Annotated in this window: 55 protein-coding genes, 1 tRNA gene, 1 pseudogene and 1 riboswitch (1 of these 58 running past the window's edge); of the genes and pseudogenes, 26 read left to right on the top strand and 31 right to left on the bottom strand. The window is 69.8% G+C overall.

Going from position 1 to position 55,035, the window contains the following annotated elements; genetic code table 11:
• Positions 1-682, top strand: partial view of a PQQ-dependent sugar dehydrogenase gene (locus tag ACZ7G3_RS07030; RefSeq protein ID WP_470923770.1) — the 3' end only. 857 nt of this gene lie to the left of the window's left edge; the window shows 682 of its 1,539 coding nt (coding positions 858-1,539); the start codon falls outside the window, past its left edge; its stop codon occupies positions 680-682.
• Between the two features lie 58 nt (positions 683-740).
• On the opposite strand, the gene ACZ7G3_RS07035 is transcribed toward ACZ7G3_RS07030, so the two are convergent.
• A complete protein-coding gene (locus ACZ7G3_RS07035; protein ID WP_470923772.1) occupies positions 741-2,192 on the bottom strand; it encodes an ROK family transcriptional regulator in 1,452 nt (483 codons plus the stop codon).
• A gap of 47 nt (positions 2,193-2,239) precedes the next feature.
• On the opposite strand from ACZ7G3_RS07035, the gene ACZ7G3_RS07040 reads away from it, so the two are divergent.
• From ACZ7G3_RS07040 to ACZ7G3_RS07050, 3 genes are all read left to right on the top strand, one after another.
• On the top strand, positions 2,240-3,343 hold the full coding sequence (locus tag ACZ7G3_RS07040; RefSeq protein WP_470923774.1) for a Gfo/Idh/MocA family oxidoreductase: 1,104 nt from the start codon (positions 2,240-2,242) through the stop codon (positions 3,341-3,343).
• Complete coding sequence (locus ACZ7G3_RS07045; RefSeq protein ID WP_426516814.1) at positions 3,340-3,822, top strand: heme-degrading domain-containing protein; 483 nt, start codon at positions 3,340-3,342, stop codon at positions 3,820-3,822. The genes ACZ7G3_RS07040 and ACZ7G3_RS07045 overlap by 4 nt, the downstream gene beginning before the upstream one ends.
• A gap of 106 nt (positions 3,823-3,928) precedes the next feature.
• Entirely contained in the window at positions 3,929-4,801 is an 873-nt protein-coding gene (locus ACZ7G3_RS07050; protein ID WP_470923776.1) for an LLM class F420-dependent oxidoreductase, read from the top strand.
• Between the two features lie 175 nt (positions 4,802-4,976).
• Here ACZ7G3_RS07050 and ACZ7G3_RS07055 read toward each other — a convergent pair whose 3' ends face one another.
• From ACZ7G3_RS07055 to ACZ7G3_RS07065, 3 genes are all read right to left on the bottom strand, one after another.
• On the bottom strand, positions 4,977-5,834 hold the full coding sequence (locus ACZ7G3_RS07055) for a fumarylacetoacetate hydrolase family protein (protein ID WP_470923778.1): 858 nt from the start codon (positions 5,832-5,834) through the stop codon (positions 4,977-4,979).
• 159 nt (positions 5,835-5,993) lie between these two features.
• On the bottom strand, positions 5,994-6,710 hold the full coding sequence (locus tag ACZ7G3_RS07060; RefSeq protein ID WP_470923779.1) for a YidC/Oxa1 family membrane protein insertase: 717 nt from the start codon (positions 6,708-6,710) through the stop codon (positions 5,994-5,996).
• Between the two features lie 102 nt (positions 6,711-6,812).
• Positions 6,813-7,142, bottom strand: a complete 330-nt coding sequence (locus tag ACZ7G3_RS07065; RefSeq protein WP_426554430.1) for a DUF6412 domain-containing protein — start codon at positions 7,140-7,142, stop codon at positions 6,813-6,815.
• A gap of 150 nt (positions 7,143-7,292) precedes the next feature.
• Between ACZ7G3_RS07065 and ACZ7G3_RS07070 the strand changes: the two genes are divergently transcribed.
• The 3 genes from ACZ7G3_RS07070 to ACZ7G3_RS07080 all read left to right on the top strand — a co-directional run bounded on the left by ACZ7G3_RS07070 (position 7,293) and on the right by ACZ7G3_RS07080 (position 9,507).
• The gene (locus tag ACZ7G3_RS07070; RefSeq protein ID WP_426554429.1) at positions 7,293-8,318 is read left to right on the top strand and encodes an SEC-C metal-binding domain-containing protein; all 1,026 of its coding nucleotides are present in this window, start codon (positions 7,293-7,295) and stop codon (positions 8,316-8,318) included.
• Positions 8,319-8,407: 89 nt separating this feature from the next.
• The gene (locus ACZ7G3_RS07075) at positions 8,408-8,827 is read left to right on the top strand and encodes a DUF3592 domain-containing protein (RefSeq protein ID WP_470923781.1); all 420 of its coding nucleotides are present in this window, start codon (positions 8,408-8,410) and stop codon (positions 8,825-8,827) included.
• Positions 8,828-9,054: 227 nt separating this feature from the next.
• Positions 9,055-9,507, top strand: a complete 453-nt coding sequence (locus ACZ7G3_RS07080; RefSeq protein ID WP_470923783.1) for an SRPBCC family protein — start codon at positions 9,055-9,057, stop codon at positions 9,505-9,507.
• A gap of 298 nt (positions 9,508-9,805) precedes the next feature.
• Here the strand turns inward: ACZ7G3_RS07080 and ACZ7G3_RS07085 are convergent, their stop codons facing one another.
• Positions 9,806-10,378, bottom strand: a complete 573-nt coding sequence (locus ACZ7G3_RS07085) for a dihydrofolate reductase family protein (protein ID WP_470923785.1) — start codon at positions 10,376-10,378, stop codon at positions 9,806-9,808.
• A gap of 587 nt (positions 10,379-10,965) precedes the next feature.
• Between ACZ7G3_RS07085 and ACZ7G3_RS07090 the strand changes: the two genes are divergently transcribed.
• Positions 10,966-12,315: a DNA cytosine methyltransferase gene (locus ACZ7G3_RS07090; protein ID WP_470923787.1), complete on the top strand. Its 1,350-nt coding sequence runs from the start codon at positions 10,966-10,968 to the stop codon at positions 12,313-12,315.
• Here ACZ7G3_RS07090 and ACZ7G3_RS07095 read toward each other — a convergent pair.
• The 4 genes from ACZ7G3_RS07095 to ACZ7G3_RS07110 are packed head-to-tail and all read right to left on the bottom strand — an operon-like array spanning position 12,241 to position 16,656.
• A complete protein-coding gene (locus tag ACZ7G3_RS07095) occupies positions 12,241-12,708 on the bottom strand; it encodes a very short patch repair endonuclease (protein ID WP_470923789.1) in 468 nt (155 codons plus the stop codon). The two genes, ACZ7G3_RS07090 and ACZ7G3_RS07095, sit on opposite strands and share 75 nt — an antisense overlap.
• Positions 12,709-12,752: 44 nt before the next feature.
• The gene (locus ACZ7G3_RS07100; RefSeq protein ID WP_470923791.1) at positions 12,753-14,570 is read right to left on the bottom strand and encodes a DEAD/DEAH box helicase; all 1,818 of its coding nucleotides are present in this window, start codon (positions 14,568-14,570) and stop codon (positions 12,753-12,755) included.
• On the bottom strand, positions 14,567-15,988 hold the full coding sequence (locus ACZ7G3_RS07105; protein WP_470923793.1) for a hypothetical protein: 1,422 nt from the start codon (positions 15,986-15,988) through the stop codon (positions 14,567-14,569). Before ACZ7G3_RS07105 ends, ACZ7G3_RS07100 begins: the two co-directional genes overlap by 4 nt.
• 17 nt (positions 15,989-16,005) lie before the next feature.
• Entirely contained in the window at positions 16,006-16,656 is a 651-nt protein-coding gene (locus ACZ7G3_RS07110; RefSeq protein WP_470923795.1) for a hypothetical protein, read from the bottom strand.
• A 368-nt stretch (positions 16,657-17,024) separates the two neighbouring features.
• On the opposite strand from ACZ7G3_RS07110, the gene ACZ7G3_RS07115 reads away from it, so the two are divergent.
• Positions 17,025-18,011: a hypothetical protein gene (locus ACZ7G3_RS07115; RefSeq protein WP_470923797.1), complete on the top strand. Its 987-nt coding sequence runs from the start codon at positions 17,025-17,027 to the stop codon at positions 18,009-18,011.
• Positions 18,012-18,149: 138 nt separating this feature from the next.
• Here the strand turns inward: ACZ7G3_RS07115 and ACZ7G3_RS07120 are convergent, their stop codons facing one another.
• On the bottom strand, positions 18,150-18,782 hold the full coding sequence (locus ACZ7G3_RS07120; protein ID WP_470923799.1) for an ATP-binding protein: 633 nt from the start codon (positions 18,780-18,782) through the stop codon (positions 18,150-18,152).
• A 217-nt stretch (positions 18,783-18,999) separates the two neighbouring features.
• Between ACZ7G3_RS07120 and ACZ7G3_RS07125 the strand changes: the two genes are divergently transcribed.
• From ACZ7G3_RS07125 to ACZ7G3_RS07145, 5 genes are all read left to right on the top strand, one after another.
• Positions 19,000-19,845, top strand: a complete 846-nt coding sequence (locus tag ACZ7G3_RS07125; RefSeq protein WP_426554419.1) for a helix-turn-helix domain-containing protein — start codon at positions 19,000-19,002, stop codon at positions 19,843-19,845.
• The gene (locus ACZ7G3_RS07130; protein ID WP_470923801.1) at positions 19,846-20,058 is read left to right on the top strand and encodes a DUF397 domain-containing protein; all 213 of its coding nucleotides are present in this window, start codon (positions 19,846-19,848) and stop codon (positions 20,056-20,058) included.
• Between the two features lie 152 nt (positions 20,059-20,210).
• Positions 20,211-21,881: a hypothetical protein gene (locus ACZ7G3_RS07135; RefSeq protein WP_470923803.1), complete on the top strand. Its 1,671-nt coding sequence runs from the start codon at positions 20,211-20,213 to the stop codon at positions 21,879-21,881.
• Positions 21,878-22,417 carry a hypothetical protein gene (locus ACZ7G3_RS07140; protein WP_470923805.1) on the top strand — a complete coding sequence of 180 codons (540 nt, stop codon included), beginning with the start codon at positions 21,878-21,880 and terminating at the stop codon, positions 22,415-22,417. The genes ACZ7G3_RS07135 and ACZ7G3_RS07140 overlap by 4 nt, the downstream gene beginning before the upstream one ends.
• A 40-nt stretch (positions 22,418-22,457) precedes the next feature.
• The gene (locus ACZ7G3_RS07145) at positions 22,458-22,970 is read left to right on the top strand and encodes a nucleoside deaminase (protein WP_470923807.1); all 513 of its coding nucleotides are present in this window, start codon (positions 22,458-22,460) and stop codon (positions 22,968-22,970) included.
• Positions 22,971-23,339: 369 nt separating this feature from the next.
• Here the strand turns inward: ACZ7G3_RS07145 and ACZ7G3_RS07150 are convergent, their stop codons facing one another.
• On the bottom strand, positions 23,340-23,822 hold the full coding sequence (locus ACZ7G3_RS07150) for a helix-turn-helix domain-containing protein (protein WP_470923808.1): 483 nt from the start codon (positions 23,820-23,822) through the stop codon (positions 23,340-23,342).
• Between the two features lie 646 nt (positions 23,823-24,468).
• Here ACZ7G3_RS07150 and ACZ7G3_RS07155 point away from each other — a divergent pair.
• The gene (locus tag ACZ7G3_RS07155) at positions 24,469-26,097 is read left to right on the top strand and encodes a hypothetical protein (protein WP_470923810.1); all 1,629 of its coding nucleotides are present in this window, start codon (positions 24,469-24,471) and stop codon (positions 26,095-26,097) included.
• Positions 26,098-26,426: 329 nt separating this feature from the next.
• Here ACZ7G3_RS07155 and ACZ7G3_RS07160 read toward each other — a convergent pair whose 3' ends face one another.
• From ACZ7G3_RS07160 to ACZ7G3_RS07175, 4 genes are all read right to left on the bottom strand, one after another.
• Complete coding sequence (locus ACZ7G3_RS07160; RefSeq protein WP_426516766.1) at positions 26,427-27,002, bottom strand: L,D-transpeptidase family protein; 576 nt, start codon at positions 27,000-27,002, stop codon at positions 26,427-26,429.
• 200 nt (positions 27,003-27,202) lie between these two features.
• Entirely contained in the window at positions 27,203-27,553 is a 351-nt protein-coding gene (locus tag ACZ7G3_RS07165; protein ID WP_470923812.1) for a hypothetical protein, read from the bottom strand.
• Between the two features lie 310 nt (positions 27,554-27,863).
• A complete protein-coding gene (locus ACZ7G3_RS07170; protein WP_470923814.1) occupies positions 27,864-29,090 on the bottom strand; it encodes a peptidoglycan-binding protein in 1,227 nt (408 codons plus the stop codon).
• Positions 29,091-29,531: 441 nt separating this feature from the next.
• Positions 29,532-30,359, bottom strand: coding sequence for an SAM-dependent methyltransferase (locus ACZ7G3_RS07175; RefSeq protein ID WP_470923816.1), 828 nt, complete (start codon positions 30,357-30,359; stop codon positions 29,532-29,534).
• Positions 30,360-30,688: 329 nt separating this feature from the next.
• Between ACZ7G3_RS07175 and ACZ7G3_RS07180 the strand changes: the two genes are divergently transcribed.
• Positions 30,689-31,723, top strand: coding sequence for a hypothetical protein (locus ACZ7G3_RS07180; protein ID WP_470923818.1), 1,035 nt, complete (start codon positions 30,689-30,691; stop codon positions 31,721-31,723).
• 69 nt (positions 31,724-31,792) lie between these two features.
• On the opposite strand, the gene ACZ7G3_RS07185 is transcribed toward ACZ7G3_RS07180, so the two are convergent.
• Positions 31,793-32,263 carry a carboxymuconolactone decarboxylase family protein gene (locus ACZ7G3_RS07185; protein ID WP_470923820.1) on the bottom strand — a complete coding sequence of 157 codons (471 nt, stop codon included), beginning with the start codon at positions 32,261-32,263 and terminating at the stop codon, positions 31,793-31,795.
• A 450-nt stretch (positions 32,264-32,713) separates the two neighbouring features.
• Between ACZ7G3_RS07185 and ACZ7G3_RS07190 the strand changes: the two genes are divergently transcribed.
• Positions 32,714-33,016, top strand: a complete 303-nt coding sequence (locus ACZ7G3_RS07190) for a hypothetical protein (protein ID WP_470923822.1) — start codon at positions 32,714-32,716, stop codon at positions 33,014-33,016.
• A 143-nt stretch (positions 33,017-33,159) separates the two neighbouring features.
• On the opposite strand, the gene ACZ7G3_RS07195 is transcribed toward ACZ7G3_RS07190, so the two are convergent.
• The 3 genes from ACZ7G3_RS07195 to ACZ7G3_RS07205 all read right to left on the bottom strand — a co-directional run bounded on the left by ACZ7G3_RS07195 (position 33,160) and on the right by ACZ7G3_RS07205 (position 36,677).
• Positions 33,160-33,519 (bottom strand): VOC family protein, encoded by a 360-nt coding sequence (locus tag ACZ7G3_RS07195; protein WP_470923824.1) that lies wholly within the window; start codon positions 33,517-33,519, stop codon positions 33,160-33,162.
• 90 nt (positions 33,520-33,609) lie between these two features.
• On the bottom strand, positions 33,610-35,121 hold the full coding sequence (locus ACZ7G3_RS07200; protein WP_470923826.1) for an MFS transporter: 1,512 nt from the start codon (positions 35,119-35,121) through the stop codon (positions 33,610-33,612).
• A 161-nt stretch (positions 35,122-35,282) separates the two neighbouring features.
• Positions 35,283-36,677, bottom strand: coding sequence for a DUF445 domain-containing protein (locus ACZ7G3_RS07205; protein ID WP_470923828.1), 1,395 nt, complete (start codon positions 36,675-36,677; stop codon positions 35,283-35,285).
• Between the two features lie 323 nt (positions 36,678-37,000).
• Between ACZ7G3_RS07205 and ACZ7G3_RS07210 the strand changes: the two genes are divergently transcribed.
• Entirely contained in the window at positions 37,001-38,365 is a 1,365-nt protein-coding gene (locus tag ACZ7G3_RS07210; RefSeq protein ID WP_470923830.1) for an SGNH/GDSL hydrolase family protein, read from the top strand.
• Positions 38,366-38,540: 175 nt separating this feature from the next.
• Here ACZ7G3_RS07210 and ACZ7G3_RS07215 read toward each other — a convergent pair whose 3' ends face one another.
• From ACZ7G3_RS07215 to ACZ7G3_RS07230, 4 genes are read right to left on the bottom strand one after another with little or no spacing between them, the layout of a single operon-like run.
• Positions 38,541-39,377 (bottom strand): DUF1707 SHOCT-like domain-containing protein, encoded by an 837-nt coding sequence (locus ACZ7G3_RS07215; RefSeq protein ID WP_470923832.1) that lies wholly within the window; start codon positions 39,375-39,377, stop codon positions 38,541-38,543.
• Positions 39,378-39,409: 32 nt separating this feature from the next.
• The gene (locus ACZ7G3_RS07220) at positions 39,410-40,453 is read right to left on the bottom strand and encodes an ABC transporter ATP-binding protein (RefSeq protein ID WP_470923834.1); all 1,044 of its coding nucleotides are present in this window, start codon (positions 40,451-40,453) and stop codon (positions 39,410-39,412) included.
• A gap of 14 nt (positions 40,454-40,467) precedes the next feature.
• Complete coding sequence (locus ACZ7G3_RS07225) at positions 40,468-41,310, bottom strand: ABC transporter permease (RefSeq protein WP_470923836.1); 843 nt, start codon at positions 41,308-41,310, stop codon at positions 40,468-40,470.
• 55 nt (positions 41,311-41,365) lie between these two features.
• Complete coding sequence (locus ACZ7G3_RS07230) at positions 41,366-42,172, bottom strand: ABC transporter permease (protein WP_470923837.1); 807 nt, start codon at positions 42,170-42,172, stop codon at positions 41,366-41,368.
• A gap of 275 nt (positions 42,173-42,447) precedes the next feature.
• On the opposite strand from ACZ7G3_RS07230, the gene ACZ7G3_RS07235 reads away from it, so the two are divergent.
• The gene (locus ACZ7G3_RS07235; RefSeq protein WP_470923839.1) at positions 42,448-44,832 is read left to right on the top strand and encodes a transglycosylase domain-containing protein; all 2,385 of its coding nucleotides are present in this window, start codon (positions 42,448-42,450) and stop codon (positions 44,830-44,832) included.
• 12 nt (positions 44,833-44,844) lie between these two features.
• On the opposite strand, the gene ACZ7G3_RS07240 is transcribed toward ACZ7G3_RS07235, so the two are convergent.
• The 3 genes from ACZ7G3_RS07240 to ACZ7G3_RS07250 form a co-directional block, all read right to left on the bottom strand.
• A complete protein-coding gene (locus ACZ7G3_RS07240) occupies positions 44,845-45,165 on the bottom strand; it encodes a DMT family transporter (RefSeq protein ID WP_165685864.1) in 321 nt (106 codons plus the stop codon).
• 31 nt (positions 45,166-45,196) lie between these two features.
• A riboswitch (guanidine-III (ykkC-III) riboswitch) is annotated at positions 45,197-45,266 on the bottom strand.
• A 66-nt stretch (positions 45,267-45,332) separates the two neighbouring features.
• Positions 45,333-45,689, bottom strand: a complete 357-nt coding sequence (locus ACZ7G3_RS07245; RefSeq protein ID WP_426516736.1) for a GroES family chaperonin — start codon at positions 45,687-45,689, stop codon at positions 45,333-45,335.
• 23 nt (positions 45,690-45,712) lie between these two features.
• The gene (locus ACZ7G3_RS07250) at positions 45,713-46,045 is read right to left on the bottom strand and encodes a DUF3618 domain-containing protein (protein ID WP_426601227.1); all 333 of its coding nucleotides are present in this window, start codon (positions 46,043-46,045) and stop codon (positions 45,713-45,715) included.
• A 94-nt stretch (positions 46,046-46,139) separates the two neighbouring features.
• Between ACZ7G3_RS07250 and bcp the strand changes: the two genes are divergently transcribed.
• The 4 genes from bcp to ACZ7G3_RS07270 all read left to right on the top strand — a co-directional run bounded on the left by bcp (position 46,140) and on the right by ACZ7G3_RS07270 (position 48,308).
• On the top strand, positions 46,140-46,607 hold the full coding sequence (gene bcp / locus ACZ7G3_RS07255; RefSeq protein WP_426601228.1) for a thioredoxin-dependent thiol peroxidase: 468 nt from the start codon (positions 46,140-46,142) through the stop codon (positions 46,605-46,607).
• Between the two features lie 131 nt (positions 46,608-46,738).
• A complete protein-coding gene (locus tag ACZ7G3_RS07260) occupies positions 46,739-47,359 on the top strand; it encodes an HNH endonuclease signature motif containing protein (RefSeq protein ID WP_470923842.1) in 621 nt (206 codons plus the stop codon).
• The gene (locus ACZ7G3_RS07265) at positions 47,356-48,222 is read left to right on the top strand and encodes an HNH endonuclease signature motif containing protein (protein ID WP_470923844.1); all 867 of its coding nucleotides are present in this window, start codon (positions 47,356-47,358) and stop codon (positions 48,220-48,222) included. Before ACZ7G3_RS07260 ends, ACZ7G3_RS07265 begins: the two co-directional genes overlap by 4 nt.
• Before the next feature lie 9 nt (positions 48,223-48,231).
• Positions 48,232-48,308: transfer RNA gene (locus ACZ7G3_RS07270), tRNA-Leu, on the top strand.
• A gap of 60 nt (positions 48,309-48,368) precedes the next feature.
• On the opposite strand, the gene rdgB is transcribed toward ACZ7G3_RS07270, so the two are convergent.
• The 4 genes from rdgB to ACZ7G3_RS07290 form a co-directional block, all read right to left on the bottom strand.
• Positions 48,369-48,971: an RdgB/HAM1 family non-canonical purine NTP pyrophosphatase gene (rdgB, locus tag ACZ7G3_RS07275; RefSeq protein WP_470923846.1), complete on the bottom strand. Its 603-nt coding sequence runs from the start codon at positions 48,969-48,971 to the stop codon at positions 48,369-48,371.
• Positions 48,972-49,038: 67 nt separating this feature from the next.
• Positions 49,039-49,446, bottom strand: a complete 408-nt coding sequence (locus ACZ7G3_RS07280; RefSeq protein ID WP_470923848.1) for a prefoldin domain-containing protein — start codon at positions 49,444-49,446, stop codon at positions 49,039-49,041.
• Between the two features lie 189 nt (positions 49,447-49,635).
• Positions 49,636-50,376, bottom strand: a complete 741-nt coding sequence (gene rph / locus ACZ7G3_RS07285) for a ribonuclease PH (protein ID WP_470923850.1) — start codon at positions 50,374-50,376, stop codon at positions 49,636-49,638.
• 170 nt (positions 50,377-50,546) lie between these two features.
• The gene (locus ACZ7G3_RS07290) at positions 50,547-50,780 is read right to left on the bottom strand and encodes a PTS sugar transporter subunit IIB (protein WP_003975905.1); all 234 of its coding nucleotides are present in this window, start codon (positions 50,778-50,780) and stop codon (positions 50,547-50,549) included.
• A gap of 196 nt (positions 50,781-50,976) precedes the next feature.
• Here ACZ7G3_RS07290 and ACZ7G3_RS07295 point away from each other — a divergent pair, with 196 nt between their 5' ends.
• Both ACZ7G3_RS07295 and ACZ7G3_RS07300 read left to right on the top strand, forming a co-directional pair.
• Positions 50,977-52,272, top strand: a complete 1,296-nt coding sequence (locus ACZ7G3_RS07295) for a PTS transporter subunit EIIC (RefSeq protein ID WP_470923852.1) — start codon at positions 50,977-50,979, stop codon at positions 52,270-52,272.
• A gap of 256 nt (positions 52,273-52,528) precedes the next feature.
• On the top strand, positions 52,529-53,779 hold the full coding sequence (locus tag ACZ7G3_RS07300) for a PTS transporter subunit EIIC (RefSeq protein WP_426601234.1): 1,251 nt from the start codon (positions 52,529-52,531) through the stop codon (positions 53,777-53,779).
• Positions 53,780-53,914: 135 nt separating this feature from the next.
• Here the strand turns inward: ACZ7G3_RS07300 and ACZ7G3_RS07305 are convergent, their stop codons facing one another.
• A complete protein-coding gene (locus ACZ7G3_RS07305) occupies positions 53,915-54,667 on the bottom strand; it encodes an MBL fold metallo-hydrolase (RefSeq protein ID WP_426601235.1) in 753 nt (250 codons plus the stop codon).
• A gap of 101 nt (positions 54,668-54,768) precedes the next feature.
• On the opposite strand from ACZ7G3_RS07305, the pseudogene ACZ7G3_RS07310 reads away from it, so the two are divergent.
• A pseudogene (locus ACZ7G3_RS07310) lies at positions 54,769-55,035 on the top strand (type II toxin-antitoxin system PemK/MazF family toxin); the annotation flags it as partial.

Here is a 55,035-nt window from a genome sequence, read left to right on the forward strand (position 1 = left end):
CGGCTGGTCCTGCTACGAGGGGCTGGAGAAGTTCACCGACGGGGACTGCCCGCCCGGCGAGGAGTACACGGAGCCGGTCTTCACCTACTCCCCCTACACCGGCGGCTGCTCGGTCATCGGCGGCCACGTCTACCGGGGCGAGCGGTACGCCGGCCTGGTGGGCGGCACCTACATCGCCACCGACTACTGCTCGTCCACCGTCTGGGCGCTGCGCCCCGACGGCCGGGGCGGCTACGAGCAGGCCGAGATCGGCGAGATGCCCACTCAGGTGACGAACATCGGCACGACGGTGGACGGGGAGTTCTACGTCGTGAACGACCTGCCCGGCGGCCTGCACCGGGTGTCGTTCACGCGCGAGGAACCCACCTGCCGGGTGGACCGCACGGTGACGGCCTGGGGCACCGGTTCGACGGTCGACCTCACCGTCACCCACACCGGCGACGCCCCGGTGAACGGCTGGACGCTCGAGTTCCCGCTGCCCCTCGGGCAGACGGTCGTCTCCGACTGGAACACGGAGCTGACGCAGAGGAGCAACATGGTCTGGGCGGGCAGCGCCCCGCACAACGCCGTGATCGCGCCGGGCGCGAGCGTCACGCTGGGCTACCTCACCGACCACACCGGTGACGCCTCACCTCCGCCGCGGTTCATGCTCAACGGGGACGCGTGCGCGGTGGGCCGCTGACCGGCGGCGCAGGCCCGCACGGGGCCCGGCCGGGCATCGGGACGCCGGCCGGGCCCCGTCACGCGTCTCCTCGCCCGAACAGCGGCGCGAGCAGCAGCTGAGCGGCGCCCTCCGCGACCCCGCGCGTCCCTCCGGGTGCGATCCGCACCGGTACGGGGCCGTCGCGTCCGCCCTCGCGCCGGGCCCGCGCGTCGAGGACGGCGCCGACTCCGTGGACGAAGGCCTCGGGGGCGGCGGCGACGGTACGGCCGCCGAGCAGCACCAGGTCGATGTCCAGCAGCCCGACGAGGTTCGCGGCGCCCGCGCCCAGCACCCTGGCCGCCTCCGGGAAGTCGCCGCGGGCGACGGCATCGAGGCACAGGGCCTCTATGCAGCCGCGGGCGCCGCAGGTGCAGGGCGGCCCGTCCAGTTGGACGACCTGGTGCCCGAACTCCCCGGCGCCGGTCCGGGCGCCCCGGTGCACGCCGCCGCCGAAGACGAGGCCGGCGCCGAGTCCCGTACCGAGGTGCAGGTAGGCAAAGGAGCCACCCGCGCCGCTGTCCGCGCCGCCGCACGCACCGCCGCCCTCTTCGCCACCCGCGCCGCCACCCGGGCGACCGCCCTGGCCGTCACCGTCAAGGCCACCCGCGCCGCCCCCGTCACGGCCACCCGCACCACCCCCGTCACGGCCACCCGCACCGCCCCCGTCGCGGCCACCCGCACCGCCCCGCTCGCCGCATCTCTCACCGCCCGTGTCACCGCCCTTGCCGCCGACCGCGAGACCGACCGCGAGGCCGAGTGCCGCCGCGTTGGTGTCCTTGTCGACGACGACCGGCACCCCGAGCCGCTCCGCCAGCGCGTCCCGCAGCGGGAACCCGTCCCACTCCGGGAACCCGGTGACCCGGTGCAGCACCCCCCGGACGTGGTCGAGCGGCCCCGGCAGCGCGACGCCGAGGCCGAGCAGGGTGGGCGCGGCGGAGAGGTCGCTCCCGGGCGGGGCCAGGGTGCCGGCGACCAGTTCCCGGGCCGTCCGCGCCACCGCCTCCACCACGGCCTCCGCGCCCGCGCCGAGGTCCAGCGGGGAGCGTCGCTCCGCCACCACGGCACCGTCGAGATCGACCAGTACCGCCCGCAGCTCGTCCCGGTCCAGGTGGACGCCGACCGCGTGGCCCGCCCCCGGTGTCAGGCGCAGTACCGTGCGCGGCTTGCCGCCCGTGGACGCGCGGCGTCCGGCCTCGGCGGCGAGGCCCTCGTCCCGGAGCCGGGTGGTGATCTTGCTGACCGCCTGCGGGGTGAGCCCGGTCCGCTCGGCGAGTTCGAGCCGGCTGATGCCTCGGGCCCCGGCGGTGCGCAGCAGGTCGAGCACCAGGGCGGTGTTGTGGCTGCGCAGGGCGAGCAGGTTGGCGCCCCCCACCGCCCCGCGCATACCGCCGCCCCTCACGGCGCCCGCGCCCGCACCGAGGTCCGTGCCCGTACCCATACCCGTGCCCGTGCCCGCGCCTCCACCGTTCGTCCTGTTCACACCCCCCATTGTCTCCGGCGCTTGCACTTTGGCAACACCGTTGCGAAAGTAGGGGCATGACTGCTAATCTCCCCGGCAACGCCCCTGGTAACGCTCCGGGCGGCCCGCTGCGCGTCGGCCTCGTCGGCTACGGCCTCGCGGGCTCCGTCTTCCACGCTCCGCTGATCGCCGCCACCGAGGGCCTGGCCCTGGACACGGTGGTCACCTCGAACCCGGAGCGGCAGCGGCAGGCCCGCGCCGAGTTCCCGGACGTGCGGACCGTCGCCACGCCCGACGACCTGTTCGACCGGGCCGCCGAGCTGGACCTGATCGTCATCGCGTCCCCGAACAAGACGCACGTACCGCTGGCGGCGAGGGCCCTGCGGGCCGGCCTGCCGGTCGTGGTGGACAAGCCGGTCGCGGGCACGGCGGCCGAGGCGCGGGAGCTGGCGGCGCTTGCCGAGGAGCGCGGCCTGCTGCTTTCCGTCTTCCAGAACCGCCGCTGGGACAACGACTTCCTCACCCTCCGCAAGCTGCTCGCCGAGGACGCGCTGGGCGACGTGTGGCGCTTCGAGTCCCGCTTCGAGCGCTGGCGGCCGAAGCCGAAGGGCGGCTGGCGCGAGTCCGGCGACCCGGCAGAGATCGGAGGTCTCCTCTACGATCTCGGGAGTCACGTCGTCGACCAGGCGCTCGTCCTCTTCGGCCCGGCCACGCAGGTGTACGCCGAGTCGGTCGTCCGGCGTGCGGGCGCGGAGGCGGACGACGACACGTTCGTCGCGGTCACGCACGCCAACGGGGTCCGCTCCCACCTCTACGTCTCCTCCACCGCCGCCCAGCTCGGCCCCCGTTTCCGGGTCCTCGGTTCGAAGGCCGGGTATGTCAAGCACGGCCTGGACCCGCAGGAGGCGGCGCTGCGCGAGGGCAGGCGGCCCGGCCCGGGCTGGGGCGAGGAGGACGCGTCGCTGTGGGGCCGCGTGGGCTCGGGCGAGTCCCCGCCGACCGGCGGCGGACGCGTCGAGGCGACCGTGGCGGGTGACTACCCCGCGTACTATGCGGCGGTGGCGAAGGCCCTGCTGGAGGGCGGCCCGAACCCGGTCGGTGCCCGGGAGGCGGCCGACGCCCTGGACGTACTGGAGGCGGCCCGCCGGTCCGCCCGCGACGGAATGGTGGTCACCCTGTGAGTTACTCCCCCGGCACGGCCGCCCCGACCGTGGAGGAGCTGGAGGCGCAGGAACGCCGCCTGGTCTTCCGCCGGTTCACGAACGACGACGCGTGGGCGCTCGGTTCCCTCCTGGTGGAGTTGGCCCGGGAGCGTCGGGCGCCGGTCGCCATCGACATCCACCGCGCCGGCCAGCAGCTCTTCCACGCGGCGCTGCCCGGTTCGGCCCCCGACAACGACGCCTGGATCGCCCGCAAGCGCCGGGTGGTGGAGCGGTACGGCTGCGCGTCGTACCTGGTGGGCTGCCGTTTCCGGGCCAAGGGCACGACGTTCGAGGAGTCCTCGCGGCTGGACGCCGACACCTACGCGGCGCACGGCGGCTCCTTCCCGGTCACCGTCGCGGACGTCGGCGTGGTCGGTTCGGTGACGGTGTCCGGGCTGCCGCAGGTGGAGGACCACCGGCTCGTGGTGGAGGCTCTGGAGCGCTTCCTGGGCGAATAGCCCGACTGGCCCCGGGCGGTGTGATCGGGGAATCAGCGGTGGGTACCTGTGGTTGGCAGTCAGGCACGCAGGATGATCACGGCGCCCACCGGAGGGATCGCAACCGATGAACGACGCGACGGCTTCTCTGAAGGAATCGGTCGGACGGTACGGCGTCTGGAGCGCGCAGCTGCGCTCCGGGGACCCGGACCGCGCCGGGGAACGGGCCGAGGCCGTCGCCGAGTTGGAACGGCTCGGTTTCGGTGCCGTGTGGCTGGGCGGCAACACCGCCGCCCAGCACGCCGCCCCGCTGATCGAGGCGTCCTCGCGCATCGTGGTCGGCACCAGTATCCAGAGCATCTGGGAGCACGAGGCCGCCGCCACCGCTGCGGCCTTCGCCGAGCTGGAGGTGGCCCGTCCCGGCCGCTTCGTGCTCGGCCTCGGCGTGAGCCACGGCCCGATGGTGGGAGGGTACAAGCGCCCGTACTCGACGATGGTCGGCTACCTGGACGACCTCGACAGGGCGGGGATGCCGGCCGGGCGCCGGGTGCTGGCCGCGCTCGGCCCGAAGATGCTGGAGCTGTCCCGGGACCGGGCGGCGGGCGCGATCCCGTACCTGGTCACCCCGGAGCACACGGCGCAGGCCCGCGAGAGGCTCGGCGAGGGCCCGCTGCTGGCCCCGGAGTTCAAGGTCGTCCTCGACTCCGACCCGGCCCGCGCCCGTGCGACGGCCCGCGCCTACCTCTCCGGGTATCTGGAACTCCCGAACTACACCAGGAACTTCCTGAGCCTCGGCTTCACCGACGCCGACGTCGCCGACGGCGGCAGCGACCGCCTGATCGACGCGGTCTTCGCCTGGGGGGACGAGGAAACGATCCGCGCCCGCGTGGACGCGTTCCACGACGCCGGCGCGGACCATGTGGCCCTGCAGGTGGTGGAGGACGACACGGCGCCGCTCCCCCGGGAGGGCTGGCGCCGCCTCGCTTCGCTGCTGGGGTGAGGCAAGGCGCCGAGGGGGGCGCGGGGCTGTGACATGTGCGGCTCCGCCGCGTGGGCGCGACCAGCCGGCGACGGCCCGCGGCCGGCCACGCACCGCAGTCCCGCGGCCGACGTCGCACCGCGCTCCCCGCGCGCCCCGCGCCCCGCGCCCCGCGCCCCGCGCCCCGGCGGAGCGTCTACGCGTCCTTCAGCTCCTGCCGCTGCCGCCCGAGCCCGTCGATCTCCAGCTCGACGACGTCCCCGGCCCGCAGGTAGGGCTTCGGCTCGGGCCGCCCCATCGCCACCCCCGCCGGTGTCCCGGTGTTGATGACGTCACCGGGACGCAGCACCATGAACTGGCTGACGTACCGCACGACCTCCCCCACCGGGAAGATCTGCTCGGCGGTCGTCCCGTCCTGTTTCAGCTCGCCGTTCACCCACAGCCGCAGCGACAGCCGCTGCGGGTCGGGTACCTCGTCGGCGGTCACCAGCCACGGCCCCAGCGGGTTGAACGTCTCGCAGTTCTTGCCCTTGTCCCAGGTCCCGCCCCGCTCGATCTGGAACTCCCGCTCGGACACGTCGTGTGCGACCGCGTATCCGGCGACGCACGCGAGGCCTTCCTCGGCCGACTCCAGGTAGCGGGCCGTACGCCCGATCACGACCGCGAGCTCGACCTCCCAGTCGGTCTTGGCGGAGCCGCGCGGCACGAGCACCGTGTCGTCCGGTCCGACCACGGTGTCGGGCGCCTTGAAGAAGACGACGGGCTCGGCGGGCGGCTCGGCCCCGGTCTCGCGGGCGTGGTCGTGGTAGTTGAGGCCGATGCACACGATCTTGCCGATGCGTGCCACGGGCGGTCCGACGCGCAGTCCCGTGCTGTCCAGGGCGGGCAGTTCACCGGCGTCGGCGGTGGCCCATATCCGGCCGAGCGCGGCGTCGTCGGCGAGCAGCGCTCCGTCGATGTCCGGCACCACGCCCGACAGGTCTCGCAGGGTTCCGTCGGCGTCGAGCAGTGCGGGTCGCTCCGACCCCGCCGTACCGACTCGCAGCAGCTTCATGATCCCCAACTCCTCGTTCGCGGGCAGCCCGCCCGATGAGGTGCGCCTGGATGCGGCCGTGCGCAGCCATCGGAGGACTGGTCGATCGTCCAAGGTCGGGGTCCACTCCGCAATACCCCGTTCACGTACTGGACCGTAGCCGTGTCGTCCGGCTGTGGTTCACCGGTACAGGACGGCCCGTTCGACGGCGCTCCACGTCGTGCTGGTGACGACGTAGAGGGCGGCGGCCAGCGGCACCACGGCCACGGTGACGAGCGTGAGGAAGGACATGAACGGCATGATCCTGGTGATCGTGCCCAGTCCCGGTACCTGTTCCCCGTCACCGGCCGGCGCTGTCGGGCGGCCGGTCGTCGTCCGTTTGGTGGTCCGGTAGCTGAAGAGGGCCACCGCGGTGACGCACGCGAACAGTGCGGCGTACACGAGTCCGGTGTTCCCGAGCGGCCCGCCGCTGTCGCCGAGTGTGTCGGCCCACCGTCCGCCGAGCGGGGCGGCGAGGAGTTGGTGGGAGAGCAGTGTGTTGGGCTCGCCGCCGATCGAGGGGCTGGAGAAGAGGTGGTAGAGGAGGAGGAAGGCGGGCAGCTGGCACAGGCTGGGCAGGCAGCCGGACAGCGGGGACACTTTTTCCTCGGTGTGCAGTGCGAGCACGGCCCGTTGGAGCTTTTCGGGGTTCTTGGCGTGCTTGCGGCGCAGTTCGGCGATTCTCGGCTGCAGTTCGGTGCGTGCCTTCTGCCCGCGCGCGGCGGCCCGGGACAGGGGGTGGAGGAGGAGCCGTACGAGGGCGGTGAACAGGATGATGGCGGCGGCTGCGGCCGAGGCGCCGAACAGCGGCTGGAGCAGGTCGGCGAGGTGCTCGACCAGGCTGGCGCATACGGACATGGGTGGGTGAGCCCTCCGGGGGTCTCGTCGTGCCGGGTGAAGGGGATGGCGGCATGACGACACGGCCGGCGTGGGGCCAGGTGTGGGGGGGGTGGCTGTGCCCTACGCGGTGGTCGCCGGGAGGGCGTGTCCGGGTGCTCGGGGGCGGCGGCGGCCGCGGGCGTCGGGGTCGCGCTGCGGCAGGAAGGCGGTGCGCAGGTCCCGGTCCTTGATGGCCGTACGCACCCGGGTGGGTGGTACGGCGGGCGCGCAGCGTGCGGCGATGACGGCGCACACGGCGAGTGCGGTGCCGGCTGCGGCGGTCGCGGCGAGCGCGACGGTGGCGGAGAGGCTGCCTGCGTCGACGAGGGCGACGGGGAGGAGCACGAGCAGCAGGACGAGCAGGGGGCGCAGGGCGCGCAGGGGGTGCGGGGTGGCCGGTCCTCGGGCCATCGGCCGCTTCCCTTCTCGTGTGCGTGTTTGCCCCAGTTATACAGGAGCCGGCTGGTGTCCGGTATGGGCACCGTCGTGTGCCGTTCCGGCCCGGGTCTCGGGTCTGCGGGGGCCTCACCTTCGTCACCTGTCGGCAGTACGGTGTCCCCCATGCGCCCCGACACGCCTGCCGAGAACGTCGACCATCCCGCCGAGGCGGCACGCCTGGAGCGGACCGCCGGTCTTTATCCGGAGGACGCCGAGGCTCTGCTCCTGCGTGCGGCGGCCCACCTGGAGCTTTCCGGTGACCGCCCTGCCGCGACGAAGCTCTACGACCGCCTGTTGTCTTCCGGTTCCGCTGCCGCGGCGCTGGAGAACCCGTCCCTGGTCCGTGCCCTCAAGGCGTCGAATCTGTGGGAGTACGGCCATGAGGCGGAGGCCCGGGCGATCATCGACGGCGTCCGTGCGGCGTCGCCGCGCGATCCTGCCCCGTGGGTGATCGTGGCGGAGTCCTTGGAGGCCCATGACGAGTTGGAGGCGGCGCACGAGTCGTTCACGGAGGGTGCTCGTCTGCTTCTGACGGATGTGGCGGAGCCCCCGTACTCGGCGCATCCTCTCCTGTACGGCCGCCATCGGGTCCGCAGGATGCTGGGTTTGGCCCACGACGAGTGGGACGCTCTCGCCGACACTTTGCATTCCATGCCGGTGTCGCTGGACGAGTTGCACGATCCGAAGCGTGTGTGGTCGCTGGGTTCGGAGGATCCGGCGGATCTGGAGGCGGAGATCTCCCGCCTGCGCGCCGAGCTGGGCGCTTACCGGGAGGCTCTGTCCCGTCCTTTCCCGGTGGCGATGCTGCACTGGCCGGCGGATGAACTGGCGGAACTCGTCGAGGCGTATCCGCCGCTGGCGGCCGAGTACCCCTCGTACGGGGAGCACGTGGCGGCCATAGAGGCGGCGCTGCGGGAGCTGGCGTCGTCCGGCACCCCGAACCTGGGTGTGGTCCGGGGGACGGTGCCGTCGTACGAGGCGTTCGCGGCGTCGGAGGGTGTGTCTCCGGCCGATCCGGCTCTTCTGCCCCAGTATGCGACGACGCTGGCGGCGCGGGGGCGTGCGGTGGTGTGGCCGCCGCAGCGGGGGGCGGCGTGCTGGTGCGGTTCGGGCCGTCCGTACGGGGAGTGCCACGGAACCGGGGTGTGACGGGGCGCGTCTTCCCGGTCACCTGACGCCGGTGCCGGGCCTGGACGTCGTTCGGGGGTGACTGTCGTGTGCTTCGGGGGGAGCCTGCCGTGTCGCAGCCCTGGTCGACCATCGCGTTGCTCTTCGCCGCCGGCTGGACGGCCTTCGGTGTCCGCGTCGTCCACCTCGCCCTCCGCGGCCGGCGGGGCCTGCGTCTTCTCGGTGTCCGGGGGACTCGCGCGGAGGGTGAGGTCGCTCGCGGTCCGCGGCGCGAGGGTTCGGTCCTTCACCCGGCGCAGGTTCGTTACCGGGCGGGCCCGCGTCATCAGACGTATCGCCGCGTTCCTCTCAACTCCGGCCTTCACACGCTCCGCGTCGGGTACTCGGTCGTGGTGCGGTACGACCCGGCGGATCCTCGCCGTGTGGTCGTGGTGCGGACGCAGAAGACGTGCGCTCCGACGGCGGGCCTGGTGTGGGGGGTGCTGTTGTGCCTGTTCGGGCTGGGGCTGGGGGTGTGGGCGGTCGTCTGAGTCCGGGCCGGCCGGCGTGTCGCGCCGACGTGGTGTGCCGGCGGGCCCGGACGGGGGCGGCCGGCGGCTTGGAGGTGAGCGTGCCGGGCGGCTCCGGGGGGTGTGCGGGGCCGGGACTCCGCGGAGAACCGCCTCGGTGCGTACCGATGAGGTTGGGCGCGGGCGGGTGTCTACAGATACGACGGCCTCGCACGGGGGGCGCACGGATCGAGAAGGGGAGACAGAACATGTCCGACGAGCAGACCGCAGCGGCCAACGGCTACTCCTACACCCTGACCCGCACCCTGGACGCCTCGGCGGCCCGGGTCTGGCAGGCCTGGACCACTCCTGGCGAGTACGCCCAGTGGGCGCACGCCGCCCCCGGCTCCGTCGAGCTGGACGTGCGTCCGGGCGGTGCGTGGAAGGCCACGATGCTCACGCCCGACGGCGCCGAGTTCCCCTTGACCGGTACCTACCGGCAGGTCACCGAGAACCGCCACCTGACCATCGGCATGGACGTCCCCGGCCGCCCCGACCCCACGACGATGACCGTGGAACTCACCGAGCAGGGTCCCCGCAACACCGTGATCGTCCTGAGCCAGACCTGCGACACGGCGGAGGAACGGGACATGGCGGAACAGGGCAGCGGCATGCTCCTGGACGGCCTGACGGCGTTCCTGGCGGACGGGTCGAAGGGCTGAGCCCCCGCCGACGGGACCGGGCCGTCCCCGGGCCTACCGGAGCCCGGCCCAGTCCCGTCGCCCGCGTCCCCTCGGCCGGGGCACTGCTGTGAAAGCGTGAACTTTTCCGCCGAAATGTCCACGCACCGCTCAGATGAGCGCGACAGCGGGCCCCGGGACCGTCGCCCGGCCCTGGAGGCACTCGGCCCTCCCCGTGACCACCGCGCGACCGGGGCCGCCAAAAGGCCGCCGGCATGCCGGTCGGAGCCGCCGCCCCGCCGGGACCGGGCTGCTTGACGGCCCGGGTAGCCCGATGGGCTCAGCCATGCAGGGTGGGCCGGTAGACGAGCTCCTGGGTGTGGCCGTCGAGCGTCCGGTGCTCGATCAGCTCGAGGTCGAAGTCGGCCGCACCCCGGAAGACCGGGTCCAGCCCGGTCCGCCCGGTGATCACGGGGAAGATCGTCACCTGAACGCGGTCGACCAGACCGGCGGCCATCAGCGCCCGGTTCATCGACAGACTGCCGTGCGAGCGCAACGGCACCTCGGACTCCTCCTTGAGCCGGGCCACGACGTCGACGGCGTCGCCGCCCACGACGTCCGCGTCCGGCCAGTCGAGGGGCCCTTCCAGCGTGGTCGACACCACCGTCGCCGGCAGGCTCCTCATCCGCGTCACCCACGGGTCACGCACCTCGGACTCCTCGGTACTCTCGGCCACCATCCGCGCGAACCCCCGATACGTGTTGGCCCCGAAGACCATCCGCTGCTCCTCGCCGTACAGGGCGAGACGGTGGTCGAGGAGCTCGGGACCCTGCTTGCCCCAGTCGCCGCTGCTGTCGTAGGAGCCGTAACCGTCGAGGCTGGAGAAGACGTCGAATGTGTAGGTGGCGGTCATGGTGCTCTCCTCGCGTGCGGTCGATCGCCTGTCGGAGATACAGACCGACGGCCACGGCGGAATTCATCGCCTCGGACTCCTGGACTCCGGCCGCCCCGGACGCACTCCCGCACTCCTGCACTCCTGGAGTCCGCCCGCCCCGGACGCGGCCCGGAGGCTGCGTCACGGCGGGGAAGGTGCTGAGGTCACGAGAACAATGCGGCCCGATCGGATTCCGCCAGCAACGCGCAGAACACGTTGCCCCGGGTTGGCGAGAACGACCCGGCGCCGGGCTTCGGGCTTGCGGCGATCGATCGCCGCCCACGCTCAGCAGCCGCTCGGCCTCGGCGCCACTCAAGGTGTCGGGGCGCAGGTACAGATGGATCCTGTCTAGCCCGACTCGCGCTCCGGCACTGCGCTGAAGTGCGAGGCCGGGCCGCCGGGCAGCTTGATCTCAGTCTCACCGGAAGCTGCTGGCTTCGCCTCCCTCCCCTCTCACCTCACGTGGGATGCCTCAGTGGCCCAGCAAAAGTGCGAGACTCTTGATGTCGAGAGGCTGGCACATGATCATCGCCTCTCCCGGAACGACCACCTTCAGGAGGAGCGGCATGCCCCGCAGCGGCCAGACGCGACCGCGGTTCGCCTCGCCATTGACCTCGATCGAGATCTGTGCGGGTGCCGGGGGGCAAGCCGTCGGACTTCACAACGCCGGTTTCGATCATCGCGCCCTCGTTGAGTGGGACCCGCACGCCGTGGCTACCTTGCGGGCCAACGTGGGCGGCTGGCCCGGCTGGAATCAGCACAAAGCTGACAATATCCACCCTATGGACGTCAAGGATTTCCTGGACTCCGAGGTACGAAAAAATCTCGGCCTTGAGCCAGGAGAACTCGACCTGCTCGCCGGTGGAGTGCCATGCCCCCCGTTCTCCTTGGCCGGACACCGGCTTGGCCCGGACGATGAGCGCGACCTTTTCCCGGCAGCGCTTGACATCATCGACGCTCTCAGGCCGAAAGCGGTGATGATCGAGAACGTCAGAGGCATCCTTGAGCCTCCAGAAGTCTTTATTGAGTACAGAAATTCTATTCTTGACACGCTGCGTAATCTCGGTTACCTGGTCCCTGAGATTGACCAGAACCAGTCAGCCAGCGCACAAGACGTGGCCATGCGAAAAGTCTGGCGCCGGATGGACGCGAAGTACTTCGGAGTACCACAGCTCCGGCCTCGTGCAATTTTGGTAGCTATTCATCAGGATGCGGTAAAGCCGGGAGGTCCCGGATTCCAGTGGCCTACGGGCATAAAGGGTAGCTCGGCTACTGCTTTCGAGAAGCTCGATAAAAGCATGCTCGCACGCTGCAAGGCGTTCTGGGATAAGAACGCGGCTGGCGAACCCGCCCGGCCCGGCGAGCGAACCGGGCAGATGGTCTATGAAGACTGGAAGAGAAACATCTCCCTCGCCGCAGCAGCGGGTAAGAAAGTTGCCCCGACACTCGTAGGCGGCTCGAGGAAGCACGGCGGTGCCGACCTGGGGCCTACGCGCGCCAAGCGCGCGTGGGCCGATCTGGGCGTCGACGGGATGGGGATCGCCAACGATCCGGAAAACTGCGACCCGGAACGCGATCTGTTCCGCCCGACCGGCCCGATGCTCACTGTCGCCCAGGCGGCGGCCATCCAAGGCTTCCCGGAAGACTGGCAGTTCCAAGGACGGAAGACAGCCCGTTACCGTCAGGTCGGGAACGCCTTCCCGCCGCCGGTTGCCGAGGCAGTGGGACGCGCGATCGCCGCAGTCCTCCTCCCTGAATACAGCGAAGCTCTCACCAGGGACTACGAGATGGAGCCCGCAGGGGCGACCCTCGTCGAGGACGTTCCGCAGCAACTGGAGATTTCAGTCGCCCCGCGCCGGGCCTCCCTCACGCCGGCCCAAGACCGTCGCAGCGATTTTGTCAGCACAGGTGTCTGATGGCTCGTGCTCCCAGAAGCGGAGCACGAGCCAGCCAGCTTCCCGCAGCCTTTCGTCGGTATCCCGGTCCCTCTTGACATTGCGAACGACTTTCTCCGACCAGTAACCGGAATTAGTCTTCGGCGGGACGTAATGCTCAGGACAGCCATGCCAGTAGCAGCCGTCGATGAACACCGCGACCTTCGCCGAACGGAAGACCATGTCCGCCGTCCGGCGAAGATCGGGGAGGGGACGGGCAGCGACCCGGTACCGCAGCCCTGTGGCATGTACGAGCCGCCTGATCAGAATCTCCGGCTTGGTGTCACGGCTGCGGATCGCCTGCATGTTGCGGCGGCGTGCTGCGGAGGAAGCCCAGGAACCTTCCGGGGCCTCCCATTCGGCTTCGGGGGACACACCGCAGAGGGTAGTCCCGTCGGTGCCACAGCACGCAGCCAGTCCTAGCGACCTCCCATGTGACTCAGCAGCGCCTCGATGTCACCCGGTGCGAGACCAGCCGCCACTGAAGGCTCCTCCTCAAGATCCGCGAGCTGCTGCACGGTGGGGTCGTCCAGGATGCGTCCCATGAATTCCAGCTTTCGCTCCAGGCTCGCGGCCACAACCTCGTCGACGGAGTTCCGCACCGCCAGGACTGTCACCCGGGTCTCTGTGCCGGGGGCGAGCCCGAGACGGTGGATCCGGTCCAGGCTCTGGAGGAACCGCCCCGCCATGAAGTCACGGTCCACGTAGACCGCGTCATGGCAGACGTGGTGCAGGCTGATTCCCTCCCCCAGAGTGGCCGGGTTCGAGATGAGCACCATGCACGCCGGGTCCTCCCTGAACCGGCGAATCTGCTCCTCGCGGTCAGGCGTACCGCCGTAAACAACAGCCGGACTGTACTTCTCCAGCATGCGCTCCAGCGTGGTGAGACTCCTGACGAACGTCGTCCAGACCAGCGTCTTCCGGCCCTGCGCAGCGTTCTCCGCGATGATCGCCACGGCTTCCTTGTACTTGGGCGAAAGCTCGTAGTCGGGAAGGTTCTGCATGAGCGAGTACAGCGAACCTCCCTCGGGAATCTCCATCGGCGGCAGCTGATAGGCCAGTGGTTCGTAGCGGCTGCCGCCTTCCAGGAGAAGGGCGGGGCTCGTGGCAGCCATGAGGAGGCGGAGTGCCGTCTTCCCGAGGGAACTCAAGTCCTCGCGCGCGGCACCGCTCTTCTCGCCGCCCACGATTGCCGTGTAGATCTCGTCATGCAGCGGCGGCATGTCAACGAAGCGCAATCCCAACTGCACGGGGGGCAAGCCGAGTTCATGCTTCGTCGTGCGGGTGAACAGCGGCCGGAGGACAGTGCTGGCGTGCGCGAGATCTCCTCCGGCAACCGCCTGGACCACCGTGCGCTGGCCGTGGCCGGGCCACACGAAACCCAGGAGGTTCTCCAGGTCCCGCGAACCGTTCGGAGCCGGCGTACCGGTCAGGATCAGTCGGCGTGCGGCCAGAGGTCCCAGCGCCATGCAGGCTGCCCCGTAGGTTCCCCGGGCACCCAGTTTCATCCGGTGCGCCTCATCCAGGATGATCATGGAAGGGGACGACTTGAGCCATCCAGCCAGCCTGGACAGTGACCGGTCGAGACGCTCGTAGTTCACCACGAGCACCTCGGCCCACTGATCCAGCGACCCGTCCAGGACGTTGATGCGCAGCGGATGGATAAGGCACTCTGCGGTCTCGTAACGCCATGACTCGTATGCCGACTTAGGGCACACGACCAGCAGTCGGCTCACCCGGCCTGCCGCCTTCTGGGCTGCGTACACCGCGAGCGCGACCCGGGTCTTGCCGGCGCCGGGCACGCTGAAGTTGGCACCGTGCTGAAGCGACAGGAGCTTCGCGATATCCCGGCGCTGGAACTCGCTCAGTTCACCCTTCCAGCTATCGCCGAGAAGCACGGGCACGTCATCGGGCGCGACCTCGCCGGCCGTCGGCCGCCCAGCGAGCCGCTGCTGCACGGTGTGGGCATCCTGGACCACTCCGGATACCAGGTCCCGAAGGTCGTCCGCCCACTCCACACCGGCGGGGTCTGACCAAGTACCGAGCAGGCCGAGGTCCGCGAGCAGCTCGTCCAGGGAGACGGAGGCGCTCAGCGGGCCAAGCTGGCCGCCGGTACGAAAGCGGGCGGCCAGCTGTACGAGTTCCTGCTGGAACGATTCCGTGGTTCGCAGCACCACTCGGGTCCGGGTCTCATCGAACCCAAGACGCAGCGACTTCTCGCTGACGGAACTGCTCACCGGGAACCCTCCGCCACGACCGCTTCCAGCAGCCAGGCCACGCCGTCTCCCGGCTGCGGCAGCCCGCGGCCGGCCTGCTGTGCGAGCTTCAGCAGACTGACCCGCAGCTTCACCACGGCGTCATCGAACGCCTCCTCGTCCAAGCTGCGGGAGGTACGCGCCTGCACCAGGTCGCTCACGCACTGGTCAATGCTCGCGCACGCGTCGGCCAGCCGGGCGGGGGCGAGCTGCTTGCGCTTGCGCAGCCGGGCGCTGCGACCCGCCGCCTCGATCACCTCGTCGAACGCCTGCCAGGTGTTGTCCCAGGTATCCTGCGCGGCGGCCTTCAGCTCGTCACCGAGGTCCGAGGCCTCGTTCCTCACCACGGCGGCGGTGCGGAGGATCTCGTCGTTCATCGCCCGGGCCTCCGCGACGGCGGAGGAGGCGGCGGGCACCTCCAGGCCCAGACCGGGGATCGACACCGACTGCGGCTGCGCGGCCGTCGTACCGCCCATGGGCAGCCGCTGCTCGAACCCCGCCTTCAGGAAGTCCTCGTTGATGTGACGGACGTCGGTCTTCGAGAAGTTCAGAAGGATCGCGGCCAGGCGCAGTTCCTTCAGCACCTCAGCCTGGTCACGGTCCACCGTTTCCAGCTTCACGTACAGCCTGTGGAGCTCCTTGAGACGCTCCTGCGCGCCCTCCCAGTCCACCAGGCGCAGTCCGTTGCCGCCGCCGGTGCGACTGCGCTCGTTCAGCTCTCGGATCGTGCTGAGGATCCACCGCTCCTGGTGGTAGGTGCGGACCTGAATGCGGAAGTCCTTGGCGATCTGTTCCGGCGTCCGGCCCAGCGCCGCCTGCTCCTCCATGGCAAGGAGACGGTTGATGTAGGAGTAGTCACGCCGGTGGTCCTTGCGAAGCTGCAAGGACAGCTCGACGGCGTTGATGTCGGCCCAGGTAAACGACGCCGGCAGCACGCCGACGCGCATCGACTGCGCGCCGAGCTCGCGCAGCGCCGCAGCCCGGGTGTTGCCGTTGACCAACACCCCGTGCCGGGTCACCAGCCCGGGGTCGTTCTGCCCGAACTGGTCAAGGCTGTCCTTCAGGACATCGAAGTCCTTGTCCCGCACATTCGTGTTCTCAGGGTCCGCCTTCAGCAGGAACCCGAGATAGTCCTGGCTCTCCGCACTCCAGGGGTCCTTGTCCAACGCCGCGTCCCGCTCGGCGTCGTGGCTGCGCTGTGCCCGGATGCGGTGGGTGCTGGGGTTGTAGAAGAGGCTGCTGAGCGGCAAGTCGATCACTTCGACATGGGCCTGCTGCCCGTTCCAGTCGACGGTCACGGTCTCCCGGGTGCCGCCAGACGTCTTGACCTCCTCGACCTTCTTGCTGATCAGCTCGCTGAACTCGACCGCCCGCGGCGGGGCCGGAAACTCGCGCATCATCGTTATCCCGTCCTGTCTCAGTCGTCCGTACCGTCAAGAGAGTCGGCCACAGCCTTACGGGAGTCCTCCGGCAGGGTCCGGTACATACCCCACAGCACCTCCAGCGAGCTGTAAGTGCGCTGGTCGTTCTTCACCCAGCTGCTCAGCACGCTCCGCTCAAGGGGCGCCAGCGACTCGATCCGGGAAAGCACCTGCGGCAGATGCACGGACCGGTCCACGGTGCCCCGCCCGCACCGCTGACACTCGGTTACCAGCTGGTGGGTAACGCTGCCGTCCACCAGCGTCACCTGCCGCCGGGCGACGTTGAGCACCGCCTGCGTGACTCCGTCCTCGTACGCCTCGCCGGCCGCGATGCCGCACGTACGGCACAGGTAAGCGTCGGCCTGCATCACCTTCGCCCGCTGGGCGTTGGTGATGCTCGACTTGTGACTCGGACCCTTCGCCTGGCCCGGTACCCACACATCCTTGCCGCGCGTCACGAACCGGCGCTCCTGCGGAAGCAGTTCCGGGTCCTCGCGGGCCGTCGAGATCTCCCAGCCATAGTCGCGCAGACCGCGCATGCGCCGGTCGATCTGCGCGACGTCCGGGAAAGCCTCGCGCAGCTTGGCCACGGTGAAGATCTCGCCCTCCCCGACGACCTGGACCAGCCAGAGAGCGGCACGCGCCATGCTCCCCAGCTTGTGGTTTCCGACACTGGTCTCCTGCCACGACGGCAACGTCACGATGGGTCCCCTCCCATTAAGAACACACACAATTAGGCGGTTCTGCCGCATACGTCACGAAATGACATGAGCGCGCCATTCATGAATGCACGACTCGCGCCATCCCCCCGCACCACTGGCGGCTGACTCCTAAAGCGTGGCACATCGAAACTGCTTTGAACCCTCTCGATGCAACTTGCGCACCAACTGGCAAGAGACGAAGCAAAAACCGCCAGGCGGCTGCCCGTTGCTCTCCGGCACAATGGCGAACAACGTCGCCGCCTGGCGGCACAAACGGCCAGCCAGTTCGGCCCAGAATGCGGAGGTTTGCCGCTATGGCAGCACGCAGCAGCAGTCGCCGTCCGTTCGCATGGACCAAGAAGGCACTCGACGAGAGCGTCTTGCCTGAGAGACGGCGACTGGCTGCCGCGCTGCAAGAGATCTGCCGCCATCTGGTCGTCACGACTCAAGAGGGGGCCACGCTTACTCATCCGACACAGGCCCAGGCCGCCGAGTACCTGAAGGTCAGCGAGACCACACTGACGCGATACCTCCAGGGCCAGCGCATCCCGCCAGACCAGGTGGTCACCTTCATCTTCGACACCGCCTGCCGGGACGCGGGAGGCAGTCAGAACGTCGGCATGAAGTGGGAAGAGATGCGGGAACTGCACATAAGAGCCGAGCAGGAACGATGCGGCAACTGCTCGCGGCACAGAGAGGCGGCCCGCGCCGCTGGCCAGAAACTCCGGGCTTTGCAGGAAACCCACGGACAGCTCGAACGGTCGGCGGCAGAAAGAGACCGAGAGCTCAGGGAACTCCGCCAGCGCGTCACCGTACTCAAGCAGGAGACGCACCGGATGAGGGCCGCCCAGCCGATGCCGGTAGGTGAAGCCGGCCCGCAAAAGGTCCGGGAGGCGGCACGCGCCACAAGTCTGTTGCCGGTCCCCCGCCGAGAGGGGGACCGGCAACAGAGCAGAAACGAAACCGTGGCAGCCCACCATGTCGGCCGCCGCGCCGAAGAGCTGCTCCGCGGCGGCCGGCCGGACAGCACCCTCGCACTCCTGCGGCATACGGCAGAGGCTTCGACGCCCACAGAAGTAGCATTGCTGGTAACCCTGTTGCGGTCACAGGAGCAGGACGACCTGGCCGACAACCTCGTGCACATCTATGCGCGCGACCGTCACGATCAGGACGTGGTGCGGACAGCACTGATACTGCACGAGCGACAGGCCGTCGCGGACGCGGAGGTGCTCTTGCGCACGGCCGCCGCTCACCCGGGACCAGCTCTCGCCCGGGCAGAGGAGTCCGGGCCACCCAGATAACTACGGCCGGCGCGTCATCCGTGCCGACGCAGACCGCGAGCGGGCTTGCCGCAGGTGCGGAGGCAGTATGGGCCTGGCCGGCTAACACCCGTTTCGCCGCGGCGCCATACCGGCATGCAGCGAAGGGGCCAGCGAACTTCAGGCGGCAATATCGGGCTCAGCTTCGTAGTGCAGTTGGGCCTGGTCCAAGACGTCGTCTGGATCAAAGCCGCAGGAAGCCGTCCAGTGCAGCAAGTCAGCGATCAGCTCAACCGCTGACTCCTTGAGAGCGAGATCTCGCATCCGGCCCTCCGCAGCCGTGCCGCCCGCAGGGCGGTAGCTCCGCAGAGCCGCAGCCGCCCGTTCCGTCCGCTGACACACCGGATCGGACCCGAGAGCGATCTCGCACCACACCGACTTTCCGGCCGCCGTCAGAACCGTCCCCCAATCCGCCGTCACGGCGTCGAGCAGATGCAGTCCGCGCCCGCATTCGTCGTCGCAGCCGGCTGCCGACAAGGACGGCACGGAGTGGCTCTTGTCATGGACTTCTACGCGCAACCGCTCGCCGTCCCACTCCAGGACCAGCGTGGCGGACGTGCCCTCACCCACGTGTTTGATGACATTGGTGGCCAGCTCCGTGACCACCAGTTCCGTTTCGTCCACGGCGTGGGGCATGCCCCACTGCCCCAGCTGAGCCGTAGCGGCCTGCCGCAGCAGCCTCACCTCGGCCGGCGCTGCCATGAAGGGGAGAACAAACCGTTGTCGGTGTTCCCTGACCTCGTCGCCGGGCATGCGGACTCCTCCCTCCCGAGCCACGCGCACATGAGCCTAACGAGTTCGCCCGGCTCCACTGCGTAGCGGTTCGTAAGGGAGAATGACACAGAGAAGTCTCTCTATGTAACTTCTCACGAGAATCCATCGAGTGAATCTGATGGTGGGAGGTCCCCTCGCTGCCTAGCCTGATCAGGCCCGGAGCGACCGCCCGGCGCACGTGCAGGAGGAAGTCCGCATGACCGTGAGGGCCACCACTCGCCGACGTCAACTCGGCGCGACGTTGAGGAAGTTGCGTGCCAGCAAGGGCCTGACTCTGGAAGAGGCCGGCCGACTCGTCGGGGTCTCCAAGGCCACGGTCAGCCGGTACGAAACCCAGGCAGGCCCCGTGAAATGGGTCATCGTCGACGCACTGTGCCGCGAGTACGGGGCTGCCGACTCCGAGCGCGAAGCCGTCGTACGGCTGGCGAAGGACGCCAAGCAACAAGGCTGGTGGAGTTCGTTCTCCGACTCCATCCCGGAGGACATGAACCTGCTGCTCACCCTTGAGGACGAGGCCGTACGCGAGAACCACTTCGCCTGCGTCTACGTTCCCGGGCTCCTTCAGACTCGCGCCTATAGCACCGCCCTTCAGCGGGCCAATGAGGTCCCCCTGTCGCCGGATGAGATCGAACGGCTTGTGGACATCCGCATGAAGCGACAGGAGATCCTCACTCGACCGAAGCCGCTGCACCTGTGGGCGATTATCGATGAGTCCGTCATCCGCCGCGTTGTCGGGTCGCCGCAAACGATGAAGGAGCAGCTGGACCGGCTGCTCACGGAGAACGACTCACCTCACACCACGCTCCAGGTGCTCCCCTTCGCGAAGGGCGCTCACGCCGCGGCGCTCGGAAGCTTCGTCATGATCGGCGGCGCTGAGCCGACCCTCGACGTCGTGTACGTCGACTTCCACACCGGGTCGCTCTTCCTGGAGAAGGATGAGGAACTGGAGCGCTACCGACTTGCGTTCGAGTACCTGCGCGCACAAGCGTTGGACATGGAGGCCTCCTCCGACCTGATCCATCGCGTCCGCAAGGAGCTGTAGATGCCGACCGCTGACCAGCATCACTGTGAACTCACCTGGTTCAAATCGTCATACAGCGGAGGCAACACCACGGAATGCGTGGAAGCCGCCTTCGCCCGTTCAGGGGTGCTCATACGAGACTCCAAGCAGCCGGAAGGCCCATGCCTCGGCGTGTCAGCTGGGGCATGGCGTCACTTCCTGACCGCTTGGCCGGACCCCGTCACCGACGCCTGACCGCATCCCCGTGCCGGTGGCCTGTGGCGGAAGAGACACTGTTCGCGTCTGCCGCATGTCTGAAAGAGTGAGACAACGCTGAAGAAGAGCGAGCGGCGAACGGGGCGACGGTGCAGAGGTGGAGACAAGTCGCGCTACTTCTATGTGCGTTGGTGCTCGCACTCCTCGCTTTCGCCTTTCCGCGCGAACACGACGACGTCGTAGACGCGACCCAGTTCAGCATCGCATTCTTCGCCACGCTGCTGACCGGTGAGGCGGTCATCTTCGCTCTGACCTTCTCCGCAGCCAGCTCTTGGCCGTCGCTGCGAGCGATAGACAGCCACATCGCCTTCCGGGAGTGGGTACTCGTCGGCTGGCTCGCCGCCCTGTTCACAGCTTGCGGGCTACTGGGCGACAGCGGCGTGAGCGCCACTTACGGCGCCCTGCTCTTCCTGCTGGCCAACATCTTCGGGATCTTCTCCTTCGTCCGCCTCTTCGGCCTGGCCAGCGTCGGAGGGCGCAACCGGCTGCTGCGCCGCACCCTGGCGGCGGCTCTGGTCCGGCAGGGCATGAGCGACGGCCGCACTCCCGACGACCCTGAGAACATCGCCAGCGTCAACTCGTATCTCGGCACCGTCAGCCAGGCCGCCACCAGCAACGACCCGACAGCGCTACGTCATCTCGTCAACCAGCTGACTGAGGCAGAGCTGCCGTCGGAATCCGCGGAGCAGGCCATCGCGGTTCACCTGGACGTCCTGCACCGCCTCTCACGGGCCACCTTGGTCAGCGGCGCGGATCCCACCCAGGTGGTCGCCTGTTCCGAGCTGCTCATCGATTCCGTGATCCGTCATACCCGCCGTCTGGCCGACCCAGCTCCAGCGCTGGGAGCGCTCAGCCGATATCTGTCCTGGCTCGCCAACACGGCACTGCTGATGTCCGTGCGCAAGGTGGCCTCAAACAGGGCGGCCCGCGAACTGGTCGCCCTCACCACCGATGCCCGTCTGAAGATCTTGCGCGGCGTCGACCCCGACCCGAAGTCCGCCTCCACACACGACGAACTAGGCAGTATCCTCACCACCCCTGTCCAGGTACTGCTGTGGTACTCCGACTTCAGCGAATTCCACGGAGCCCACCAGGCGAGCGCTCTGTACGGTGTGCACGAGATCCTTACCGGCACCAAGTTCATGGGGAACTACTGGGACGGCGCCTCCGTCCTCACCCAGTTGCGCGAGAACCTGTACGGTGCCGACGCCGTCGCCACAGACGAGGCCGCCGCCGCCCGTACGGCGTTCGGATCTGTTGAGGAGTACGACCACTTCTGGACGCTGGTCTCAGTGACCGTGTTCGCTACCCTGCGCGATGCCCGCCTGCCCCATCCGCCGGAACTCATCCGGCCCGAGTTCACCCCGGATCCCCAGCTGCTGGGGGCGTATCTCCGCACCTTCGCCACTCACCGCTACTTCGCGACGCCCGAGCAGGCACGGTCCGCCCTTCTGCGTCTCGTGGGCCGTTCCACATCGCCCGGTTCACCCACCGCGGAGATCCGCACAGCGCGAGGCGGCCACCACTACGGAGTGCCTGCACCGCTCACCGAGCCGCACCAGCGGCCGGCCGCCATGGTCCTTGCCATCGCCTGCCGCCTCGCTCCGCTCGCTCCGGGCGATACAGACACCGAGCTGCGGATGTTCCTCACCGGCCTTCCTCCGGCGGCCCTGCGGGCGGCCTCACGGCTCGCAGCCCGTGTCCTGCCCGGTGCGGCAGAGGAACCGGGCCCCGTGGAGGCGATCGCAGCAGGTTTCGGAGTGCTCCAACTGGTCGGTGCGCACACTCGGACGGAGATATGAGCGACTCGGTAATAGACGTTGCCGCATGGCATGAGCGCCTGGGCGCGCTGAATGGTGATGACGTGACTGCCGCCCTGGTGGTCCAGTGCGACGAGGTATGGCTCCGGCCCGAGTTCACGGCCTTCCGCAATGAGATAGACCGGATTCTCATGACAGCTCAGCTGCGCAGAGGCCGCAGCCTGACGATCACGCGGGTCATTCTGCACAACCTCCCCGTCACCCCGGCAGCCTCCGCTCGGTCCGCCGCTGTCGACCAGTCTTTCGAGGAGTGGCAGCACCGGCTGTCCGCAACGCGGGCTCTGCTCGCCTCCGGGTCCGCCTCCCACCAGATCCACCGGCTGATCCTCCGCCGAGGCGAGGTGACCACCGTCCCGGATATGGTCGAGTTGATGAAAGACGGTGAGTGGACCGACGACCACCAAGCCGAAGCTGTACTTCGCGTGGTCGGCACCGTCGGCGCCACCACCCCTCTGACGGACTACGACGTGAATCTGGACGGCCCGTTCGGCGACGCTGACCCCTCTGTCTACATGTGAGCGCACCAGGAACGGGCCCAATCGAACGCTTGGAGACAAGGTGCCCTACGCTCCCGAGACCACCCAGGATCGCGCGTTCCTCAATCGAGCCATCGAACTGTCCCGGCATGCCCTCGAAGACGAGGGGAAAACCCCGTTCGGGGCTGTCGTCGTCATCGACGGCGAGGTTGTCGGCACCGGCACGAGCTCAGTCATCGAACTTCACGACCCCACCGCTCACGCGGAGGTCATGGCCCTGCGCAACGCCGGCGCCAAACTGGGGCGGCACCTCATGGAGGACGCCGTGATGTACTCCAGCAGTGAGCCATGCCCCATGTGCCTGGTTGCCTGCTATTGGGCTCGGGTGCCCCGCCTGGTGTACGCCGCCACCAGCGAGGACGTCGCCACCAATGGGTTCGAGGACTCGCAGTTCTACCGCCAACTGGCCCTTCCCAACGCCGGACGGGTCCTCCTCGCCGAGACCGCCGTGGGCGGCGAGACCCGGGAGGTCGCAGCCAAGGCGCTCGCCAGCTGGGCGGGCAAGCAGCCCTTTCCCGTGCAACCCAAACTCTGACCCAGCGGGTTGACGACTATGGCATGGCGAGACGGGCACCTTACCGCCGTTGCCGTTGCCGACCGTCGGCGATCTACGAGCCACTCTGTGGTCCGGGCACGGATTTCCCGGCGCCCCGGAGACCTTCGAGGCTGACTTGCAGCGCGCGTTGGAGGGGGCGACGGAGATGGATCTCAAGGCCGTGGCCGCTGTGATCGCCGACTTCCGCGGCAGGATCCGCCTGCACCAGGAACCCGGCTCGACATCGCCGTTCAGGAAAGCATCGCTCTCACCGCGCGGCTGAAGCGGGAGGCTCCGGGCCAGTGAACGATGACCCCAGACACCGCAGCTCCCGAGTGCGCTCCGCGAACCCGTGGCTCGGAGAGCGCGTCATTCCCGACCGTCTGTGGGTTCCTCGTTCCCGCCCTCGATGACAGTCAGTTCCGTATGCCCGCCGGCGTACGGATCGGGTGTGCCGACGGGGATGTTCTGCACCGCCTGCCCCTGGGCCGCGCCGTTGCCGTTGAACACGAAGTCGGGCCGGATGCGCCAGTTGCGGCCGTCGCGGTAGATGAAGCCCTGGGCCGCGAGCTGCTTGAGGCTACGCGAGACGGAGGCCTGTGACATACCGACCTGCTCGGCGAACTTCACCTGGCTCTCGACAAGGACGAGGCCGTGGTCCTTGCGGTTCTGGAGGGCACACATCTTGTGGAACAGCTTGTACGCGCTGACGCTGAGGTCGGCGTCAGCGAGGGCGTTGTGGGCCGCGTACCCCATCGTGGTGAAGCCTCCTCCCCTGAACCAGAGGGCATGAGCGGCCGAGACCGACGAGTGGACGGTGAAGTCGTTCACCTCACCCGTCCCCTTGTTCACGGTCTCGATCCGGGTCACTCGCCGGGCCGCACGCACAGAGTACTCCCAAGGGTGAATAGAAGGCATGCAGTGCTGACTCGCATGTTCCAGCACTGACGCGGAAGGATTCGGTGCTGCATAGCGTAGGCGCGATATTCAGCTCTGAATGACTATATCCAATATCGGAACAACTCTTTCGTGTTCCCGCACGTCAGCGGCATGTCCGCCATCGCCTGTCTTTATAGCGAAGGAGCCTCGCCGTACCTCCGCCCCCAGCCACTCGGTGGGTCACCGCGTCCGGCCGCCAGGCCGTCGCGGCCGCGCGCCGTCATCAAGGAGGCGTGGCTGATACCGGTGCCGGGTTGAGGGAGGCACACGTGACGGGCGACCGTCCGGCTCTCCCGCCGTTGTGGCGTGCTTTCGACGGCTGAGGCTTCGAGGTCCGTGGAGGAATCGGGCCAGTCGTTCTGCGGAGCGCCGTATGGCGGCGAGCAAAAGGCGACGGAGTACCCCGGCGCGGGCGTCATGAGCGTACGTCACCCCGCCCGCCTCCACCACCACAGCGCTTCCCACAGCATCCACGAGGAGTTCCCCCGCCGCACCCCTCCCGTTAGCCACGCCTGGGTACCTTCGCCTCGCCCGGTCCGGCAGCAGGAGAGGCATGCCCATGAGCACCCCGGTCCACCGCACCCCGACACGGCCGTCCGTGGCCACGCTGACATCGGTCAGGCAGCGTCGGGAGGGCAGCCGGACCGGAAGTCCGTCCGCGAACTCCGCGGAGCACGCCTTCCTCCGGTTCCAGTCCAGCGTCGGCAACCGGGCCGCCACCGCGGCGGTCCAGCGTGCCAGAAGCACGACCGCGGAGCAGGCGGCGGAGCCCGCCGGCACGACCACGGAACAGGCGGCGGGAGGCGGTGGCGCGGCCGACGGCGCGCCGCAGAGGAAGAGCTACCGCGACCGGATCAACGCGCTGCTGGACCGGTTCAAGAAGAACCTCGAACCCGCGGACAACGCCGTCAAGGGTGGCCAGACCCCCACCAACGCCGCCCTCACCCACCAGGCCGGTGCCACCGCCGACGGGGCCCTCAAGAACGACGCCGCCATCTCGGGAACCTCCGCCGCGGGGTGGAACCTCCTCACGGAGGCCACCGGCGTCGTGGTCAGCGGCATGGACGCGTACAAGAACTGGAAGGACACCAAGCAGAACGAGTCCGGGGCCAAACACCACACGGCCAAACGGAAGGCCAAGGTCAAGGCGACGGACGCGGGCGTCGGTGCCGTCAGTTCGGGTTCCTACGGCGCCGCCATCGCCAAGGAGGCGACCAAGGTCCAGGGTGCGGCGAACGCCGCGACGGCGGCCGAGGCGAGCGGTGCCCTCAGTGCCGTCACCGGCGTGGCGAAGGGCGTCCGTGCCCTGATCCGTGTCGGGGGAGCGGCCAAGAAGTACAAGGAGTTGCAGAGCCTCGGCGATGCCAAGAAAGTCAACGCGGATCTGCTCGTCCGACTGGACCAGGAGGCGCACATGGCCGTGTTCCGGGCCAACACGGCCCAAGCGGAGATGTACGCCAGGTTGGACGCGGCCGCGGCGCACCCGCACGAGGGATGGCAGGAGGGCGTCGAAGAGGCCTACGCCCGCTTCGAGAGGGAGTACCGCAGCGTCAAGCCCGCCGATGAGGCGTACAAGCGTGCCCAGAAGGAGGCTGCGGACCTGAGCGAAGTACGGAAGTACGCGATGACGAAGCAGAAATTCAAGATGGGCAAGGAGACGATGGGCGGCGTCGTGGGCGAACCCGCCAAGGCCGCGGCCGGCGTCCTGACGCTGGTCACGGCGACGGGAGCGATGGCGAGCAACCCGGCCGGCTGGATCCTCGCCGCGATCGGGGCCGGTTTCGTCCTGGGCACCACCGGTTACAAGGCGGGCCGCGCGGCCACCAAGCGTTACAACGAGAAACGCCACCCCGATCGCTACGCGCTGGAGGGCGAGACGCCGGACAACGCCGCGCCCCGCACGGAGTCGCTGTCGCACGCCCTGAAGTTCTGGAAGAAGGTGTCGAAGGGCGAACGCCAGGCCATGGCACGCAAGATCTACGGCCTGGCGGCGGGTCCCGACGTGCCCGGGAGCGGCAGCACGACGCCCGAACTGCGGCAGTCTGCCCGGCAGCTGCTCATCGCACTCAAGGCGGGCCCCGATCAGCACAACCTGAACACGGTGGAGGACTGGGAGCTGACCCTCAACGACCCCGCGAAGAGGGACGCCTGGATCGCGGAGATCGCGGAGCAGCTGGCCTCGGGGTGACCGTGAGGCACCGTGGTCGCCGCACGGCTCGCGCGCCGTCCCGCGACGGGCGTCGACAAAGGCGGCGGCCGGGCGGACGGCCCGGTCCTGGCGACGGGGCGCCGCCGTCACCGGCGACGCCCGCGCCGTGCGCGCCGCCCTCCCCGGACGGACGGCCCCTCAGCGGCACGGAGCAGTACCTGCTGAGGGAGCGGTCGAACCGCCTCGCCACCGACGGCTGACGCGAGGTCCGGTGACGAGGCCGGCGCGTCGGCCGGGCCCTCCCCTCTCGGCCCGGCCGCGCCGCCACGGCGGCTGCCGCACGTGCCGGCAGCCGCCGAGCGCCCGGGTCAGGACACCACGCGCAGGTGGGTCGGCCAGCCGATGCGGTCGAGGAGGCGGAACATCTTCTTGATGTCCGTCGGGTTCAGCTTCACGCAGCCGTTGGACTTGTAGTCACCGGCGCCGTCCCAGCGGCGGGCCTCGGTCCGGCCCGCGCTGCCGTCGCGGTTCATCTCGGAGTGGATGAACATCTCCGTGCGGGTCAGGGTGCCCTTGGAGCACTTCATGTCCTGCAGGTAGACGGCGTACCCCTTGATGAGATTGCCGTTGTACGTGCGGGTCTTGAGCTTGATCTTCCAGTTGCCGTTCGGCATCCAGCCCCGGGCGCGGGCGCAGTCGTCCTTGACGCCGAGGCCCGATCCGGCCCGGTAGGTGGCCCAGAGCTTCTTGCCCTGGTAGACGGAGAGCTTCGAGTTGGTGGGATCACCCGGATTCTTGTCGAACACCAGGGTCGTCGCCGGCGCGGCTGCCGCCGCCCTGGCCTCGGCGGGGCCCTGGGCGGCCGCGGCCGGCGCCAGGGCCAGCGTGGTCGCCACGGCCCCGGCGACCAAGGCGCCGCGCAGGTGACGTGCGTTGCTGTTCATGTGGGTTCCTCGCTTCTTGTCGTCCGGGGCCGGGCAGCCGGCCTCGCGTGTACGGCTCGGATGTACTGCTCGCGTGTACCGCTCGGGTGGGCGGCTCGGGTGGGCGGTACGGCCGCTCGGCCGACCGCCGCGGTCCGGGTGGGCGCGACCCGGGCCGACGCAGGGGGCGGGTGCCGTGGCCCGCCCCCGTCCGTTCGAGGTCAGGCGATGGCCAGGCGGACCTCGGCCTTGTTCGTCCCGGCGAAGCTGTGGCTGAACTGCTCACGGACACCGGAGCTGCACGCCGTCGACCTCTTGGTCTCGCCGTTGCCGCCGACGAGGCGGACCAGGGCGCACTTGCCGTCCATGCGGGTGTCCTCGAGCCAGCCGGAGACCGTCACCTTGCCGCCCGAGCAGCGCAGGGACCAGCTGGCCCTCGCGCCGTCGATCACCGGGGAGGCCGACGACGGGCACGTGGCCGCGCTCGCCGGGGCGGCGGCGCCCACGGCCAGTCCACCGGCGAGGACGACGGCCGACAGGACGGACGTGATGGTCTTGCGGAAAGCAGACATGGGTTACCCCTTCAAGCAGAGAACTGACGGGACGCGGACCGGAACGAGACTCCGTGCGTGACGCCCCGCCGACGGGGGCGGGGCGGGATCCGGAGTTCCGGCTGCGACACCAGCATCACCGGAGGAAGCGGGTACGAGAAGACGATCCCGGCCGCTTGCCGAGGCGCATCGATGCACCCCGTATGAAAGGGTCCTGACCTGCCGTCATGCCCTCATGCCGTCATGCGCGGGCCTGCACGGCATGCGTCCGGCGCAGCACCCGCGCGTGGGGCCGGCCCGCTCGCACGGACGCGGACGCGGCCCCTCACGCTCACGCGGACGCGGACGCGGGATTCCTCGGGGACGTCTGGTACGCCGGGGCACGGTCGGGCGGGAGCTGTCGCACGAGCAGGACCAGCCAGGTCTCCGTGTCCGCCCTGCCGGTCACGGGCAGATGGTGATTGCTCTGGAAGAACCTCAGGTCCGCGGCGGTCACCGCGGTGAACTTCCCCGACACCACCGTTCCGCCCTGGCCCACGTTGTCCAGGAGCTCCTGTACGGCCAGAACGTGTGCGCCCTTGGCCCCGGGGGCGGCTTCCTTCACCAGCTCCGGCCACGTGTCCTTGCCCACCTTGCCGTCGGGCGCCAGATCGTGTTTCCGCTGGAAGTCCATGACGGCGTCCCGGGTCTCCTCGTCGAAGAAGCCGTCCGCCCGGACCTCGTAGCCGTGCGCGTTCAGCAGGTGCTGGAGGGCTCGGCCACGGGTGTGGTGGTCCTCCTTCTGCATCATCAGCAGCGGCCACTCGTGCGGTCCCACACGCGCGGGCGCGGCACCGGCCGCACCGGCGGCCGGGACGTCACGGCTGGGGGCGACCAGTTCGCGAACGCCCGCTCCGGCGGCGAACGCCAGGACCACGGCCGCCACCATCAACGCCGGCAGCGCCCGCCGGGAGCGGGGGCGGCCGGACGTCGCGTCACCCGCGTCCGTCCCGTCCGCGGCGTCGGCTCCGGCGGCGGTGTCCGTCCCGAGGGTGGCGTCGGTACCGGCGGTGGCGTCGGTCCGGGTGGCGGGGCCGGGCCCGTCCGTGCGGCCGGTCGTGGCACCGGCCATGGGTGCGGTGTCCGGTCGGGTGGTGGAACCCGGTCCGCCGGTGGAACCGGGCCCGTCGGCCGGACCCGGCCCCTCCGTGGAGCGGGGCCCGTCCGCGGTGTCGGCTGCGGCGGTGGGCGCCTGCTTGCCGCCGGCGAGCCGTTGACGGCTGCTCTCCTCCAGCGCGGCCCGGCACAGTGCCCGCGCCAGCTCCAGTTCCACGTCCGGAGCACGCAACTGCGCGTGCAGGGCCTCCACCACTCGCGGAGGAGCGTTCGACGTGTGCTTCGGATTCAAGTAGCGCGAGAGCGTGGTCTGGTCGACCCCCAGTCTCGTGGCCAGCGCCTGCTGGGTCGGCCGCATACCGCCGGACGCGTGCCCGGCCCTCTCCCACCAGCCTCGAAGCAGCAGCGCCAACCGCTCCCCCGGCGGTTGCTCCCCGCCCGAGCTCTCCTGCTCGTACGCCATGTCGTGTCTCTCCCCGTCGTCAGGCGGAACAGCCGGGCGTCCACACCGCTGCATGACGGCATAGCGGCACGTCAGCCGCGTATGCACCGGCGTGCATGGATGCATCGGCCCATAGCGGCGCAGATCGTAGCGACGGAGAGCCGCCCGTGGGCGCGCCTGCTCCGGGGCGGGCCGCGCCTTCCCACGGCCGGCGGACGTGCCGCGGCCCCGCAGCACGGCGCCTCCGGGCCGTTGGGAGGGCCGCGCCGGAGACCGGTGCCATGGGCATGTGCGTTCACCCGGAAGAGTGCCCGGTGACGGGCCGGTTCCCGACCGGGCGACGGGTGAGGTGATCCCGGACCGGGCGACGGGTGAGGTGATCCCGGAAGGACGCCGGCCGTACGGCGCGGCTCGGGCGGGAGGGGCCGGCCCTCGGTGCTGCCGGAGCCGCGCCCGCCTGCCTCACGGCTTGCGTGCCACCCCGCAGTAGGCGTCGACGGAGGCGGTGGCCGGGCCGGTGGGGCTGTCCGGGTCCGGGCGCCAGGACGTGACCTGGGTGATGCCGGGGGCGACCGGCTCCAGTCCGTCGAAGAAGCCGGCGATCTCCTCGACGCCGCGTACGTAGTACGGCGTCGCGCCACTGGCGTTGTAGGCGTTCGAGGCGGCGATCATGCCCTCGCTCGTCGCGGTGCTGTCGCTGATCACCAGGAAGCTGCCCGAGGGGAGGCCCGCCATCAGGCGGCCCACCAGGTCGCGTGCCTGGTCGTAGTCGGCGACGTGGCCGAGGGTGTTGAGGATGATCAGGGCGATCGGCCGGGAGAAGTCGAGGGTCTGGGCGGCGGCCTCCAGGACGGTGTCGGGGGCGTAGAGGTCGGCGTCCAGGTAGGCGGTCCTGCCCTCGGGGGTGCTGGTGAGCAGGGCGTTGGCGTGGGCCAGCACGATCGGGTCGTTGTCGACGTACACGATCCGGGCGTCGGGAGCCACGCGCTGCGCCACTTCGTGCGTGTTGTCGGCGGTGGGGAGCCCGGTGCCGATGTCCAGGAACTGCTGGATGCCCTGCTCCCGGATCAGATGGCGGACGGCACGCCCCAGGAAGAGCCGGCTGGCGAGGGCCACGTCGACGAGGCCCGGGAAGATCCCCTTGATCTCGTCCCCGATCTCCCGGTCGATCTCGTAGTGGTCCTTGCCGCCGACGAAGTAGTTCCAGAAGCGGGCCGAGTGCGGTGTGGTGGTGTCGATCCGGGCACGTATCTCCGCGCTGGCCTCGATCTGGGAGTTGGTGTCCGACACGGCGGGGTCTCCTAGGTTTGGCGTGGGTGATCGGCACCTCAATCTAAGAGCACTCGGCTCCCGGCCGCAGCGGTTGTCGACGATCACGAACTCGTCGGCCGGGGCGGCGGGTTCCAGCGGCTGGGCAGAACAGCCCGGTCCTTGGGGCCGGTGGGTGAAGGGGGTGCGCGCGGAACTCGCCGGGAGGCCGGGTTCCGGCGGCGGTTCGCCCGGCCGGCGGACGAGCTGCCGAGCTGCCGAGGTGCTGAAGTGCCGAGCTGCCGAGGTGCTGAGATGTCGAGCTGCGGGGGACCGCGTGGCCGCGTGATCTCCGTGACTAGGGTCCCCGCATGACGAGGACGACTCCGCCCCGCCCGCTCGACGTCGAGGCGCTCTTTCCCGGGCTGGCCGCCCACCGGGGCACGACCACCCGGCTGCATCCGCGGAAGGGCAGCCCGGCCGTGACGGACTCCTCCGTCGGCGGGCCCATGCTCTGGCCGGCGGACGAGCCCTGGCCGGTGTGCGGTGAGGCGCACACGCGGGGGCGGGGGCGCCGGCCCGGGGACATCCGTCGGGAGCGTGAGCTCTGGGCGGCGGTGCGGAACCGCAGCGGTCCCGACTCGGGGCTGACGCACGACGAGCGGGCTCTCCTGGACGAGCTCGGGCGCGGGCACCGGGTGCCCGGCCTCTCCGACACGGACCCGCTGCCGCTGGTCGGACTGGCCCAGTTGTACCGGCGGGACGTTCCCGACCTGCCCGCCGGGCCGGACGGCTGCGACCTGCTCCAGGTCTTCTGGTGTCCCTTCGACGCGCACGGCAGTACCCGGTACGGGATGTTCCTGGATCTGCGCTGGCGCAGGTCGGCGGAGGTCGGGGAGACACTGGCCGTACCGCCGCAGCCGGAGGTGGTCGGCTTCGACGGGTACCTGCCCGAGCCCTGCGTGCTCCATCCCGAGCAGGTCGTCACGTACCCGTTCGCGGGCCTGCTGCCCGAGGATCTGCGCGACCGGATCGACGCCTGGGAGGAGAGGCTCGAGGAGGCGGCCGAGGAGTCGGACGACCCCGACGAGCCCGACCCGATCGGCTACCAGTACGACCTCTCCATCCCGCCCGGATGGCGTGCGGGCGGGTTCGCGTCCTGGCATCTGACCGATCCGGCGGCCATGGACTGCCGGGCCTGCGGCACCGCCATGGAGCTGTTGATCACCGTCGACAGCTCCGAGTGGGACGGCGGGAGCGGCAGCTGGAGGCCCGTCGAGGAGCACGGTCTCCCGCCCCACCCGTACGCCGCGCCCACCGGGGTCGTCGTCAGACGTCGTGGTGAGCTCAACGTCTTCGCCTGCCCCGCGGACCCCGGACACCCGCATCGCTGGAGCATCCAGTGAACCGGGTCCGGGGACGGGCGGGCGGCGGGCGGCGGGCGGCGGGCGGCGGGCGGCGGGCGGGCCGAACGGTCAGCCGAACATGCCCGGCACGTAGTCGCCCGCCGGCTGCTGGGTGATGACGTTCAGCCGGTTGTAGGCGTTGATCACGGCGATCAGGCCGGTCAGAGCGATGAGCTGGTCCTCGTCGTAGTGCCGGGCCGCGTTCGCCCAGGCCTCGTCGGTGACGCCGCCGGCGCCGTCGGCGAGGCGGGTGCCCTGTTCGGTCAGTTCCAGGGCGGCGCGCTCGGCGTCGGTGAAGACCTTGGCCTCCCGCCATGCCGCGATCAGGTTCAGGCGCTGCGCGGTCTCGCCGGCCTTCTCGGCGTCCTTGGTGTGCATGTCGAGGCAGAAGCCGCAGCCGTTGATCTGGCTGGCGCGGATCTTGACCAGCTCCTGGGTCGCGGCCGGCAGCGCCGAGTCCAGGGCCTTGGCCGCCGAGTTGATGTGCCGCAGGAACTTACCGGCGAGCGGGCTGCCGAACACGTTGAGACGGGCTTCCATGATGACTTCCTCCATCGTTGTGACATCGGGCCGGGCGTCGGGGCCGGGGCGCCGAGCCCGGCCGTGGGCTTGGGCCGTGGGCTTGGTCGGTAGTCGTTCGCCCTTCGGCGTACACCGCTACGACGGAGCGCGCGGGCGGGATGTGACAGCCCCGGAGAGACACGGGGTGTGACCTGCGTCTCATTCGCCGTGGGTGGTTCGTGCCGGGGCTCCGCGTACTCATCGGCTTCTCGCTCCCTCGTTCCGCCCGTCGTCTCCCTCCCCCTCCGTGCTCCCTCCGACGCGGCGGACACCCGGACGTGACGCGGTCGGGGCACGGTGTTCGGCCAAGGGAGCGGCGCGCTGCCGCCGGGGAACGACGGCCCCGCGGCCACCCCCGGAGCGCGTGGCGCGCCCGGCGAGGTCTAGGTTCGGTACCGGTAGCGGTAGCCGGCACGGCAGGAGGCAGACATGGCGAAGGTTCCCAGCGCGGTGGTCGCCGCGGGTGGTCTCGTCGGCGGGTACGGCGTCGCCCGCTGGACGAAGAAGCGGCAGCTCGGCGGGGCAGTACTCGCCGTCGCCGGGGCCGCCGCCGCACAGCAGTGGCGGGAACGGGCCGGCGGGAGGGCCGCCGGAGCACTGACGGCCGCCTACGTCGCCGGCTTCGCCGGCTCCCACCCGCTGGCCAGGAAGGTGGGCGCCTGGCCCGCCGTCCTCGGTGTCGCCGGCGCCGTGGCGCTGGCCTCGTGGGCGGTCGCCGACCGGCGGGGCTGAACCCGCCCGGACGGGCTCGGGGCGGGGTGCGTCACTGCGTTCCTCGGCGCCGGGTGCGACGGTACGTCCTCGGGCCGGGTGCGGCGGTACGTTCGCGAGTCGGTGCGGTGGTGCGTTCGCGAGTCGGGCGCGTCAGCACGCCCTCAGGTCAGATGCGTCAGTACGTTCACCACCCGCCCGTTCGGATCCCGTACGAAGAAGCGCCGTACGCCCCACTCCTCGTCCCGCACCTCCCGTACGATCTCCGCGCCCGACGCGGCGACCTGCGCGTACACCGCGTCCACGTCCTCGACCTCCACGCTCAGGTCGGGGACGACGGGCGCGGTGCGTTCCTCGGTGAAGAGGCTGATCTGGGCGGTGGAGTTGGACGGGGAGGCCAGCGTCGTCATCCAGCCCGTGTTCATGACCTCCTCGAAGCCCAGCAGGCCGTAGAAGTCACGGCTCGCGTGCAGCTGCTCCTCACCCTCGACCCGGATGTCGGGGACGATCCTGCGGACGGTCATCGGACGGCTCCTCGCAGTCGGCCGGACGGTCGGGCGGTCGGACGGTCGGGCGGTCGGGCGGTCGGGGCGTCAGGACGTACGCCCGCGAGGCTACTTGGCCGGGGTGCCGGAACTCCGCGGCGCCGCCGAGCCCGCCTCCACCACCGACAGCGGCTCCGCGATGTCCTCCAGCGAGCGGCGTTCCGCCTTCACCGCCAGGAACGCCGCCACCAGTCCGGCCGCGCACATCAGCCCGGCACCGATCTGGAAGGCCAGGACCGTGTCGCCGACCACGCCGGACTCGGTGAGGCTGGCGAAGAGCAGCGGGCCGCTGATGCCGCCCGCGGCGGTGCCGATGGCGTAGAAGAAGGCGATGGCCATGGCGCGGGTCTCCATCGGGAAGATCTCGGAGACGGTCAGGTACGCGCTGGAAGCGCCCGCCGACGCGAAGAACAGCACCACGCACCAGCAGGCCGTCATCGTCGTGGCCGAGAGCGAGCCCCGGTCGAAGAGCCACGCCGTGCCGAAGAGCAGGACGCCCGACAGCAGATACGTGCCCGAGATCATGATCCGGCGGCCGACCGTGTCGAAGAGCGGGCCGAGGACCAGCGGGCCGCAGAAGTTGCCGGCGGCGATGACGGCGAAGTAGTAGCCGGTGCTGCCGGTCGGCACGTCGAAGAAGGTGATGAGGATGGTGCCGAAGCCGAACGTGATCGCGTTGTAGAGGAAGGCCTGTCCGATGAAGAGGGACAGGCCGAGGACGGCGCGGCGCGGGTAGCGGCGGAAGACCGTCTTGGCGATCAGGCCGAAGCCGATGCTCTTGCGCTGGTGGATGGTGATCTCACCGGCCGGCGGCGGCAGCTTCTCGCCCTTCTCCTCCTCGATCTCCCGTTCGACGGACGAGACGAGGGTGTCGGCCTTCTCGCCGTGGCCGTGGATGAACTGCCAGCGCGGGCTCTCCGGGACATGCCGTCGTACGAGGAGGATGACCAGGCCCAGGACGACGCCGAGGGCGAAGCTGAGCCGCCAGCCGAGGTCCTTGGGGAAGATGTCGGTGTCCAGCATCACGATGGACAGCAGGGCGCCGCCGATCGCGCCGAGCCAGTAGCTGCCGTTGATGATGAGGTCGACCCGGCCCCGGTACCGGGACGGGATCAGCTCGTCGATCGCGGAGTTGATCGCCGCGTACTCGCCGCCGATACCGAAACCGGTGAGGAAACGGAAGAGGAAGAACCACCAGGACTCGAAGGACAGCGCCGTCAGCGCGGTCGCCGCCAGATAGACGGCCAGCGTGGCGATGAACAGCTTCTTGCGGCCGTAACGGTCGGTCAGCCAGCCGAAGAACAGCGCCCCGGAGCACGCGCCCGCCACGTACAGGGCGGCGGCGAGGCCCGTGATCTGGGCGGAGCTGATGTCGAGGCCGCTGCCCTCCTCGGCGATGCGGCCCGCGACGTTTCCGACGATCGTGACTTCCAGGCCGTCCAGGATCCAGACGGTGCCCAGACCGATCACGATCATCCAGTGCCACCGTGACCAGGGCAGCCGGTCCAGGCGGGCCGGGACGGCCGTGGTGACGATCTGCGTGGAGGCGGGCACTGAGGCCGGCGACGCTTCTCCTGTCATGGCTCCCTCTCCGTCGAGCGAACGCCTCCCGTGTGCCCGGCACCGGAAGGGACACGCCCGCCGCGCCGGGAGGCCGCAGGGCCCGCCCTCGCCCTCGGAGGAGTTCCGGAGGAGTACCGGAGGAGTACCGGAAGAGAGTCCGGACCGGGTCCGGAGGGGCCCTACGCCCCCAGCATGCGGGAGACCGTGTAGATCAGCAGCCCGGCCAGCGAGCCGACCACCGTGCCGTTGATGCGGATGAACTGCAGGTCGCGGCCGATGTTCGCCTCGATCTTCTTCGTGGTGTGCTCGGCGTCCCAGCTCGCCACCGTGTCGGTGATCAGGGAGGTGATCTCCTTGCGGTAGGTGGTGACCACGTACACCGCGGCACCCTCCACCCACGCGTCGACCTTGCCCTGCACCTTGGGGTCGGAGGCCATCCGGGCGCCCAGCGACAGCAGCGAGGCCCGCACCCGCATGCGCAGTTCGCTGCGTTCGTCCTCCGCCGCCGAGACGATCATGGATCGTACGGCCGTCCAGGCGGACGCGATCAGGTCCTGCACCTCCCCGCGGCCCAGCACCTCGGTCTTCAGCCGCTCCACCCGCGCGCGGGTCTCCGTGTCGGACTGGAGGTCGGAGGCGAAGTCCGCGAGGAAGCGGTCGAGGGCGCCGCGCGCCGGATGGGCCGGCATGTCCCGCATCTCGGTGACGAAGCGCAGCAGCTCCCTGTAGACCCGGTCGCCGATCTTCTTGTCCACGAACCGGGGCGTCCATCCGGGTGCCCCGCCCTGCACGGCGTCCATCACGGAGTCGCCGTGCAGGACCAGCCAGTCGTGGGCGCGGGAGACGATCAGGTCGACGGCCCGCTTGTGACCGCCGTCGGCGACGATCCGGTCCAGCAGCTTGCCGATACCGGGGGCGATCTCCTGCGCGTCGGCCCGCCGGGTGATCGCCTCCCCCACGACCGCCTGCACGTCGGAGTCGCGCAGCACGGTGAGGGCACCGCGCAGGGCGGCGGACAGCTCCGCCGTCACCCGGTCGGCGTGTTCCGGCACGGCGAGCCAGGTGCCGAGCCGGCTGCCGATGCCGACGGCGCGCAGCCGCCCGCGTACGACGTCCTCGGAGAGGAAGTTCTCGCCGACGAACTCGCCCAGCGAGACACCCAGCTGGTCCTTCTTCTTCGGGATGATCGCGGTGTGCGGGATGGGGATGCCGAGGGGGTGACGGAAGAGGGCGGTGACCGCGAACCAGTCGGCGAGCGCGCCGACCATGCCGGCCTCGGCGGCGGCCGACACATAGCCCGCCCAGGCGCCCGCGCCCTGATGGGAGGCCCACTCGGACAGGACGTAGACCACGGCGACGAACAGCAGCAGGCCGGTGGCGGTGAGCTTCATGCGGCGCACGCCGCGGGCCTTGACCTCGTCGGCCGGGCTGAAGGCCGTCATCGCGCGGTCGGGCACGACGCCGTCACCCGGGGCGGACCCTCCCGCGCCCGCGGCGGGCCGCGCCGCGCCCGCCCCGGCGTCCTGCCCGGTACCTTCGGAACCCTCAGGAAGTTCCGCTCTCGCGCGTTCCATCCACTCCACCGTTCGCTGATCCGTCCCGCACACATTGTCCCTGCCTGACCGACTCCTGGAACGGAACACAAGTTCCCGGCGTCTGTACCGGAGGGGAACACCCGTGGGGTCCGCGGAAGTCCCGCGAGGTCCTACGGAAGCCCGGGGGTCCTGCGGAAGTCCCGCGAGGTCCCGCGAGGTCCCGCGGGAGTCGCGGGCCGGGGTCCCGGCGGAAGTCCCGCAGGACCCCGCGGGGTCCTGCGGCCGTTCCCCGGCCCATGACGCATCATGGGTTCACCGGACCGGAGCCTCGGGCTCCCCTCGCCCGAGGAGAACAGCACAGCATGACCCGGGGTCGTGACGGGGGTGCGGGGGCGCCCCCCACCAAGCACCGTGCCCTGCTCGCGGCGATCGTCACCCTGGTAGTGGCGATCTCCGCGGCCATATACGCCGGAGTGTCCGCCGACGACGGCGCCAAGGACCGCACACCGCTCGCCGGCGGCCGTTTCCCGCGCGGCGACGCCGCCCCCGCCTCCACCGGCACCTGGGTCGGCGCCTGGTCCGCCTCCCCCGCCTCGGCCGAACCGGGCACCGGCACGACCGGCATGGCGGGCCGCTCCGTGCGCAACGTCGTGCACACGAGCATCGGCGGCACCAGCGCCCGCATCACCCTGTCCAATCTCTACGGGCAGTCCCCGCTGACCGTCACGCACGCCACCATCGCCCTGGCCGACGGTCCGGACACCGCCGCCGCGCTCGCCGGCACCATGCGCCGGCTCACCTTCGGCGGCAGCCCCCGGGTGGTCATCCCGGCGGGCGGACAGGTGATGAGCGACCTCGCCCGCCTCACCGTCCCGTACGGCACCGACGTCCTGGTCACCACCTACTCCCCCGTCCCGTCCGGCCCGGTCACCCACCACCCGCACGCCCGGCAGACCAGCTACGTCGCCGACGGCGAGCACACCGCGGACGTCACCGCCGTCGCCTACACGACCGAAACCCCGTACTGGCGCTACCTGACCGCGCTGGACGTGCTGAGCCACGAGGCCGACGGCACCGTCGTCGCCCTCGGAGACTCGATCACCGACGGCTTCGGCGCCGCGATGAACGCCAACCACCGCTGGACCGACGTCCTCGCCGAACGGCTGCACGACGCGGCCGCAGCCGGACGGGACGCGCCCCGCTACGGCGTCGTCAACCAGGGCATCAGCGGCAACCGGATCCTCACCGGCAGGTCGGGCCGGCCCGCCGACAACCCCAGTGCCCTGAGCCGCTTCGAACGGGACGTGCTGGACCGCACCAACGTCAAGGTCGTCGTCATCGCCCTCGGCGTCAACGACATCCTGCACAGCCCGGAACTCGCCGACCGGGAGAGCATCCTCGACGGCCTGCGCACGCTGACCGACCGGGCCCACGCCCGCGGCCTGAAGGTCGTCGGCGCGACGATCATGCCGTTCGGCGGCTACGGCCGCTCCACCCAGGACCGCGAGACGATGCGGCAGGAGATCAACGAGGAGATCCGGTCGGGACGCGTGTTCGACGCGGTCGTCGACTTCGACAAGGCCCTGCGCGACCCCTACGACCCGCGCCGCCTGCGCTCCGACTACGACAGCGGCGACCACCTGCACCCCAGCGACAAGGGGTACGCACGGATGGGTCGGCTCCTCGACCTGGACGACCTGAAGGGCGCGGCACCGGTCCAGCTGTGACCCGGGCACCGGGACCGCACCCCGGACCCAGACCCAGACCCGGACCCACACCCAGACCCGGACCCGGACGGCCCCAGACCCAGACCCGGAACCCCGACGGACGGCACGGTCCGACGTCCGGAGCCACCGGCACGGGAAGCGAAGCCCGCACCGACCCGGCGCGCGGAACCCCCGCTCAGTCCTCGTCCCACCTGCGGCGGTCCCGCTCCTCGCGGCGCAGTTCACGCTGCTCGCGGCGTTCGTCGCGGTGCTCGCGCATCAGGTCCCGGTGCCCGTCCAGCATCCTGCGGTGGGCGCCCTCCACGTCCTCCCGGAGAGCGGAGTGCCGCTCCCGCGCCGCGGCCCTGCGCGCCAGCTTCTCCTGCCGGCGCTCCTCCTTCTGCCGCTGCCGCTCCGCCCGCGTCAGCTTGCGCTCGACACCGACCCCGCCCCAGAAGGCGAACCCCGTCACCACGACGCGCGGCGCACCCGGGTCGCCGGGCACGCCCTCCTCACGGTGGTCGAAGCCGCCCATGACACCGATGCCGCGCACGATCACCTCGACGCCCGGCGGCACGATCACGTTCACCCCGCCCATGATCGCCACGCAGTTGATCACGACCTCGCGGTCGGCGAAGACCGCCTCACGCAGGTCGATGTCCCCGCCGCCCCAGAACGCGAACGAATTGAACCGCCTCGGCACCGTCCAGCGCCCCTTGCGCTGGAACCCGGACATCACGGCGACCGCCCACGACGACGACCCCTCGCCGCCGGTGATCCGGCCCGCCCAGTCCCCGCTCCGCTCGGGCTCCTTGGTCATCGACACCCGGGACGGCCCCTCCACGGGACCGACCGGCAGGTCCCGGGTGATCGGCGCCAGCTCCCCGTACGTCCGCGCGCTGTACGTGGTGTCCAGCCGCTCCTGGAACTCCGCCATGTCCAGACGACCCTCCGCGAGGGCGTCCCGCAGGACCTCGGCGACTCGTTCACGGTCGGCGTCGGATGCCCGGAGCTCCGGGGCGTCGTCGGTCATACAAGCAGCCTACGAGGTCGCCGCGCCGGACACTACGCGCCCGCGCGTTCCGCGTACATCTTGGCGATCACCGACTCGATGTCCGGCTCCCGCACCGACAGGTCCACCAGCGGATACTCCGCCGCGATCCGCGCCACCAGCCCCGCCGCCGACGCCGACGCCGGAAACGCCAGCCACTGCCGCGGCCCCTCCACCCGCACCACCCGCGCGGGTTCCGGCGCCTCGATCGGCGGCAACTCCCGTTCCAGGTCCACCACCAGCGTCCGCTCGCTCTCCCCCGCCTCGTGCAGCCCGTCCAGCGCACCGTCGTACATCAGCCGCCCGTGGTCGATCACCATCACCCGCGAGCACAACTGCTCGATGTCCTGCAGGTCGTGCGTGGTCAGCAGCACCGTGGTGCCGCGCTCCGCGTTCAGGTCCCGCAGGAAACCCCGCACCTTCGCCTTCGACACCACGTCCAGACCGATCGTCGGCTCGTCCAGGTACAGCACCTCCGGATCGTGCAGCAGCGCCGCCGCGATGTCGCCCCGCATCCGCTGCCCCAGCGACAGCTGCCGCACCGGCACGTCCAACAGCTCTCCCAGCTGCAGGAGTTCCACACAGCGGTCCAGGTTCTCCCGGTACCGGACGTCCGGGATGCGGTACATGCGGTGCATCAGCCGGTAGGAGTCGATCAGCGGCAGGTCCCACCACAACGTCGTCCGCTGCCCGAACACCACCCCCATGCGGTGCGCCAGCCGCGCCCGCTCCCGAGACGGGTCGATGCCGGCCACCCGCAGCCGGCCGCCGCTCGGCGTCAGGATGCCGGTCAGCATCTTGATCGTCGTCGACTTGCCGGCACCGTTCGGCCCGATGTAGCCGACCATCTCGCCTCGCGCCACCGTGAACGACAGCCCGTCCACGGCCCGCACCTGCCGCCGCTCCCGCCTCAGGAAGCCGGCCTTCTTGCGTACGTCGAAGACCTTCTCCACGCCGTCGAGCTCGATGAAGCCCCCACCCGGCCGCCGCCCCTCACGGTCCGCCCCGGCCGACGCCCCCGGTTCTCCCGACTCCCTCAGCTCCCTCAACTCCTCCATCTCCTCCAACTCCCTCAGCTCCCCGTACTCCGGTACGAACGAAGCCCCGCCCGCCAGGCCAGCCCCGCCAGCGCGCAGCAGGCCACGGCCGCGAGCGGCGGCGTGAACGCCACCCACCCGGGCAGATCCAGCGGGTACGGCCGCCCCAGCACATAACTCGCCGGCAGCCAGTTGACGAAGGCCAGCGGCACCACGAACGTCACCCCCCGCACCAGGTCCAGCGCGAACACCGTCGGCGGGTACTGCAGCATCGTCGTACCGCCGTAGGTGAAGGCGTTCGCCACCTCCGAGGCGTCCTGCGCCACGAACTGGAACGCCCCCGCCGCCACGAACACCGCGCAGAAGATCCCCGCCCCGCTGAGCAGCATCACCGGCATCAGCAGCAGCTTCGCCACCGTCCAGTCGATGTCCACGACCACCAGGGCATACCCCAGCACCAGCACCCCCTGCGTCACCCGGCCCAGCCGGCGCAGCGCGAACCGGTCCGCCGCCACCTGCGCCAGCACCGGCGCCGGACGCACCAGCAGCGTGTCGAGCGTGCCGTCCCGCACCCGGCGGCCCAACCGTTCCATCGAGCCGACCGCCAGGTCGGCCAGCCCGAAGGACACACCCGACAGCCCGTACAGGAACGCCACCTCGGCCAGCGAGTATCCGCCCAGCGCGTCGACCCGCGAGAACATCAGCAGGATCGCCACGAAGTCCAGCGCGGTCATCGCGAAGTTCCCGAAGGTCGTCAGCACGAACGACGTCCGGTACGCCATCGTCGACCGGACCCACATCGCGCAGATCAGACCGTACGCACGCAGCCCCTCGACGACCCGCCCACGCGGCTCACCCCGCTCAGCCGCCCCAGCCATCTCGGTGACCCCGCTGCCCCCGCTGACCCCAGCCCCCTCAGCCCCCTCAGCCCCCTCAGCCACCCTGCACCACCACCCGCCGCGTCGCCGCCGACTGCACCAGCCGCCCCACCGCCAGCAGCACCACCGCCCAGGACGCCTGGAAGAGATACGTCCCCAGCGGATCGGCCTCCCCCAGCAGCACGTCCGCCGGCGCCTGGAGCAGCGACGACCACGGCAGCGCCCGCACGACCTCACCGAGCGCCCCCGGGAACACGTTCAGCGGCAGCAGCATCCCCGAGCAGAACAACCCCGCGAGCCACGCCATCTGCGTCACCCCCGTCCCGTCCATCAGCCAGAACGCCGACAGCGCCACCAGATACCGCAGCGCGAAACCCACCACCATCGCCAGCGCCACCGCCACCAGGAACGCCACCCACGTGGACACCTCCCGCGGCAACGCCGCCGGGAAGAACAGCGACCCGAACACGAACGGCAGCACCCCGCGCCCCGCCAACTGGAACAGCGCCCGCCCCACGTCCGCCGCCAGCCACCACAGCTGAAGATCCGCCGGCCGGTACAGGTCGACGGCGATGTCACCCGAACGGATGCGCTCCATCAGCTCGTCCTCGAACCCGCCGCCCCCGATCGCCAACGCCGCCAGCAGGGCCTGCCCCAGCCACACGAAGGTGACGGCCTGCGCCTGGTCGTAACCCCCGAGCTGCGGTTTCTCGTCCCACAGGGCCAAATAGGTATAAACCAGGATCAAGCCGAAGACGGTGTTGGTGAAAACCCCGGCGGCGGTAGCCACCCGATACGTCGCGTACCGTCGGAATCCCCCCACCGCGACAGCCACGTACAACCGCCCCGACCCCACACTCACCACCCCCTCCTCCGACCAGGCACCGAAGCGCAGGAGCCTAGTGCGACGGCGACCGCCCGTGCCACGCGAATTTCACAGGCATGCCGTCGAGCGGGAACGGAACCCCCGGTACGAGAGTCTTCCCCAGAGGCCGCAGAGGACCCAATGGACCCAGAGGAGCCAGAGGAGCCAGAGGAGCCAGAGGACCCAGAGGGCCCAGAGCGCGCAGAAGCACACAAGGCCGTACGAGACACGAGACCAGACCGTACGACGCGAAACAGGAGTCCGTGCACGAGATGAGTGACGAGCCTCAGCCGCAGCAGCCGAACCAGGGCTGGGCGCCGAGAGAGCCACAGACGGCCGGCGAGGGGAAGACCAAGAAATCCGAGCGGCCACGGCGCACCGGCTGGCGCCGGCTGATCCCGACCTGGCGCATCACGCTCAGCACCTGCCTCATCGGCGCCATGCTGCTGATCGGCGGCTTCTTCCTCGGCTACCACCTGGTACAGATCCCGGCCGCCAACGCGCTCGCCACCAAACAGTCCAACGTCTACCTGTACGCCGACGGCAGCGTCCTCGCCCGCGACGGCGAGGTCAACCGGGAAAGCGTAGGCCTCGCCCGCATCTCCAAGGACGCCCAGCACGCCGTCCTCGCCGCCGAGGACCGCGACTTCTACACCGAGTCCGCCATCGACCCCATGGCCATGGTCCGCGCCGGCTGGAACACCGCCACCGGCCAGGGCAAGCAGTCCGGCTCCACCATCACCCAGCAGTACGTCAAGAACTACTACCTGGCCCAGGAACAGACCATCACCCGCAAGGTGAAGGAATTCTTCATCTCGATCAAACTCGATCGCGAGAAGAGCAAGAACGAAATCCTCGAGGGCTACCTCAACACCAGCTTCTTCGGCCGCGGCGCCTACGGCATCCAAGCCGCCGCCCAGGCCTACTACGGCATCGACGCCAAGGACCTCACCGCCGCCCAGGGCGCCTACCTCGCCTCCCTCCTCAACGCACCCAGCCAGTACGACATCGTCGCCCACCCCGAGAACCGGCCCGCCGCCGAGGCCCGCTGGAACTACGTCCTGGACGGCATGGTCGAAAAAGGCTGGCTCACCGCCACCGAACGCACCGGAACCAAGTTCCCGATGCCCAAGGAGACCACCGTCTCCACCAGCATGTCCGGACAGCGCGGCTACCTCGTCAACATCATCAAGGCCTACCTCGACAAGAACGACATCGTCACCGAGGAAGACCTCGACCGCGGCGGCTACCGCATCACCACCACCCTCCAGAAAGACAAACAAGACGCCTTCGTCAAAGCCGTCGACGACAAACTGATGTCCAAACTGGACAAGAAGAACCGCAAGGTCGACACCTACGTCCGCGCCGGCGGCGCCTCCGTCGACCCGAAAACCGGCAAGGTCGTCGCCATGTACAACGGCATCGACTACGTCAAGCAGTACACAGCCAACGCCACCCGCCGCGACTTCCAGGTCGGCTCCACCTTCAAACCCTTCGTCTTCACCTCCGCCGTCGCCAACGGCTCCCGAACCCAGGACGGCCGCCTCATCAGGCCGGGCACCCTCTACGACGGCACCAGCGAACGCCCCGTCCAAGGCTGGAGCGGCGACCGCTACGCCCCCGAGAACGAAGACCACCACGACTACGGCGACGTCACCGTCACCGAGGCCACCGACAAATCCATCAACGCCGTCTACGCCCAGATGGCCGTCGACGTCGGCTCCGACAAGGTCAAACAGACCGCCATCGACCTCGGCCTCTCCCCCGACACCCCCGAACTGGTGCCCTCACCGTCCATCGCCCTCGGCGTCGCCCACGCCAGCCCGCTCGACATGGCAGAGGCCTACGCGACCCTCGCCAACCACGGCCGGCACGGTACCTACACCCTCGTCGAAAAAGTCCTGAAGGACGGCAAACACGAGGTCGAACTGCCCGAACGGCACGAAGAACAAGTCGTCAGCCGCGAAGCCGCCGACACCACCACCTCCGTCCTGCGCAGCGTCGTCCAGAACGGCACCGCGACCGCCGCCCAGACCGCAGGCCGCCCCGCCGCCGGCAAGACCGGCACCGCCGAAGAGGACAAGGCCGCCTGGTTCGCCGGCTACACCCCCGAACTCGCCACCGTCGTCGCCGTCATGGGCCAGGACCCCGTCACCGCCGCCCACAAACCGCTCTACGGCGCCATGGGCCTGGACCGGATCAACGGCGGCGGCGCCCCCGCCGAGATCTGGGGCCAGTACACCCGCAACGCCCTCAAGGGCGAACCCGTCACCGACTTCGACCTCCAGCTCCAGGCCGGCGCCAACATCACCGAATCCCCGTCCGCCGGCACCTCCGACGAACCGGGAGCCGGCGAGGGAAGCGGCAGCCGGAAACCCGGCGACGAGTCCTCCGGCGACAACGAGCGGAACGGCACCCGGACCCCGGGCCGGACCGACGGCGGCAGCACCCCGCCCGGCGGCGACACCGGCGCCCCCACCGCCGGCGGCCCCACCGCCGGCCCGGGCCCCACCGGCAACGACGACCCGGCGAACGGCGACGGCACCACCGACGGAGACGACGGCGACGGCGACGACGACTCGACCGGCACCGGCGGCGACGACGACTCGGACGACGGAACCATCGCCGGCATCCCCATCTCACCCCGCCGCCATTGACACCGCACCGGGTCAGTGGCCCGAAGTCGCCTTCAGCCCCACCACGGCGACCAGCAGCAGACAGATGAAGAAGATCCGGGCGGCGGTCACCGGCTCCCCCAGCACCACCATGCCCAGCACCGCCGCACCGGCCGCACCGATCCCCACCCACACGCCGTACGCGGTCCCGATCGGCAGCGTCCGGGCCGCGTACGACAGCAGCACCATGCTCGCGACGATCCCCGCACCGGTGAACACACTCGGCCACAACCGCGTGAAACCGTCCGTGTACTTCATCCCGATCGACCAGCCGACCTCGAGCAGACCGGCGACGAGCAACAGAACCCAGGCCACGACAGACACCTCCGAGAACGAACTGAACGGTGGTGCGTCGTCTTTTCCTTCAGCCCGGTACGGCGCGTCTCGTCGGGTACCTCCAAGCTAGCAAAGACAGGAGAAAGGGGCTGGTGACCTTGATCACCAGCCCCTGAAGCCTCCTGAGGCCTTCGCCTACCGCGGATTCAGAGATACAGCCCGGTCGAATCCTCCGAGCCCTCGAACCGGTCCGCGGCCACGGCATGCAGATCACGCTCGCGCATGAGCACGTACGCCGTACCCCGCACCTCGACCTCCGCACGGTCCTCCGGGTCGTACAGCACCCGGTCACCCGGCTCCACGGTCCGCACGTTCTGCCCCACCGCGACGACCTCGGCCCAGGCCAGCCGCTTACCGACCGCCGCCGTGGCGGGGATCAGGATCCCGCCCCCGGAACGCCGCTCGCCCTCACCGGTGTCCTGCTTCACGAGTACGCGGTCGTGCAGCATCCGGATGGGCAGCTTGTCGTCCGGGGAACTGTGCTCGTTTCTCTTGGCGCTCACGCCACGAACCTACCTGCCCCGGCTCAGCGCCTGCGCCGCCGGGTACCGCCCAGGGCGAACAGCCCCACCACCCCGACCACGACGAGCGCGACGGGCACGACCCGCTCCATCCGCGGCGCGCCCTCCTCGTCCACGAACTGCGCCTTCACATCGCTGACCACACGGTTGACCCCGACGTACGCCCGTCCGAGGGTGTGATCGACGCTGGAAGCGACCTTGGCCTTCGCATCGCCCACGATCGTCTTCGGATGCACCCGCATCCCGATCTCGTCGAGCGTCTCGGCCAGCACCTCGCGGCGGCGCTTGATGTCCGCCTCGATCTGCGCCGGGGTTCTGATGTCCGACGTGTCCGCCACCGTACGCCTCCGAAGTCTGCTCTGACGCTGTCCCGGACAGTCTGTCAGCTACTGGCGCCGCCGCACTGTCAGGACCCCCCGTTACGCTGGATCGATGAGCGAGCGACTCCAGCCCGGGGACCCGGCCCCCGCCTTCACCCTCCCGGACGCCGACGGCAACGAGGTGTCCCTGTCGGACCACAAGGGCCGCAAGGTCATCGTCTACTTCTACCCTGCCGCGCTTACCCCCGGCTGCACGAAGCAGGCGTGCGACTTCACGGACAACCTGGAGCTGCTGGCCGGCGCCGGGTACGACGTCATCGGCATCTCCCCGGACAAGCCGGAGAAGCTGGCCAAGTTCCGCGAGACCGAGTCCCTGAAGGTCACCCTCCTGGCCGACCCGGACAAGAAGGTCCTCGACGCGTACGGCGCCTTCGGCGAGAAGAAGAACTACGGCAAGACCTACATGGGCGTCATCCGCTCCACGATCGTCGTGGACGAGGAGGGCAAGGTCGAACGGGCCCTGTACAACGTCCGCGCGACGGGCCACGTAGCCAAGATCATCAAGGACCTGGGCATCTGAGACCCCGTCCTCACAGGGGCCGTACCGCACGACCGGTACGGCCCCTTCCGTTTATCGTGCGTGACTGTCCGATAACCGGTTCGTTACTCCGTACGAGGCCGCGAACGCGCGGTCGGGACGGAGGGGAATCGATGGGGGCCAGGTACACCCGTGAACTACTCGAAGAGGCGGCTCGGGCGACCGCGAACTGGGACGACGCCGTGCGTTGGTGCGGCGGCACGCCCACGCCTGGCAGCAGGCGCTATCTCCGTCAGAAAATGGCCGAGGCAGGCGTAGACGTCGCCCACTTTCCAACTCAGTGGACGCGTCACACCGAAGAAGCACTCCGAGGGGCAGTTGCCGCCTCGGCCAGCGTCAAGGAGGTGCTACGCCGCCTGGGCATCAACCCGGTAGGTGGCAACCACACGCACATCAGCCGCCGTATCGCGGCACTGGGCATCGACACATCCCACTTCGCCAGGCGACCGCGAAAGCCCAAAAGTTCGCACGGCGATCTCCTGGCCCTTCGCACGCCACAAGATGGCAGGGTGCCGGGAAGCCGGCTACTACGACACTTGCTCCGGTCCGGAGTGCGGGAAAACTGCGCGATGTGCGGCACCGGGCCCGAGTGGAACGGCAAACCTCTCCGGCTGGAGGTCGACCACGTCGACGGCGCCTGGTGGGACAACCGCCCGGAAAACCTCCGGCTGCTCTGCCCGAACTGTCATGCCGCGACGGACACATACCGAGGCCGCAGGCGCAGGGCCTCATGAGCAAACCGAGGTACACGCGCGACCTGCTGACACGCACTGCAACCGAGGCCACCAGCATGGTCGACCTGATGCACAAACTCGGAACGCCGATGGGAAGCGGCCCCCGCTGCTATCTCAGGAAGCGACTACAGCACTACCGCATCGACACCTCGCACTTCCGCGAAGATCCGCTGCCAGAACGCGAACGACGCAACTACCCGGAAGAACTCCTCAGAGAAGCCGCCGCTCATTCGAACAGCATCAGGGAGATGCTGGAGTTCATGGGGCTTCCCCCGCAGGACAGCCCGTACGGCCATATCAGGAAGAGGCTGGACAAGTTCGGGATCGATACCTCCCACTTCACCAGCGGACGCGCATACGGTCCTGGTCTCATCCCCCGCGCCGAACTGGCGGTAGCGGTGGAGGCCGCCACGAGCGTGGCTGGAGTCCTGGCGGCCCTTGGCCGAAGCAGCAACGGGAGCACTCGGGCACTCGTGAAGCGCAGTATCGAAGCGTACGGCCTGTCGACCGCCCACTTCACAGGACAGGGCCACTATCGCGGCACCCGCTCCCCGAAGCGCAAAACGGCGGTCGAGATCCTGGTGCGACTCGCTCCCGGATGTGGCCGTACCAAGACTGTTCTGCTTCGGCGGGCCCTTGATGACCTCGACGTACCGCATGTCTGCGGCGAATGTGGCATTGGAGACACCTGGCAGGGCAGGCGACTCGTACTGGAACTTGATCACATCAACGGCGACCGTCTGGACAACCGTCGGGAGAACCTGCGCTACCTCTGCCCGTCCTGCCACAGTCAGACGGGTACGTTCGCCAATCGATCGCGCGATCGCTTGGTCCCGCGGCAACGGCTCGCCAAGAGCCAGTAAGGTGTACGTGGGGCCGTAGCCCAATTTCGGCAGGAGGCACCACTTTTAGGTAGTGGACAGTGCGAGTTCGAGTCTCGTCGGCCCCACCTCTAGGGCGCGGCTCCCAGCGTGGAGTCGCGCCCTTCCGGCTTCTTGTACGCTCCGCCTCAGCCCAACAGCTCCCGCACCACCGGCACCAGCGCCCTGAACGCCTTCCCCCGGTGGCTGATCGCGTTCTTCTCGTCCGCGCTGAGTTCCGCGCAGGTCCTCGTCTCGCCCTCCGGCTGGAGGATCGGGTCGTAGCCGAAGCCGCCCGTGCCGGCGGGGGTGTGGCGGAGGGTGCCTCGGAGCCGGCCCTCGACGACCCGTTCCGTGCCGTCGGGCAGGGCCAGGGCCGCCGCGCAGGCGAAGTGGGCGCCGCGGTGTTCGTCGGCGATGTCGCCGAGCTGGGCGAGGAGGAGGTCGAGGTTGGCCTTGTCGTCGCCGTGGGTGCCGGACCAGCGGGCGGAGAAGATGCCGGGGGCGCCGTTCAGGACGTCGACGCAGAGGCCGGAGTCGTCGGCGACGGCGGGGTGGCCGGTGGCCCGGGCGAGGGCGTGGGCCTTGAGGAGGGCGTTCTCGGCGAAGGTGACGCCGGTTTCCCTGACGTCGGGGATCTCCGGGTAGGCGTCCGCGCCGACGAGGTCGTGGGGCAGGCCTGCGTCGGCGAGGATGGCCCTCAGTTCGGTGATCTTTCCGGCGTTGCGGGTGGCGAGGATCAGGCGGGTCATGGGTTCAGTATCGCGGCCCTCGCCGGCCCGCTCGCACCGCCCTTACGGCGTTGCCGGCCTTCGTCCCTTACGGCGTGCAGACCTTCGTCAGTTCGCCGGCGGCGTCGGTGACGGGGCTGAGGTCGGGGGTGTTGTCGCCGTTCTCGACCGAGGTGCGGACGTTGCCGATGGCTTCGCCGAGGTCGTCGACGGCTTTGCTGACGTCGGCGTCGTCGGTCTGGTCGCCGATCTTGTCGAGGTTCTTGTCTATGGAGTTGAGGGATTCCTCGAGCTGCGTCGGGTCGTTGGAGGCGTTCTCCACGGCCTGCTGGAGTGCGGTGACGCTGTCGGCGATGGCGTCGGCGGTCTGGACGCAGTCGAGGGCCTTGTCGACGGCGTCGCATCCGGTGGTGAGGCCGGTCGTCAGGGCGAGGGTCGCCACGGCTGCGGCGGTGACGGTGATGCGGCGAAGGCGTCGGTGGCGGCTCGCGGCCATGGGTCTCGGTCCCCCCTTGGGACAGGGCCGGGTGGCCCGTGTGCGGTCGGTGCGGCGTCGGGCGTACGGCGGGTGTGTCCGGCCGTACGCCCGTAGAACTGCTGTGCTTCTGTACTGCTAGTGACGCGGTGGTGGGCGGCGGAGTTGCGTGTCCGGGCCGTCTTTCTTGATGCGTCCTTGGGGTGCTCTTTACTTTTCGAGGACCGTGCCGAGGGCCTTGCGCTGGAGTTCGGCGAGTTCGGTGCAGCCGGCGGCGGCGAGGTCGAGGAGGGCGTTGAGTTCGTCGCGGTCGAAGGGTTCGGCCTCGGCGGTGCCCTGGACCTCGACGAAGCGTCCGTCTCCGGTGCAGACGACGTTCATGTCGGTGTCGGCGCGTACGTCTTCCTCGTAGCAGAGGTCGAGGAGGGGGGTGCCGTCGACGATGCCGACGGAGACGGCGGAGACGGTGCCGGTGAGGGGCTTGCGGCTGGGCTTGATGAGTTTCCTGGTGGTCTGGGCCCAGGTGATGGCGTCGGCGAGGGCGACGTAGGCGCCGGTGATGGCGGCGGTGCGGGTGCCGCCGTCGGCCTGGAGGACGTCGCAGTCGAGGACGATGGTGTTCTCGCCGAGGGCCTTGTAGTCGATGACGGCGCGCAGGGAGCGGCCGATGAGGCGGCTGATCTCGTGGGTGCGGCCGCCGATGCGGCCCTTGACGGACTCGCGGTCGCCGCGGGTGTTGGTGGCGCGGGGGAGCATGGCGTATTCGGCGGTGACCCAGCCTTCGCCGCTGCCCTTGCGCCAGCGGGGGACGCCTTCGGTGACGGAGGCGTTGCAGAGGACTTTGGTGTCGCCGAAGGAGACGAGGACGGAGCCTTCGGCGTGCTTGCTCCAGCCGCGTTCGATGGTGACGGGGCGGAGCTGTTGGGGGGTGCGGCCGTCGATGCGTGACATGCGGGTGAGCCTAGCGGGGCATGGGGAGGGGCCCTTCCCGTGGTGTGTGGCGGGAGGGGCCCCTGGGGGCGCTTTTTCGGCGCCGGGTGCGGGCGTTCTTCGGCGCCCGGTGCGGGCGTCTTTCGGTGCCCGGTGCGGGCGTCTTCCGGTGCCCGGTGCGCTGGGGGCGCTTACATCATGTCTTCGATTTCCGCGGCGATCGGGTCGGCGTCGGTGCCGATGACGACCTGGATGGCGGTGCCCATCTTGACGACGCCGTGGGCGCCGGCGGCCTTCAGGGCGGCTTCGTTGACGAGGGCGGGGTCGTTGACCTCGGTGCGGAGGCGGGTGATGCAGCCTTCGATCTCGTCGATGTTGTCGATGCCGCCGAGGCCGGCGACGATCTTCTCAGCCTTGCTGGCCATGTTCCTTCTCCCTGATCCGAACCGCTTTGTCGCAGTAACCCACAGTTGGCCCATCTTCGCGAGCGTTCATACGGTGTGTACCGAATGATGGCGTCACGTCAGCGGAACCGTCGTCAACTGGTCTACACCACCCGGCCGACGGCCGCCAAACCGCCTCCCGCCGAGGGGGACTCCGAGGGGACCGGAGGGAGACCGGATGAGTGCCGACAGCGCGGTCAGCCCTGCTCGTGCCCGTTGGAACAAGGGGTTCCAGGGCTTGCAGAAGATGGGTCGCAGTCTTCAGTTGCCCATCGCGGTCCTGCCCGCGGCCGGCATTCTCAACCGGCTGGGGCAGCCGGATGTCTTCGGGGACGACGGGCTGGGCTGGTCGAACGTCTCGAAGGTGATGACGGGCGCGGGTGGTGCGCTGCTGGACGGGTCGTTGGGGCTGCCGCTGCTGTTCTGTGTGGGTGTGGCCATCGGGATGGCGAAGAAGGCGGACGGTTCGACGGCTTTGGCGGCGGTGGCGGGGTTCCTCGTCTACTTCAACGTGCTGCGGCAGTTTCCGGAGGACTGTCCGGAGGGTTCGGAGGCGGTGGCGCAGGTCGGGTGCCGGTTGACGGACGGGTCGGGGGCGGTGACGGCGTTCACGTTCCAGAATCCGGGGGTGTTCGGCGGCATTGTGATGGGGTTGCTGACGGCGTATTTCTGGCAGCGGTTCCATCGGACGAAGCTGGTGGACTGGCTCGGGTTCTTCAACGGGCGCCGGCTGGTGCCGATCATCATGGCGTTCGTGGCGATCGCGTTCGCTGCGCTGTGTCTGTGGGTGTGGCCGCCGATCGGTGACGGGCTGGAGGGTTTCAGTGACTGGCTGACGGGGCTGGGCGCGTGGGGTGCGGGCGTGTTCGGGGTGGCCAACCGGGCGTTGCTGGTGATCGGTCTGCATCAGTTCCTGAACGTGCCGATGTGGTTCCAGTTCGGTTCGTACACGAAGCCGGACGGCTCGGTGGTGCACGGGGACATCAACATGTTCCTGGCGGGTGATCCGGACGCGGGTCAGTTCACCTCGGGTTTCTTCCCGATCATGATGTTCGCGCTGCCCGCGGCCGCGTTGGCGATCACGCACTGTGCGAAGCCGCACCGGCGCAAGGAGGTCGGCGGTCTGATGCTGTCGCTGGCGTTGACGTCGTTCGTGACGGGGATCACGGAGCCGCTGGAGTACTCGTTCCTGTTCATCGCTCCGGTGCTGTACGCGGTGCACGCGGTGCTGACGGGTGTGTCGATGGCGGTGACGTGGGGGCTGGGGGTGAAGGACGGGTTCAGTTTCTCGGCGGGGCTGATCGACTACGTCATCAACTGGAATCTGGCGACCCGGCCGTGGCTGATCATTCCGATCGGTCTGTGTTTCGCGGTGGTGTACTACGTGGTCTTCCGGTTCGCGATCACGAAGTTCGGTCTGCGGACTCCGGGGCGGGAGCCGGAGGAGGAGGTGGAGGACGTCACGAAGGTGTAGACCTCTCGTACCCTCACGTACCCTTTGCGGGTGGTCTTACGGAGGCCCTCGGACCGTTCGCTCGGTCCGGGGGCCTTCGGCGCGCCTCTGCGCGGGCGGGTGCGCGCACGTACGCGCGCGGGCGCGTGCGCGGTGCTGATCGGGTACGGGGTGTAGTGCCCCGGTCGCGGAATCGCGGGTTCCTTACGCGGCCTTCATCGTGCTACAACAGGTCTACACCACTGAGTGGTGTAGACCACCACCCGATGGAGGAAGTATGAGCACCGCCACCGACAAGGCGGCCCCCGCAAAGAAGCGGGGTTCTGGTCTTTTCCAGGGTTTGCAGAAGGTCGGCCGCAGCCTGCAGCTCCCGATCGCCGTGCTCCCGGCGGCGGGCATCATGGTCCGGCTCGGCCAGGACGACATCTTCGGCAAGGACGGCCTGGGCTGGGACCGGGTCGCCGCCGTCTTCAACAACGCGGGCGGTGCCCTGACCGGCTCGCTGCCGATCCTGTTCTGCATAGGCGTGGCCATCGGCTTCGCCAAGAAGGCGGACGGCTCGACCGCGCTGGCCGCGGTGGTCGGCTTCCTCGTCTACAGCAAGGTCCTGGAGGCCTTCCCGGTCACCGAGGCGGTGGTCAAGCAGGGCGAGGACGTCGCGGCGACGTACAACAACCCGGGTGTCCTCGGCGGCATCATCATGGGTCTGCTCTCCGCCGTCCTGTGGCAGCGGTTCCACCGCACCAAGCTGGTGGACTGGCTCGGCTTCTTCAACGGCCGCCGGCTGGTGCCGATCATCATGGCCTTCGTCGGCATCGTGGTCGGTGTCTTCTTCGGTCTGGTCTGGGAGCCCATCGGTACCGGCATCTCCAACTTCGGCGAGTGGATGACCGGTCTCGGCGCGGGTGGCGCGGCCCTGTTCGGCGGCGTGAACCGTGCGCTGATCCCGGTCGGCATGCACCAGTTCGTCAACACCGTGGCCTGGTTCCAGCTCGGCGACTTCACGAACGCCGCCGGTGAGGTCGTGCACGGCGACATCACCCGCTTCCTGGCCGGTGACCCGTCGGCCGGCATCTTCCAGTCGGGCTTCTTCCCGATCATGATGTTCGGTCTGCCGGCCGCCGCGATCGCCATCGCGCACTGCGCCCGCCCGGAGCGCCGCAAGGCCGTGATGGGCATGATGGTCTCCCTGGCCGCGACCTCGTTCGTCACCGGTGTGACCGAGCCGATCGAGTTCTCGTTCATGTTCATCGCGCCGGTCCTGTACGTGCTGCACGCGGTGCTCACCGCCATCTCGATGGCGATCACCTGGGGTCTGGGCGTGCACGCCGGCTTCAACTTCTCGGCGGGTGCCATCGACTACGCCCTGAACTGGCACCTGGCGACCAAGCCCTGGCTGATCATCCCGATCGGTCTGGTGTTCGCGGTGATCTACTACGTGACGTTCCGCTTCGCGATCGTCAAGTTCAACCTGAAGACCCCGGGCCGCGAGCCCGAGGAGGAGATCGAGGACCTCACGAAGGCGTGAGTCCCCGCCGTAGCGCGTGACGCGGGCCCCGGAACCGGGATGGTTCCGGGGCCCGCGTCATGCCCGGGGCGCCTGCGTACGGGCTGGGTCTCGTACACCGCCGTACGGATCAGGTCTCGTACACCGCCGTACGGGTCAGATCTCGTACACCGCGCCCGGTGCGGCGACCTCCACCGTCCCGTCGTAGGCCTCGCGTGCGTCGGCGAGGTTGACCTGGGGGTCGGTCCACGGGGGGATGTGGGTGAGGACGAGGCGCCGGGCGCCGGCGCGGGCGGCGCTCTCGCCCGCCTGGCGGCCGTTGAGGTGCAGGTCGGGGATGTCTTCCTTGCCGTGTGTGAAGGCGGCCTCGCACAGGAACAGGTCGGTGTCGCGGGCGAGTTCGTCCAGTGTGGCGGTGACGCCCGTGTCGCCGGAGTAGGTCAGGGACCTGCCGCCGTGCTCGACGCGGACGGCGTAGGCCTCGACGGGGTGGGCGACGCGTTCGGTGTGCAGGGTGAAGGGTCCGACCTCGAAGGTGGACGGCTTGACCGTGTGGAAGTCGAAGACCTCGCTCATGGAGGAGGCGGAGGGGGTGTCGGCGTAGGCGGTGGTGAGCCGGTGTTCGGTGCCCTCGGGTCCGTAGACCGGGAGGGGGTCGCAGCGGCCGCCGTCGTGCCGGTAGTAGCGCGCCACGAAGTAGGCGCACATGTCGATGCAGTGGTCGGCGTGCAGGTGGCTGAGGAAGATCGCGTCGAGGTCGTAGAGACCGCAGTGGCGCTGCAGCTCGCCGAGGGCGCCGTTGCCCATGTCGAGGAGCAGCCGGAAGCCGTCGGCCTCGACGAGGTAGCTCGAGCAGGCCGATTCCGCGGACGGGAACGACCCCGAGCAGCCGACGACGGTGAGCTTCATGAAGCAGAAACCTCCGCTGGCGGGTGTGGAGAGACGGGGGTCGTGCGGTTTGTCGAGCGTAAGGCGCAAAACCTGCGGTCGCTCCTCCGCCAGGGGCCGTTGTGGGCGAACTCACCTGTGGTGTCACCGGTTCGGCTGGTCGCGGGGCGCGCGGGACCACTGGGGGGCGCGCGGGGGCGGCGTGCGCCGGTACGGTCGTCGGTATGGACACGTCCTGGTGGCTCGCTCTCGCGGCGGTGGTGCTGCTCGCGCTCGTCGCCGCGGTCGTCGACGGCTGGGGGCGGGGGCGGGGGGGGGGGGGGGGGGGGGGGGGAAGGAGGGGAGGGGGGGGGGGGGGGGGGAGAGGAGGGGGGGGGGGGGGGGGAGGG

It is taken from the genome of Streptomyces sp. NPDC037271 (genome assembly GCF_055603605.1).

Coding starts and splice junctions, on each gene's coding strand:
- ACZ7G3_RS07110 (WP_470923795.1), bottom strand. CDS start 16,656: ATGGCGCGTGCCGCTCTCTGGCTGGTCCAGGTCGTCGGGGAGGGCGAG.
- ACZ7G3_RS07105 (WP_470923793.1), bottom strand. CDS start 15,988: ATGATGCGCGAGTTTCCGGCCCCGCCGCGGGCGGTCGAGTTCAGCGAG.
- ACZ7G3_RS07210 (WP_470923830.1), top strand. CDS start 37,001: ATGACCCGGGGTCGTGACGGGGGTGCGGGGGCGCCCCCCACCAAGCAC.
- ACZ7G3_RS07265 (WP_470923844.1), top strand. CDS start 47,356: ATGAGCAAACCGAGGTACACGCGCGACCTGCTGACACGCACTGCAACC.
- ACZ7G3_RS07200 (WP_470923826.1), bottom strand. CDS start 35,121: ATGACAGGAGAAGCGTCGCCGGCCTCAGTGCCCGCCTCCACGCAGATC.
- ACZ7G3_RS07295 (WP_470923852.1), top strand. CDS start 50,977: ATGAGTGCCGACAGCGCGGTCAGCCCTGCTCGTGCCCGTTGGAACAAG.
- ACZ7G3_RS07035 (WP_470923772.1), bottom strand. CDS start 2,192: ATGGGGGGTGTGAACAGGACGAACGGTGGAGGCGCGGGCACGGGCACG.
- ACZ7G3_RS07180 (WP_470923818.1), top strand. CDS start 30,689: ATGACGAGGACGACTCCGCCCCGCCCGCTCGACGTCGAGGCGCTCTTT.
- ACZ7G3_RS07305 (WP_426601235.1), bottom strand. CDS start 54,667: ATGAAGCTCACCGTCGTCGGCTGCTCGGGGTCGTTCCCGTCCGCGGAA.
- ACZ7G3_RS07225 (WP_470923836.1), bottom strand. CDS start 41,310: ATGGCTGGGGCGGCTGAGCGGGGTGAGCCGCGTGGGCGGGTCGTCGAG.
- ACZ7G3_RS07065 (WP_426554430.1), bottom strand. CDS start 7,142: ATGGCCCGAGGACCGGCCACCCCGCACCCCCTGCGCGCCCTGCGCCCC.
- bcp (WP_426601228.1), top strand. CDS start 46,140: ATGAGCGAGCGACTCCAGCCCGGGGACCCGGCCCCCGCCTTCACCCTC.
- ACZ7G3_RS07050 (WP_470923776.1), top strand. CDS start 3,929: ATGAACGACGCGACGGCTTCTCTGAAGGAATCGGTCGGACGGTACGGC.
- rph (WP_470923850.1), bottom strand. CDS start 50,376: ATGTCACGCATCGACGGCCGCACCCCCCAACAGCTCCGCCCCGTCACC.
- ACZ7G3_RS07280 (WP_470923848.1), bottom strand. CDS start 49,446: ATGGCCGCGAGCCGCCACCGACGCCTTCGCCGCATCACCGTCACCGCC.
- ACZ7G3_RS07165 (WP_470923812.1), bottom strand. CDS start 27,553: ATGTCTGCTTTCCGCAAGACCATCACGTCCGTCCTGTCGGCCGTCGTC.
- ACZ7G3_RS07215 (WP_470923832.1), bottom strand. CDS start 39,377: ATGACCGACGACGCCCCGGAGCTCCGGGCATCCGACGCCGACCGTGAA.
- ACZ7G3_RS07155 (WP_470923810.1), top strand. CDS start 24,469: ATGAGCACCCCGGTCCACCGCACCCCGACACGGCCGTCCGTGGCCACG.
- ACZ7G3_RS07160 (WP_426516766.1), bottom strand. CDS start 27,002: ATGAACAGCAACGCACGTCACCTGCGCGGCGCCTTGGTCGCCGGGGCC.
- ACZ7G3_RS07300 (WP_426601234.1), top strand. CDS start 52,529: ATGAGCACCGCCACCGACAAGGCGGCCCCCGCAAAGAAGCGGGGTTCT.
- ACZ7G3_RS07055 (WP_470923778.1), bottom strand. CDS start 5,834: ATGAAGCTGCTGCGAGTCGGTACGGCGGGGTCGGAGCGACCCGCACTG.
- ACZ7G3_RS07290 (WP_003975905.1), bottom strand. CDS start 50,780: ATGGCCAGCAAGGCTGAGAAGATCGTCGCCGGCCTCGGCGGCATCGAC.
- ACZ7G3_RS07190 (WP_470923822.1), top strand. CDS start 32,714: ATGGCGAAGGTTCCCAGCGCGGTGGTCGCCGCGGGTGGTCTCGTCGGC.
- ACZ7G3_RS07130 (WP_470923801.1), top strand. CDS start 19,846: ATGCCGACCGCTGACCAGCATCACTGTGAACTCACCTGGTTCAAATCG.
- ACZ7G3_RS07205 (WP_470923828.1), bottom strand. CDS start 36,677: ATGGAACGCGCGAGAGCGGAACTTCCTGAGGGTTCCGAAGGTACCGGG.
- ACZ7G3_RS07125 (WP_426554419.1), top strand. CDS start 19,000: ATGACCGTGAGGGCCACCACTCGCCGACGTCAACTCGGCGCGACGTTG.
- ACZ7G3_RS07040 (WP_470923774.1), top strand. CDS start 2,240: ATGACTGCTAATCTCCCCGGCAACGCCCCTGGTAACGCTCCGGGCGGC.
- ACZ7G3_RS07070 (WP_426554429.1), top strand. CDS start 7,293: ATGCGCCCCGACACGCCTGCCGAGAACGTCGACCATCCCGCCGAGGCG.
- ACZ7G3_RS07185 (WP_470923820.1), bottom strand. CDS start 32,263: ATGGAAGCCCGTCTCAACGTGTTCGGCAGCCCGCTCGCCGGTAAGTTC.
- rdgB (WP_470923846.1), bottom strand. CDS start 48,971: ATGACCCGCCTGATCCTCGCCACCCGCAACGCCGGAAAGATCACCGAA.
- ACZ7G3_RS07060 (WP_470923779.1), bottom strand. CDS start 6,710: ATGTCCGTATGCGCCAGCCTGGTCGAGCACCTCGCCGACCTGCTCCAG.
- ACZ7G3_RS07090 (WP_470923787.1), top strand. CDS start 10,966: ATGCCCCGCAGCGGCCAGACGCGACCGCGGTTCGCCTCGCCATTGACC.
- ACZ7G3_RS07220 (WP_470923834.1), bottom strand. CDS start 40,453: ATGGAGGAGTTGAGGGAGCTGAGGGAGTCGGGAGAACCGGGGGCGTCG.
- ACZ7G3_RS07140 (WP_470923805.1), top strand. CDS start 21,878: ATGAGCGACTCGGTAATAGACGTTGCCGCATGGCATGAGCGCCTGGGC.
- ACZ7G3_RS07120 (WP_470923799.1), bottom strand. CDS start 18,782: ATGCCCGGCGACGAGGTCAGGGAACACCGACAACGGTTTGTTCTCCCC.
- ACZ7G3_RS07085 (WP_470923785.1), bottom strand. CDS start 10,378: ATGACCGCCACCTACACATTCGACGTCTTCTCCAGCCTCGACGGTTAC.
- ACZ7G3_RS07115 (WP_470923797.1), top strand. CDS start 17,025: ATGGCAGCACGCAGCAGCAGTCGCCGTCCGTTCGCATGGACCAAGAAG.
- ACZ7G3_RS07080 (WP_470923783.1), top strand. CDS start 9,055: ATGTCCGACGAGCAGACCGCAGCGGCCAACGGCTACTCCTACACCCTG.
- ACZ7G3_RS07170 (WP_470923814.1), bottom strand. CDS start 29,090: ATGGCGTACGAGCAGGAGAGCTCGGGCGGGGAGCAACCGCCGGGGGAG.
- ACZ7G3_RS07235 (WP_470923839.1), top strand. CDS start 42,448: ATGAGTGACGAGCCTCAGCCGCAGCAGCCGAACCAGGGCTGGGCGCCG.
- ACZ7G3_RS07195 (WP_470923824.1), bottom strand. CDS start 33,519: ATGACCGTCCGCAGGATCGTCCCCGACATCCGGGTCGAGGGTGAGGAG.
- ACZ7G3_RS07260 (WP_470923842.1), top strand. CDS start 46,739: ATGGGGGCCAGGTACACCCGTGAACTACTCGAAGAGGCGGCTCGGGCG.